Origin of the sequence: Vreelandella glaciei, from assembly GCF_013415125.1 — a bacterium.
In the GTDB taxonomy this organism is placed as follows: Bacteria; Pseudomonadota; Gammaproteobacteria; order Pseudomonadales; family Halomonadaceae; genus Vreelandella; species Vreelandella glaciei.
In genome coordinates this window covers 1-56505 of record NZ_JACCDE010000015.1, presented here as the reverse complement: position 1 = coordinate 56505, position 56505 = coordinate 1, and the positions used below count along the sequence as shown (strand labels likewise).

At 53.7% G+C, this 56505-nt stretch carries 57 protein-coding genes and 1 pseudogene (1 of these 58 only partly in view); 27 read left to right on the top strand and 31 right to left on the bottom strand.

Features of this window, described 5'->3' with window-relative positions:
• On the bottom strand, positions 1-1355 hold the 5' portion of the coding sequence (locus HZS80_RS11570; protein ID WP_179916159.1) for a membrane-bound PQQ-dependent dehydrogenase, glucose/quinate/shikimate family. Its footprint begins 1075 nt before the window's first position; the window shows 1355 of its 2430 coding nt (coding positions 1-1355); the start codon lies at positions 1353-1355; the stop codon falls past the left edge of the window.
• A 267-nt stretch (positions 1356-1622) separates the two neighbouring features.
• Here HZS80_RS11570 and HZS80_RS11565 point away from each other — a divergent pair, with 267 nt between their 5' ends.
• The 7 genes from HZS80_RS11565 to HZS80_RS11535 all read left to right on the top strand — a co-directional run bounded on the left by HZS80_RS11565 (position 1623) and on the right by HZS80_RS11535 (position 8058).
• Positions 1623-2114, top strand: coding sequence for a metallophosphoesterase family protein (locus HZS80_RS11565; RefSeq protein WP_179916158.1), 492 nt, complete (start codon positions 1623-1625; stop codon positions 2112-2114).
• Between the two features lie 143 nt (positions 2115-2257).
• Positions 2258-3061 carry an endonuclease/exonuclease/phosphatase family protein gene (locus HZS80_RS11560; protein ID WP_179916157.1) on the top strand — a complete coding sequence of 268 codons (804 nt, stop codon included), beginning with the start codon at positions 2258-2260 and terminating at the stop codon, positions 3059-3061.
• Complete coding sequence (clsB, locus tag HZS80_RS11555) at positions 3052-4257, top strand: cardiolipin synthase ClsB (protein ID WP_179916156.1); 1206 nt, start codon at positions 3052-3054, stop codon at positions 4255-4257. The genes HZS80_RS11560 and clsB overlap by 10 nt, the downstream gene beginning before the upstream one ends.
• A 5-nt stretch (positions 4258-4262) precedes the next feature.
• On the top strand, positions 4263-5243 hold the full coding sequence (locus HZS80_RS11550; RefSeq protein WP_179916155.1) for a lysylphosphatidylglycerol synthase domain-containing protein: 981 nt from the start codon (positions 4263-4265) through the stop codon (positions 5241-5243).
• Positions 5244-5412: 169 nt separating this feature from the next.
• Positions 5413-6144 carry an oxygen-insensitive NADPH nitroreductase gene (gene nfsA, locus HZS80_RS11545; protein ID WP_035560145.1) on the top strand — a complete coding sequence of 244 codons (732 nt, stop codon included), beginning with the start codon at positions 5413-5415 and terminating at the stop codon, positions 6142-6144.
• Positions 6145-6286: 142 nt separating this feature from the next.
• Positions 6287-7252 (top strand): zinc-binding metallopeptidase family protein, encoded by a 966-nt coding sequence (locus tag HZS80_RS11540; RefSeq protein ID WP_035560148.1) that lies wholly within the window; start codon positions 6287-6289, stop codon positions 7250-7252.
• A gap of 146 nt (positions 7253-7398) precedes the next feature.
• Entirely contained in the window at positions 7399-8058 is a 660-nt protein-coding gene (locus HZS80_RS11535; RefSeq protein ID WP_179916154.1) for a hypothetical protein, read from the top strand.
• A gap of 49 nt (positions 8059-8107) precedes the next feature.
• Here the strand turns inward: HZS80_RS11535 and HZS80_RS11530 are convergent, their stop codons facing one another.
• From HZS80_RS11530 to HZS80_RS11515, 4 genes are all read right to left on the bottom strand, one after another.
• Positions 8108-8920 carry a PEP-CTERM/exosortase system-associated acyltransferase gene (locus HZS80_RS11530; RefSeq protein ID WP_179916153.1) on the bottom strand — a complete coding sequence of 271 codons (813 nt, stop codon included), beginning with the start codon at positions 8918-8920 and terminating at the stop codon, positions 8108-8110.
• Between the two features lie 46 nt (positions 8921-8966).
• The gene (locus HZS80_RS11525; RefSeq protein WP_179916152.1) at positions 8967-11813 is read right to left on the bottom strand and encodes a bifunctional diguanylate cyclase/phosphodiesterase; all 2847 of its coding nucleotides are present in this window, start codon (positions 11811-11813) and stop codon (positions 8967-8969) included.
• 33 nt (positions 11814-11846) lie between these two features.
• Complete coding sequence (locus HZS80_RS11520; protein WP_035560162.1) at positions 11847-12959, bottom strand: hypothetical protein; 1113 nt, start codon at positions 12957-12959, stop codon at positions 11847-11849.
• Positions 12960-13035: 76 nt separating this feature from the next.
• Complete coding sequence (locus tag HZS80_RS11515) at positions 13036-13509, bottom strand: type 2 periplasmic-binding domain-containing protein (RefSeq protein WP_200897134.1); 474 nt, start codon at positions 13507-13509, stop codon at positions 13036-13038.
• A 425-nt stretch (positions 13510-13934) separates the two neighbouring features.
• Between HZS80_RS11515 and HZS80_RS11510 the strand changes: the two genes are divergently transcribed.
• On the top strand, positions 13935-14843 hold the full coding sequence (locus HZS80_RS11510) for a dihydrodipicolinate synthase family protein (protein ID WP_179916151.1): 909 nt from the start codon (positions 13935-13937) through the stop codon (positions 14841-14843).
• A gap of 58 nt (positions 14844-14901) precedes the next feature.
• Here the strand turns inward: HZS80_RS11510 and HZS80_RS11505 are convergent, their stop codons facing one another.
• On the bottom strand, positions 14902-15834 hold the full coding sequence (locus HZS80_RS11505; protein WP_035560173.1) for a glycerophosphodiester phosphodiesterase family protein: 933 nt from the start codon (positions 15832-15834) through the stop codon (positions 14902-14904).
• 270 nt (positions 15835-16104) lie between these two features.
• On the opposite strand from HZS80_RS11505, the gene HZS80_RS11500 reads away from it, so the two are divergent.
• Positions 16105-16794 carry a VIT1/CCC1 transporter family protein gene (locus tag HZS80_RS11500; RefSeq protein WP_179916150.1) on the top strand — a complete coding sequence of 230 codons (690 nt, stop codon included), beginning with the start codon at positions 16105-16107 and terminating at the stop codon, positions 16792-16794.
• A gap of 114 nt (positions 16795-16908) precedes the next feature.
• Complete coding sequence (locus HZS80_RS11495) at positions 16909-17538, top strand: SDR family oxidoreductase (protein ID WP_035560410.1); 630 nt, start codon at positions 16909-16911, stop codon at positions 17536-17538.
• 18 nt (positions 17539-17556) lie between these two features.
• Here HZS80_RS11495 and HZS80_RS11490 read toward each other — a convergent pair whose 3' ends face one another.
• On the bottom strand, positions 17557-18540 hold the full coding sequence (locus HZS80_RS11490) for an aldo/keto reductase (RefSeq protein ID WP_179916149.1): 984 nt from the start codon (positions 18538-18540) through the stop codon (positions 17557-17559).
• A gap of 106 nt (positions 18541-18646) precedes the next feature.
• Between HZS80_RS11490 and HZS80_RS11485 the strand changes: the two genes are divergently transcribed.
• A complete protein-coding gene (locus HZS80_RS11485; RefSeq protein WP_179916148.1) occupies positions 18647-19588 on the top strand; it encodes a LysR family transcriptional regulator in 942 nt (313 codons plus the stop codon).
• Positions 19589-19629: 41 nt separating this feature from the next.
• Positions 19630-20229: a class I SAM-dependent methyltransferase gene (locus tag HZS80_RS11480; RefSeq protein WP_179916147.1), complete on the top strand. Its 600-nt coding sequence runs from the start codon at positions 19630-19632 to the stop codon at positions 20227-20229.
• Between the two features lie 123 nt (positions 20230-20352).
• On the opposite strand, the gene HZS80_RS11475 is transcribed toward HZS80_RS11480, so the two are convergent.
• Positions 20353-21354 (bottom strand): LysR family transcriptional regulator, encoded by a 1002-nt coding sequence (locus tag HZS80_RS11475; RefSeq protein WP_179916146.1) that lies wholly within the window; start codon positions 21352-21354, stop codon positions 20353-20355.
• 147 nt (positions 21355-21501) lie between these two features.
• Between HZS80_RS11475 and trpB the strand changes: the two genes are divergently transcribed.
• The 3 genes from trpB to HZS80_RS11460 all read left to right on the top strand — a co-directional run bounded on the left by trpB (position 21502) and on the right by HZS80_RS11460 (position 24035).
• Positions 21502-22731 carry a tryptophan synthase subunit beta gene (trpB, locus tag HZS80_RS11470; protein ID WP_179916145.1) on the top strand — a complete coding sequence of 410 codons (1230 nt, stop codon included), beginning with the start codon at positions 21502-21504 and terminating at the stop codon, positions 22729-22731.
• A 20-nt stretch (positions 22732-22751) separates the two neighbouring features.
• The gene (trpA, locus tag HZS80_RS11465) at positions 22752-23591 is read left to right on the top strand and encodes a tryptophan synthase subunit alpha (RefSeq protein ID WP_179916144.1); all 840 of its coding nucleotides are present in this window, start codon (positions 22752-22754) and stop codon (positions 23589-23591) included.
• A 123-nt stretch (positions 23592-23714) separates the two neighbouring features.
• On the top strand, positions 23715-24035 hold the full coding sequence (locus HZS80_RS11460; RefSeq protein WP_179916143.1) for a hypothetical protein: 321 nt from the start codon (positions 23715-23717) through the stop codon (positions 24033-24035).
• Here the strand turns inward: HZS80_RS11460 and HZS80_RS11455 are convergent.
• The 13 genes from HZS80_RS11455 to HZS80_RS11395 all read right to left on the bottom strand — a co-directional run bounded on the left by HZS80_RS11455 (position 24019) and on the right by HZS80_RS11395 (position 38082).
• Positions 24019-24630: a LysE family translocator gene (locus HZS80_RS11455; protein ID WP_179916142.1), complete on the bottom strand. Its 612-nt coding sequence runs from the start codon at positions 24628-24630 to the stop codon at positions 24019-24021. The two genes, HZS80_RS11460 and HZS80_RS11455, sit on opposite strands and share 17 nt — an antisense overlap.
• Positions 24631-24659: 29 nt before the next feature.
• A complete protein-coding gene (locus tag HZS80_RS11450; protein WP_179916141.1) occupies positions 24660-25490 on the bottom strand; it encodes a helix-turn-helix transcriptional regulator in 831 nt (276 codons plus the stop codon).
• A 114-nt stretch (positions 25491-25604) separates the two neighbouring features.
• Positions 25605-27293, bottom strand: a complete 1689-nt coding sequence (locus tag HZS80_RS11445; protein WP_179916140.1) for a GMC family oxidoreductase — start codon at positions 27291-27293, stop codon at positions 25605-25607.
• Positions 27294-27305: 12 nt separating this feature from the next.
• Positions 27306-28733 (bottom strand): aldehyde dehydrogenase family protein, encoded by a 1428-nt coding sequence (locus tag HZS80_RS11440; RefSeq protein WP_179916139.1) that lies wholly within the window; start codon positions 28731-28733, stop codon positions 27306-27308.
• Between the two features lie 22 nt (positions 28734-28755).
• The gene (locus HZS80_RS11435) at positions 28756-30204 is read right to left on the bottom strand and encodes an NAD-dependent succinate-semialdehyde dehydrogenase (RefSeq protein ID WP_179916138.1); all 1449 of its coding nucleotides are present in this window, start codon (positions 30202-30204) and stop codon (positions 28756-28758) included.
• A gap of 89 nt (positions 30205-30293) precedes the next feature.
• A complete protein-coding gene (locus HZS80_RS11430; RefSeq protein ID WP_179916137.1) occupies positions 30294-31217 on the bottom strand; it encodes a 2-hydroxyacid dehydrogenase in 924 nt (307 codons plus the stop codon).
• A gap of 13 nt (positions 31218-31230) precedes the next feature.
• On the bottom strand, positions 31231-32079 hold the full coding sequence (locus HZS80_RS11425) for a GNAT family N-acetyltransferase (protein WP_052703742.1): 849 nt from the start codon (positions 32077-32079) through the stop codon (positions 31231-31233).
• Complete coding sequence (locus HZS80_RS11420) at positions 32076-32864, bottom strand: ABC transporter permease (protein WP_179916136.1); 789 nt, start codon at positions 32862-32864, stop codon at positions 32076-32078. Before HZS80_RS11420 ends, HZS80_RS11425 begins: the two co-directional genes overlap by 4 nt.
• A complete protein-coding gene (locus HZS80_RS11415; RefSeq protein ID WP_045812096.1) occupies positions 32861-33760 on the bottom strand; it encodes an ABC transporter permease in 900 nt (299 codons plus the stop codon). The genes HZS80_RS11420 and HZS80_RS11415 overlap by 4 nt, the downstream gene beginning before the upstream one ends.
• Positions 33761-33829: 69 nt before the next feature.
• Complete coding sequence (locus HZS80_RS11410) at positions 33830-34888, bottom strand: ABC transporter substrate-binding protein (protein ID WP_235272524.1); 1059 nt, start codon at positions 34886-34888, stop codon at positions 33830-33832.
• Positions 34889-34924: 36 nt separating this feature from the next.
• Positions 34925-36232 carry an NAD(P)/FAD-dependent oxidoreductase gene (locus HZS80_RS11405; protein ID WP_179916135.1) on the bottom strand — a complete coding sequence of 436 codons (1308 nt, stop codon included), beginning with the start codon at positions 36230-36232 and terminating at the stop codon, positions 34925-34927.
• A 1-nt stretch (position 36233) separates the two neighbouring features.
• Positions 36234-36932, bottom strand: a complete 699-nt coding sequence (locus tag HZS80_RS11400; protein WP_035560296.1) for an HAD-IA family hydrolase — start codon at positions 36930-36932, stop codon at positions 36234-36236.
• A 40-nt stretch (positions 36933-36972) separates the two neighbouring features.
• Positions 36973-38082, bottom strand: a complete 1110-nt coding sequence (locus tag HZS80_RS11395; RefSeq protein ID WP_035560299.1) for an ABC transporter ATP-binding protein — start codon at positions 38080-38082, stop codon at positions 36973-36975.
• A gap of 110 nt (positions 38083-38192) precedes the next feature.
• Here HZS80_RS11395 and HZS80_RS11390 point away from each other — a divergent pair, with 110 nt between their 5' ends.
• Complete coding sequence (locus HZS80_RS11390) at positions 38193-39152, top strand: LysR substrate-binding domain-containing protein (RefSeq protein ID WP_179916134.1); 960 nt, start codon at positions 38193-38195, stop codon at positions 39150-39152.
• A gap of 93 nt (positions 39153-39245) precedes the next feature.
• Here the strand turns inward: HZS80_RS11390 and HZS80_RS11385 are convergent, their stop codons facing one another.
• Positions 39246-40019: an SDR family oxidoreductase gene (locus HZS80_RS11385; protein ID WP_179916133.1), complete on the bottom strand. Its 774-nt coding sequence runs from the start codon at positions 40017-40019 to the stop codon at positions 39246-39248.
• Positions 40019-40345, bottom strand: a complete 327-nt coding sequence (locus HZS80_RS11380; protein ID WP_022522620.1) for a nuclear transport factor 2 family protein — start codon at positions 40343-40345, stop codon at positions 40019-40021. Before HZS80_RS11380 ends, HZS80_RS11385 begins: the two co-directional genes overlap by 1 nt.
• 92 nt (positions 40346-40437) lie before the next feature.
• On the opposite strand from HZS80_RS11380, the gene HZS80_RS11375 reads away from it, so the two are divergent.
• Entirely contained in the window at positions 40438-40812 is a 375-nt protein-coding gene (locus HZS80_RS11375) for a winged helix-turn-helix transcriptional regulator (protein ID WP_022522621.1), read from the top strand.
• A 195-nt stretch (positions 40813-41007) separates the two neighbouring features.
• Here the strand turns inward: HZS80_RS11375 and HZS80_RS11370 are convergent, their stop codons facing one another.
• The 6 genes from HZS80_RS11370 to HZS80_RS11345 form a co-directional block, all read right to left on the bottom strand.
• Positions 41008-41868, bottom strand: coding sequence for a LysR family transcriptional regulator (locus HZS80_RS11370; protein ID WP_009287603.1), 861 nt, complete (start codon positions 41866-41868; stop codon positions 41008-41010).
• Positions 41862-42872, bottom strand: coding sequence for a phosphonate dehydrogenase (locus tag HZS80_RS11365; RefSeq protein WP_022522623.1), 1011 nt, complete (start codon positions 42870-42872; stop codon positions 41862-41864). The genes HZS80_RS11370 and HZS80_RS11365 overlap by 7 nt, the downstream gene beginning before the upstream one ends.
• A gap of 9 nt (positions 42873-42881) precedes the next feature.
• The gene (gene phnE / locus HZS80_RS11360; RefSeq protein WP_027960098.1) at positions 42882-43712 is read right to left on the bottom strand and encodes a phosphonate ABC transporter, permease protein PhnE; all 831 of its coding nucleotides are present in this window, start codon (positions 43710-43712) and stop codon (positions 42882-42884) included.
• Between the two features lie 9 nt (positions 43713-43721).
• Complete coding sequence (gene phnD, locus HZS80_RS11355; RefSeq protein ID WP_022522625.1) at positions 43722-44591, bottom strand: phosphate/phosphite/phosphonate ABC transporter substrate-binding protein; 870 nt, start codon at positions 44589-44591, stop codon at positions 43722-43724.
• Positions 44588-45433, bottom strand: a complete 846-nt coding sequence (gene phnC / locus HZS80_RS11350) for a phosphonate ABC transporter ATP-binding protein (RefSeq protein WP_022522626.1) — start codon at positions 45431-45433, stop codon at positions 44588-44590. The genes phnD and phnC overlap by 4 nt, the downstream gene beginning before the upstream one ends.
• A 250-nt stretch (positions 45434-45683) precedes the next feature.
• Positions 45684-46073, bottom strand: a complete 390-nt coding sequence (locus HZS80_RS11345; RefSeq protein WP_022522627.1) for an ester cyclase — start codon at positions 46071-46073, stop codon at positions 45684-45686.
• Positions 46074-46172: 99 nt separating this feature from the next.
• Here HZS80_RS11345 and HZS80_RS11340 point away from each other — a divergent pair, with 99 nt between their 5' ends.
• The 4 genes from HZS80_RS11340 to HZS80_RS24140 all read left to right on the top strand — a co-directional run bounded on the left by HZS80_RS11340 (position 46173) and on the right by HZS80_RS24140 (position 47868).
• Positions 46173-46508 (top strand): zinc ribbon domain-containing protein YjdM, encoded by a 336-nt coding sequence (locus HZS80_RS11340; protein ID WP_179916132.1) that lies wholly within the window; start codon positions 46173-46175, stop codon positions 46506-46508.
• A 68-nt stretch (positions 46509-46576) separates the two neighbouring features.
• Positions 46577-47275 (top strand): haloacid dehalogenase type II, encoded by a 699-nt coding sequence (locus HZS80_RS11335; RefSeq protein ID WP_035560319.1) that lies wholly within the window; start codon positions 46577-46579, stop codon positions 47273-47275.
• 243 nt (positions 47276-47518) lie between these two features.
• Positions 47519-47707 (top strand): hypothetical protein, encoded by a 189-nt coding sequence (locus HZS80_RS11330; protein ID WP_008959973.1) that lies wholly within the window; start codon positions 47519-47521, stop codon positions 47705-47707.
• Positions 47704-47868 (top strand): type II toxin-antitoxin system RelE/ParE family toxin, encoded by a 165-nt coding sequence (locus HZS80_RS24140; RefSeq protein ID WP_218927679.1) that lies wholly within the window; start codon positions 47704-47706, stop codon positions 47866-47868. Before HZS80_RS11330 ends, HZS80_RS24140 begins: the two co-directional genes overlap by 4 nt.
• Positions 47869-48023: 155 nt before the next feature.
• Here HZS80_RS24140 and HZS80_RS11320 read toward each other — a convergent pair whose 3' ends face one another.
• The gene (locus HZS80_RS11320; protein WP_179916131.1) at positions 48024-48917 is read right to left on the bottom strand and encodes a LysR family transcriptional regulator; all 894 of its coding nucleotides are present in this window, start codon (positions 48915-48917) and stop codon (positions 48024-48026) included.
• Positions 48918-49064: 147 nt separating this feature from the next.
• On the opposite strand from HZS80_RS11320, the gene HZS80_RS11315 reads away from it, so the two are divergent.
• From HZS80_RS11315 to HZS80_RS11290, 6 genes are all read left to right on the top strand, one after another.
• Positions 49065-50327 carry a YbfB/YjiJ family MFS transporter gene (locus HZS80_RS11315; RefSeq protein WP_179916130.1) on the top strand — a complete coding sequence of 421 codons (1263 nt, stop codon included), beginning with the start codon at positions 49065-49067 and terminating at the stop codon, positions 50325-50327.
• Entirely contained in the window at positions 50327-50929 is a 603-nt protein-coding gene (locus HZS80_RS11310) for a glutathione S-transferase N-terminal domain-containing protein (protein WP_179916129.1), read from the top strand. The genes HZS80_RS11315 and HZS80_RS11310 overlap by 1 nt, the downstream gene beginning before the upstream one ends.
• 273 nt (positions 50930-51202) lie before the next feature.
• The gene (locus HZS80_RS11305) at positions 51203-51430 is read left to right on the top strand and encodes a DUF427 domain-containing protein (protein WP_052703743.1); all 228 of its coding nucleotides are present in this window, start codon (positions 51203-51205) and stop codon (positions 51428-51430) included.
• A 191-nt stretch (positions 51431-51621) separates the two neighbouring features.
• Positions 51622-53460 (top strand): SIR2 family NAD-dependent protein deacylase, encoded by a 1839-nt coding sequence (locus tag HZS80_RS11300; protein ID WP_179916128.1) that lies wholly within the window; start codon positions 51622-51624, stop codon positions 53458-53460.
• A gap of 2 nt (positions 53461-53462) precedes the next feature.
• Positions 53463-54083 carry a hypothetical protein gene (locus HZS80_RS11295; protein WP_035565367.1) on the top strand — a complete coding sequence of 207 codons (621 nt, stop codon included), beginning with the start codon at positions 53463-53465 and terminating at the stop codon, positions 54081-54083.
• On the top strand, positions 54076-56250 hold the full coding sequence (locus tag HZS80_RS11290; protein ID WP_179916127.1) for an AAA family ATPase: 2175 nt from the start codon (positions 54076-54078) through the stop codon (positions 56248-56250). Before HZS80_RS11295 ends, HZS80_RS11290 begins: the two co-directional genes overlap by 8 nt.
• 143 nt (positions 56251-56393) lie before the next feature.
• On the opposite strand, the pseudogene HZS80_RS23525 reads toward HZS80_RS11290, so the two are convergent.
• Positions 56394-56505 (bottom strand): annotated as a pseudogene (locus tag HZS80_RS23525) (IS30 family transposase); the annotation flags it as partial.

Genomic DNA, 56505 nt, shown 5'->3' with positions numbered 1-56505 from the left:
GCATCCACGGCAACTAGGGTGGAGGTGAACTCATCTTCTGCTGGCTGGCGATCCCCACCAAACTGGTCGTTGGTAGAATTGCCAGTAGGAAGATAAACCAGCCCTAGGTCCTCATCAGCAGAAATTGCTGACCAAACATTAGGTGTGCCGCGTGGGTAGACTTCGCCTTCATCTGGTTGCTGGTCCGGCGTTGTCCACACGGAATCCCAGGTCCAACGCCGCTCGCCAGTAACAGCATCGTAGGCACGCACGGCACCGGACGGACCGTCGCGGCGCTGATTATCGGTGACCTGATGGCCGACCACCACCACGTCGTTGACTACCGTGGGGCCTGAAGTATTGGAAAGGTATCCAGGGGCTTGGGGGTCCATATGTTCGTAAAGATCGACCGTGCCCTGTTCGCCGAAATCATTACAAGGCGTGCCCTCCTCAGCATCCAAAGCCATTAAACGTCCATCCATAGTGCCCATTAAAATACGGTGGGCGCACTGATCTATCTCCTCTGAAGCTTCGTAGTAGGCTAGCGAACGACAGGCAGCCGAGAATACGTGCTCCAGCGCTTCACGTTCCACTTGAGGATCGAAATGCCATTGCTGCTCGCCAGTAGAGGGGTCTAAGGCAAATATCTGATTGCTTTGGGTGCATACGTAGATACTACCGTTGACCTTAAGGGGGGTGTTTTGAAAGGCATAGGGAGTAGCATCACTATGCGGTTCATCACCCGTATTGAACTCCCATGCTTTTTCCAACTGAGAGGCATTCGCGGGGGTGATTTGGGCAGCGGGTGAAAATCGCTGAGCTGAATTGGTCCCGCCGTAAGCGACCCAGTCGGTGGAATCTGGCGTATCTGTGGGGGAGGTGTTGGTCACGTCTGCCGTGGTGCCGCTGGTCTGAGTATGGGTACCCAGCAGTAACAGACCCAACGCTGCGGCGAACCCCGCCAAGACGATAACGCCTAGATAGCGAATGCTGGCGGGAGGGTATCGACCCAAACGCCGATACATGGCGGGTAGTAGCAAGAGCGCCATAATCATTAATGCTAGGAGAACTCCCACTCGCGCCATCAAGTCCACCTGCCATATCGGCATCCATCCTTTACCGGCAATTTCCCACAGCGACCATGCGAATGTGACCGCGACGGTCGCCACGTAGAGCCAAACGCCCCAGGGAGAGTCGCGGCAAATCAACACGGCTGAAAACAGGATGGCGATACCGGCCAAGAGGAAATAAGGCGAACCCCCGAGGTAAAGCAGGTAGCCACCGCCGATAACCAAGGGCAGACTCAGTAAAAACAGTACGACAGCGAGGGCGAAGAGTGCCCAGCCAGCGAATCTTCGTCGTTGAGGAGCGTCCATGGCAAGTACCTTTGTCTAAATTTACTGGCTCGTTGGTAACTTAAACTGAGGAATTAAGCGCCCTTTAAACGTAGATAAACGTCGGCAGGTTATCCAGTGAATTGAAAGTACGATGTGTAGTTTTGGCTTTGACTGTAAGAGAGTTAACTTACATTAAATTGTGGGGTCAGCTATAGAAAATCAAGTCTGTTGACTCTAACCATTGCATTTTTTGCTGCTTCATTGACATATACCATACTGCTATTTTGATAACGGCTGAGGTTGTTAATGAGCTCACCTATACCGCGTTATAGTATTGACTCCCCAATAGGAGTGATTGCAGATACTCACGGACTATTGCGTGATGAAGCCGTGGAATTGCTGGAAGGGTGCGAGCTAATACTGCACTTGGGAGACGTGGGCAACAAAGAAGAGGACAAAGCGATCTTGGAACACCTGGAAGCTCTGGCGCCGGTTCACTGCGTGCAGGGCAATATCGACACGGCAACATGGGCGGGGAGCTTGCCGGTGCATCAGGACATTATGGTCAATGACCATCATCTGCACCTTGTTCATCGTTTAGCGGATTTTGACCTATCGACCCCATGCGATGCCGTTCTGCACGGCCATTCTCATAAACCTCGCAACGAAACCCAGTCAGGAAAGTTGCTCTTTAATCCAGGTGCGGCGGGAAAGCGTCGGTTTAAGCTTCCCATTACGTTAGGCAAATTATGGGTTGATCAACGCGGTATACGCGGGGCGATAATACATTTGTTGTAATTTGTTCTGTCGCGTTGCTCTCCAGCGATTGCCATTGGCGCCAAGAAGAGGCCGGTAAAAGGCAAGACCAAGGCTCTCCTGCTACGCTTTTCCTTGATGGGTTGCCCTATGGGCCATGTCATGGAGCAGAAGGGGAGTGTTCGGTGAGCGCCAAGGAACAGTCTGCAGCTAAGGAGTCTGCAACAAAACAGTCACGCCTTATTACGCCTGTCGCGTCGTTACAGGTCATGACGCTCAATGTGCACAAGGGATTCAATGTATTTAATCGACGTCATATTCTGCCGGAACTACGTGAGGCGGTAACGACCCTATCTGCAGACTTGGTCTTTCTTCAGGAAGTGATAGGCGAGCACCGAAAACATGCAGTTCGCTTTCATGATTGGCCCAGCGTGCCCCAGTACGAATACCTCGCTGACACGTTATGGCCAGACTTTGCCTATGGTCGTAACGCTGTTTACCCAAATGGCGATCATGGCAACGCGCTGTTATCCCACTACCCGATACTGCAGTACGACAATAAGGATGTCTCCATTCAGGACACCGAAAAACGTGGCCTGCTGCATTGCCAACTGGATGTGCCTGGCCACAGTGGAGTACATGCCGTTTGCGTTCATCTCGGGCTACGTCAGGGGCATCGCCTAGCGCAAATGAAGCTACTGTGTGAACTGCTCGACACCCTACCGGATAACGAGCCGGTTATTGTGGCGGGAGACTTCAATGACTGGCGGCGTCAGGCAGACCATGTGCTGGCGGAATGTGGGCTGTTTGAAGCATTCGTGCGCCATTATGGTCACCCAGCGAAGTCGTTTCCGGCGCGCTGGCCGCTGCTGCGCCTTGATCGTATCTATGTGCGTAACGTTTCAGTGCGTAACCCCCGCGCATTGTCTCGAAAGCCCTGGACTCACCTGTCTGATCACGTACCACTCATTGCCGAGATATGCTTGTGAATTTCCAATGGACGGAAAGTAACGAAGCCGAATTATTAATCAATGGAAGTCAGTATTTTAATAGCGTATTTGACTGCATTCGTTCGGCTCGCGAAGAAGTATTGATTGAAACCTTCATCATTTTCAACGATGAAGTGGGGCGGGAGCTAAAGGAGGCCCTACTTGACGCTGCCGCTAGGCAAGTACGTATAGACGTCACGGTAGACGGCTATGGGACGGCGGATCTGGACAACGACTATATAACAGAGCTGACAGACGCTGGTATTCACCTGCATGTTTATGACCCCAAACCGCGCTTGTTCGGTATGCGTACTAACCTGTTTCGCCGTCTTCACCGTAAGATTGTCGTGGTGGATGGCGATGTGGCTTTTATCGGCGGTATTAACTTCGGCGCCGATCACCTGCCCGATAAATATGCCATGGGTAAGCAAGATTATGGCTTACGGGTGCGAGGACCGATTGTAAAGGACATTCGTGATGCTGCTGGAGCGCTACTGGTAGAGCATCAGGCGGTACAGGAACTGCCGCAGATTCGGGCGTTGCCTCCCCGCACTGGCAGCGCCGCTATAAGGCTGGCCATTCGTGATAACAGCCTTCATCGTAATGATATCGAAGAGCATTATCTCCAAGCATTTCGTTCGGCGCAGTCACATCTAGTCATTGCCAATGCCTACTTCTTTCCCAGTTATCGTCTCTTTCATGAATTGCAAAACGCGGCGCGACGGGGCGTTAACGTCACGCTGATCTTGCAGGGCCGCCCCGATATGCCCTGGGCTAGAATGTTCTCCAGCTCGCTTTACAGCTATATGTTGCAGCAGGGCATCAGTATTTTCGAGTATACCGAGCATCCTTTACACGGAAAGATCGCGATCGTTGATCATGAATGGTCAACGGTGGGATCAAGCAATCTCGATCCACTCAGCCTGTCACTGAACCTGGAAGCCAATCTGTTCGTTCGCGACGCTGGGCTCAACCAACAGATCCATAAACACCTATCTGAGCTTATTGAGAGCAGTTGTAAGAGGATAACAACCGAAGCCGCGGAAAAAGGTCGTTGGTGGCGGGCGCCGCTTATGTTCGTGAGTTTTCATTTCCTGCGTCATTTTCCTAAGCGAATGGGATGGTTACCCGCTCATGTGGCTCGAATGGAAACGTTGGCGCCTAGGTCGCGGAAGCCCAAGCGTGCACAGGAGTGAGCCGGATGCAGTCAAACAGCAAAAAAGCGAGCGCTAAACTGCGCAGTGCCTGGGGTCGTTGGCTGAAGCACGGCGTCACTTTGCTGCTCTTTATGGTGGTCGCGATCTTGTTATTTTCACTGGTCCAGAACATGGACTGGCAGGCCGTCATCGAAACGCTGCGCGGCTATAGTCCCGCCCTGGTCATGATGGGGCTGGGCATTACTGCCGCAAGCTTTGCCGTCTTCAGCAGTTACGATCTGCTGGGCAAGTTTTATACCGGCCATGAGTTGCCGATTAAGCAGGTGCTGCCGTTAGCCTTCGTATGCTACGCCTTTAACCTCAATCTGGGCGCCTGGGTTGGCGGCATTGCCTTGCGCTATCGGCTATACACAAAGTTTGGCCTTAAAGTGGCGACCGTGACGCGTGTGCTGAGTGTGAGCTTAACCACCAATTGGCTGGGCTATATGCTGCTTGCCGGAACGCTATTTACGCTTAGGCTGATTGAGTTGCCTGAGCACTGGCAAGTTGGCACGCTAGGGTTGCAGCTCATTGGGGCGGGGTTATTGCTTGTTTGCCTTTTCTATCTGTCAGCGTGTCGTTATTCACGGCGGCGCACCTGGCAATGGCGGGGTCATGAAATCGTTCTCCCTTCGCTACGACTAGCTCTGCTTCAGATGTTGCTGGGCGCGGTTAATTGGTCCTTGATGGCCGCGCTTGTCTACCTACTGCTACCCCAGGGCGTTTTCTATCCTACTATCCTCGGGATTCTTCTTGTCAGCAGTATTGCGGGTGTGGTAACCCATATTCCCGCAGGCCTGGGTGTGCTTGAAGCTGTGTTCATCGCTTTGTTGCAACATCAAGTGTCCACGAGCGAGATTATCGCTGCTTTGATCGGCTATCGTGCGCTCTATTTTTTGTTCCCGCTGGGGCTGGCGTGCATGGTGTATCTACTGCTGGAGCGCTGGAGCAAAAAACAACAAAGAGAATCGGAGCCACGGCACTAAAAAGAGGACACTTAAAAGATAGCCATGGTTCACCCACCGGCAGAAGAGCGATTGGCATTCGATGCTGGCAGAAGCTGGTGAGGCTTCGGCATAGCCGATAGGATAAGGTAGTTATGCTAGGTGGTTCTAGCGCTTACTAGCGACAGCCAATATGCCAAGACGAGGTACCATGAACGACGTTATTGAGTTACTTAAATCCCACCGTTCGATCCGTAAATTCAGCGACCGCCAGATCCCACGGGAGTTGCTAATTGAGCTTATCCAGGCCGGACAAGGCGCTGCTACGTCCAGCCATGTTCAGGCATATACCGTTATCCATGTTAAAAATCAGGCTAATCGCGAACAGATTGCGGAACTGGCGGGAGGGCAAGGATACATCGCTACCTGTGCCGACTTTTTGGTGTTTTGCGCCGATATGAAACGGCCTACTGAGGCATCTGAGCAGACTGGTGCGAACGTAGTGCGCGGCATGACTGAACAACTGTTAGTGGCGACGGTAGATACGGCGCTGATGGCGCAAAACGTTGCAGTGGCGGCTGAATCTGAAGGGCTGGGTATCTGTTATATCGGCGGCATACGTAATAATCCCCAAGCAATTAGTGATCTATTACGCCTACCTGAGCATGTTTATCCCGTGTTTGGTATGTGTCTTGGCTACCCAGAGCATGATCCTGAAGTGAAACCGCGCCTACCAGTGGAAGCGATTCTTAAAGAAGACTACTACACTGAAGACGGTGAGCAGGTGAAACGTTTTGATGCCACCATGCAGGCTTACTACCAAGCCCGTAGCAGCAGTAATAAAGATACCGATTGGTCACATAATCTTATGCCACTTTTCGATACCAAACTGCGCCCACATATGCGTGATTTCTTGATCAAGCGTGGTTTTGAAATGAAATAGCATTGAAATGAAATGGCTTTGAAATGAACAGTATTGCAACGAAGAAATAAGCGCAGCACACTTTTTATTAGGATTTTGGAGAAGAGAAAGCTCAACGGTTTATTTGATGATCTCTTTTCCTCGTTTTCAGGAGCTCCACCGCATGCGCGTATTTGCTAACCCCGTCGGCTCCGGCTCTCTTTGGTTCGACAATCTTACGACGGCTGACGGTGTCCCCGTCGCCTATGATCCCCAGGCCCGGGCTTTTGTGCCTATGCCGCCGTTCTGTATTAATCGAGACATCATCGGCTGTAATTGGATAGCCCCCGAACAGGGCGCTTTTTGCCGCTCTTGTGCGATGACTGCGCTGGCGCCCGACCCCAGTCTTCCTAACGCGATTCCGAACTGGGCCCAAACTGAAGCGGCGAAGCGCTGGGTGCTGGATAACCTGGGCCGCTGGCACTGGTTCCGTCCCGAAGACCCAGGCGCGCCGCCGGTTTTTCATCTTCTAGCGGAAGGCAAAAAGCCCGTGCCCATGGGGCACATTGAAGGTGTCGTCACCATCAGCGTGGCCGAGGTAGATCCTGTTCTGGTGACAACGCGGCGTGAGGCGTTAGAAGAGCCTTATCGCACCATGATTGGCCACATGCGCCATGAAATATCGCACATGCTTTGGTGGCGGCTTAGCTTGCGTGAAGATTTTCTTGCCGCTTTCCGGGAAATGTTTGGTGACGAGCGCCAGGATTACACCGCCGCGCTCCAGCACCACTATCAAAACGGACCGCCCCCCGATTGGAAAGAGCGTTATTTAACCACTTACGCATCTGCACACCCTCATGAGGATTGGGCCGAGACGGCTGCTCACTTGCTGCATTTAACCGATATTGCCGATAGCTTTGCAGCATCCGATCTCTCTTCACCAGAGCTGCCCAGTCATCAGTGGGAGCCTTATGCGGAGCCAGATGCTGATCGCTTGATTTACGTGGCAGCGGCGCTCACCGTGGGCGTTAATCATGTTAACCGCTCTATGGGCTTGCCGGACCTCTATCCTTTTGTGCTTTCTGAAAACGCTCGTCGCAAGCTGGCATTTGTTCATGATTGGCTGCGTCGGGGCGCCCAGGGGCTTTAATGCAAATTTAAATTAAACCATTGGCGTGGCGTGTAGAAGTCACAACATTGCCTATACTGCATAAAGTATGACGGGAACCATCGCCGATAAAAACAAAGGCCGGTACACCACTCATGACACCGGCCATTAAGCATGGAGATTGACTGATGAATCTAGACCGCGCTTACCGCCTATTAGCAGCTTTCTACACAGTGATGCTTATCATCGGTGTCATCGCCTTATTAGCAGGTGGCGGGACACTGCTCTCTCCCGTGTATTTGCTGGTGGGCGCATTAGCCGTGATTGGGCTGTGGGGGTATACCCTGAAGCGGCGGTTTATGAACCCGCGTATGTGGAGGCCGTTGGCGGGCGTACTAGCGGTGGGTATTGTGCTTCAGTTAGTTGTAATGCTCACCACACCGCTATCGAGCGTTTTATTAACCTGGATGCTTACCAGCAGTATTTTTTCCGTCATGTTGGTAATTATGCTTTACCACTACGGGGATCGCGATCAACCTCTATGGGCGACTGAAGAAGAACACACGGCTGCCCAGCAGCTTGATGCCCTACTAACGAGTAATTCTTCCCTAACCGCTGTTACCAGTGATGGTGCTCGAGAAAATAGCGTTAAAGTGACAAAATCTAACAGCGGCTATCAAGCAAGCGTGACGCGGCGTTCGCAAGAAGGTCAAGAGCGCTTTGTAGAGCGCTTTAGATATCCCGAAACGCTAGTATTTTTCTTGGAGAAATTTACCAGCGTTACGGTTAATGATTTTAAGCGTTCGAACGCTTTAGATGATCGTGGGAGCTTAACCGCCGAAGCCTAGACGCTGTGCGCCGAAGCCTAGGTTCTATGTTTATAATAGGCATTTTTATTTACATGGTAAGAGAAATGCTGGTTTCTTGGGCCAGCATTTCTTCTAACTGAGGGGCGAGAGTTTGTTGTATGTGCAAATATAAGGGTAGCAACGTTTTCTTTAAACCACTTTCTGCTTTTTGCTTATCTATATAGTAGGCGCTTCTTCTACCATGAAAGTTAATAGTTTCTCCTACTTTAGTGAAGTGAAACCCTGTTAGCGCGAGAAGCCGAGGCAGGCTAGGTTCCATCATGGCAAAAACCTGTATTTTACCTAGCTGCTTTCCTAACGAATAACCTGTAATGAATAGCCCGCTTGCCAGTAATGGAAATAGCTGCTTTTCCTCTACGGAAAAACAGGTAGTAGCGCTTGTGTTTGCTAAAATGTCTTTTTCTTTTGCTTTTGCTCTGAATAGAGGATTAACGGCAAGGCGAGAAATCTCATAGTAACTATTTATAGCCAGCTTTTCGGGATGGAATTCCGGATGAGTTAGGCTTTGGCTACCATACGTCTGTAAAGGAAGCTGGTTTAGCGGCTGAGGGCTAGAAGGCTTTGGAATGACGACTCGCACACATCCGGCCACTAAGCCGGTTCTGCGATGTTCAATCAAGCAATGAATAGAGTTTTGATCATGGATATCATATTCGAGCTTGTTGTAAGGGTCGGTCGGTTCTTCATATTGCAGCTCTTCGCAGTAAACGTCATGCCTTAAACGGTAAACTTTATGCTTTTCCTGCTCAGTGATACACAGTTTAAATTTAAAATCTTGAATAAACCTTTCCAATAATGCTGAAGGTGCTTCCCTGTTTTTTGCTATACGAGGTGATGACATCACGCGCTATCCTTTTAGTCAAAGAGTGAAATTTAAACTGCTTCTATTATAAATAATTTATTCCAAGAAAATCTTCGGTAAGCTTGGTAGGCTTACCTAAATGGTACCCCTGCCCATACGTTATTCCGTAGCCCTTTAATATAGGCAGCAATGCTTCTTGGTCAACGAACTCGGCAATAGTTTGCTTGCCAAATCCTTTGGCTATATCCGCTATTGCGCGAACGATAACGCGACTGTCAGGGCTAATTAACAAACTGCGAATAAAAGAGCCGTCTATCTTAATGTAATCAACGGGTAACTGCCCAAGGTAGTGAAAGCTACTAAAACCAACACCAAAGTCATCCAGAGCGGTACGACACCCTAGGCTGCGTACGGCTTGTAATACACCGCGTGCAGCAGAGAAGTCGGTAACCGCTGCGGTCTCTGTCACTTCCAGTATTAAATGGTGAGGGTCAGCGCCGCTGGCGGTTATTTCCTCGGCTAGATATTGCTTTAGCCCCTCATCATGCAAGGACTGGCCAGAAAGGTTAACTGCAAACGTAATGCCTCGATCCTGCAGTTGGCTGAGGGCTTTTAAGCTGTGCCGCACTACCCAACGATCAATCAACACGATTTGACCGCTCTGTTCGGCGATAGGAATAAAGTGTGCGGGAGAAACCAGGCTGCCATCTGCGTTGCGCATTCGCAGCAGTACTTCGTAATGTTTTATGTCTTGGTCTTCTAGCCTAATGATAGGTTGAACCATTAGCTCAAAACTGTCTTCTTCAAGCGCACTGCGTATCCGCTCAACCCAGTAGACGCGATCCTGCAGCTCATCTTTGGCATTTTCAGCTTTAGAAAGAAGGTGCCAGTGCTGAAGACCACTCTCTTTCGCTTTGTACATAGCCACATCAGCGCTCGCCATCAGATCGGCAGGTGTATTGCCATGGGTGGGGAACAGCGCAATACCAATACTCGCCGTCACGCGATGCCGCCGCTCTCCGACCACAAAGCCGATATCGTCTAGCAGCTGAACGATATATTGCGCGACTGTTACTGCTTGGTCGGCATTGGTATCTTCGAGTAGCAGCGAAAATTCGTCACCCCCTAAGCGGGCGATGACGCCACGGCGGCCTAGCTTATGGAAAAGTGTATCGGCCACTTCACGCAACAGTTTGTCGCCCACATGGTGGCCGCTCAGCTCGTTAACCTCTTTAAACTGATCTAAGTCCAGCAGCAGTACCGCCCCTTTTGCAGTGGCAGAGCGTTCAATGGCGATTTGCAGTGCATGTTGGAAGTAGCGCCGGTTGTATAGCTCGGTCAGCGGGTCTCGCTCGGCAAGCCAAGTTAGCCGCGCTTCGGCGGCCTTGCGTTCGGTGATATCGAGGCCAACGGAAATGCGCGATACCGGTTCCTCGTTACCTGTATGCAAAGGCGCATGATACCAAGCGATAGTGTGCAGATGATGATCAGGGGTGCGCAGCGTTTTCTCTTCTTGTTGAGGAAGATCAACGGTATTCGCTGTAAAGACACCAGCCTCGAAGACATCTGAAAAATTGCGCCCAAGCAGGGAAGCCTCCTTTATTCCTAACATCAATTGGGTGTACTCATTGACGAGGCTGATGCGTCCTGCGCTGTCTTGGGCAACGATAAATACCTGGGCGGTATCCAGTAAGCTATTGACGAAATCACGCTCATTGGCCAGCTCATCAATACGCTCAGCTAACTGTTTGCCGCGCTCTTGTACTTCGCTTTCCAACCTTTCAAGTTGATGAGAAAGCTCAAGCGTGGTGACTTCGAGTATATCTATCTCGTCTGCAATGCGATGGCGGTGATTGGGAAGGGCGGAGCGTATATCGCTAAATTGCCCACTCGCCAGTATGGGTAGCAAGCCTGCGACTCTTCGCAGCCGTGCCATGGGGCCAAGCAGTATGACGAGCAGTAGTAATTCAGCGGCAATCCAGCCAAGCACACCAACGAACAATAGGGTGCGTGTATCGTTATGGATGGCATTAATTTGGCTGGTAATATCCGATATCAGCAGGAAGTAACCATTATCGTTGCGCTCGCTGCTCTCCACCATGCGTGCGGCGCTAAGCTCCACATGCCGGCCAGTATGCTCAAAGCGTATCGGTGCTTCTATCAGGCGGTCCACTGGCGCGGCTTCTGCTGCTCGCTGTAACGGTGCCAGGCTTTGTTCTTCATTGGTAAGTGCGAGCAGATGCCCATTCCATGCCTTCAGTTGTCGTTGAGCCGTTACATTACGGCCTTCACTGTCTTCAACAGCGCCTGTGACCAGTAACGCGACTTCGCTGCCAGAGACTTCTTTCGCCTGCCGAGTGACATCCGCTAATGAGCGGGACAGCAAGACCATGCCAACACTTTCCCCCTCTACCAGTACCGGCACTGCAGCAAATTGTTGGCAGCTAACGGCACAGCGGAGCGTGGTTAGTGGCCGTTCGGTATTCATGACTCGTTGCACCCAACTGAGTATAGGTAGCTGTGCTTCTGCATCTCCGGAGCCCCATTTGCCCAAGACTTGACCACGAGAATTAACGATTAGAATCTCATCGATTCCCGCCTCAAGCTGGAGTGCAGGCCACTGTGAATCCAGCGCTTGCTCCACATCAATGGTATTTCCTGCTTGTAAAGGTGAGCCTAAACTTGCTGAAGCAGCGGTCAATCCGGCTAATTGACGTAAATTCTCGGAGGAACGCGTTAACGCTAAATGAATTTCACGCTGTTGACGTTCATGATGCTGGCTTCGGCTTTCCTGAAACTGGCGGGTGAGTTTCTCGTGGCCCAGCCAAGTAAATAGGCTAACTAATGCTAAAAGCAGTAGGCTACTCAATGCGATAACACGCCAGGTCAGACTAAGGCGCTGTGGGGTTTGAAAAAGGGCGGGTATCTTCATCGCAGTAGTATCCTAGCCAGGATCAGTAATAGATCAGAAACGCAGCGATAACTGGAACAACCACATGTTCCAGCGTCGGCTGGTCGCTGATGGATCCGGGTTGTCCTGAGCAGGCAGCCAACCAGTACCATCCACATGATGGTATTCGCCTGCCAGCATTACCTGAGGATGCGGCGTCCACTGCAAGCCAAAGGTTAAATCATCTGCAAACTGAGAGTGAGCAGGCCCCAGACCACTAGCTTCAAAGGCTTTACCAGAAGCATCATCACGGTTACTGACTAAGCTGTCATAACGGATTAGCCACTGCCAATCGTTATAAAAGCGCCGCGTATACTGCACATACCAACTTTCACCGGTCGTATCGAAATTTAAAGCCGGTTGATTGAAATTTTTTAACCCTGAGTGGCGCAGTGCATACTCGGCCGTTACACTCCAGAGTTCTTGATTGTACTGCAACGAAAAAACCCAGGGCCTGAAATAAAAATCTCCATCACTCACGTTGGGGGAATAGGTATCTATTTGGGATCTGACATTGGCATGGCTGAGAGCCGCAACGATACGTCCTGCATCATGCTCATAGCGTACTTGTGCAATAGCAGATTGCTGCGGATCGAAAGAGCCCCGTATACGATGCAACCGAAGCGTCTGATTTAGGTCTTTATCTGCCTGGGGTTTTCCTAAACCAAGCTGACCTCTTATAACGCCGTTATCCAATCGCTCTTCCAGATATAACGTTACTCCATCTCCTGTTAGAGCCAATGAACGAGTCCGGTCAAAATAAAGTGATTGAGGTAACAGTATGCTAGGGCGTGTAAACGCCACATCGCGTGTTTGATTATAGAACCCAAACGGATTTTTAATCCTGCCTAGCTGAATACCAAAAGTGCGCTGCTGATCGGAAACCATTTGGTAATCAATAAGGCCATAGTCGAGCTCTGGATAAGCGTCGCTGCTATCGCCACCTGCACGTCGGCTTAGCATTTGTGCGGCCAGTAACACATCCTGATGAGGGCGTAATGAGACGTTGAGACCGATTTCGGTGAACTCGGAACTACCTTCATCTTGGCTGCTGGGACCAAAAAAATTGTTATCATCAGTAACGACTAATGCCTGACTAAGAAAGCCATGCATCTGCAGGGTATCCATAACGTTTTCATTACTATGGGCGTGGGTAGGCACCCCTAATATGGCAATGCCTAACAGAGCGGTAACAGTACGATGCTCATTCCATTGAGATAACTTGGATACTATCATCCAGATACTCCCTTTCAAGGTAACCTATGGCGCCGGGTGTCGTGGCAACGCGCTCGCGCATCTCTGCTTGGTCAGCGACGCGGTCTGGGGCTTGGCCGGTCCCCGAGAAGACCATGCGATCCCAGGCTAGCTGAAGCTGGTGCGGATATACCGCTAACTGCTCTTTGGTGAAGCGAGCATGCACGGAATCACTGTTATTTAAAACGTAAACCCTGACAGCTTGACCATCCGGCCATGTGCGTTGACGCATCGCAAAAATCGCGCGGGTAGTATCGCGATTCAACCAGCGGGTGGCGACGTCAGGATGGGCGACTAAAAAAAGAGGGGCTTCTCGAGCGATGGCATTTGTGCATGTGAAAATGAGCATCACCAGCAACATGAGGGTGACCATTGCCAGTAACGCCAATCGCATGAGAGAACCGCTCAAGACAGGTGAAGGCATGGGCGGTATCTTACTGGTTGATTGATGAACGCCAGGTTCATGCACGATGCAGTTCTATCTTGTACTTTATCGGTGTATGAGTTAATGACGTGTTCTCCCTCGCGGTCTATCGGCGTTGTTTTTTATATTCAGTGCCCTTTGTTTAACTAAGGGATAGGCACCAAAAAACTGTGTCGTAGCGATACGGCACGGACACAAACACTACATCAATTCAAAAAAAATAACAGGTAGCTATGTTAAAGAAGAGCGAAGGTTCTTGGTGGCGGTTGTTTTTTTATTTTTTCATTAACTTTGTCCATTTTGATTGGCTTATACTTTCCGGCGCTGATGAGAGCTTGTACTTAATGGCTAAGCGTCTGTGCGATACTCATTTCATTAAGTTCGTTTGAAAATCTTCCTCTGCCATTCTAAAAGGATCATCCGCCATGTTCACCGGCTTGAGTGCATTCCCGCTAACTCCCATGAACGAACACGGCATTCAAGAGCGTGAGTTTATTCACTTAGTGGAGCACTTGGCCGCAGCTGGTGTGGACTCTATTGGCGTGCTGGGATCGACCGGCAACTACCCCTATTTAAGCGTTGCAGAGCGCGCCTGTGTGGCCAGTCTCAGTGTCGCAAACGCCGGGACTGTGCCTGTAGTCGTAGGCATAGGTGCATTACGTACCCGCGATGTGCTGGCTAATGCGGAACGTGCCCAGCAAGCCGGTGCCAGTGGGCTATTATTGGCACCGGTGTCCTATCAAAAGCTGACCGACGATGAAGTGTACGATCTCTTTGCCACCGTCAGCCGTTCATTGAGTGTTCCGCTATGCGTGTATGACAATCCCGGCACCACCCATTTTGATTTCAGCGATGAGCTGCACGGGCGTATTGCTCAATTGCCACAGGTGCGCTCTATCAAGATCCCGCCAGTAGTGAATGATAGCGAGAAAGCGCGCGAGCGTGTGGTGCGGCTGCGTGCGCTCATTCCTTCAGAGGTCACCATAGGCATCAGCGGCGACCCGGCCGCCGCTACAGGGCTAAACGCCGGCTGCGATGCGTGGTACTCCGTTATCGGCGGGCTCTATCCCTGCACAGCACTGGCACTGACTCGGGCTGCCCAAGCGGGAGATACCCAGCAGGCCAATGCGCTTTCCAGTGCGCTTGAGCCGTTATGGGCGCTTTATCGTGAATATGGTGGCAGCTTGCGGGTAGCCGCCACCATTGCAGAGTTAACCGGCAAGGTCAGCCAACCCTGCTTGCCTCAACCACTTAAAGCACTACAAGGGGACGACCGTAAACGAGTGGAGCAGGTAGTGACGCAACTCGACTTGGCCGCTGACTTCAGAGCGTAAAGCGATTCACCAAAAACGCCCAGCCAAGGCTGGGCGTGCTGAGTGTTTATAGGCGGTCTTACTCTACGAGTTCGAGCAGACGATCAGAATAGTTGGTGAAAAGACCGTTGACGCCCATTTCCATCAAACGCTCCATTTCATCAGCTTCATTGATGGTGTAGACATGGACCGGCAGGCCGTTGTCGTTCGCCTGACGGATGAAGTCAGCGTCAATCACTTCCTCGCCTTCGTAAATGAAATTGGTGCCCAAACCGACCGCATAATCCGCCACTGCCTGGAAGTCTCCATCGGTGATCTCTTCTGGCCCCGGCGTCACGTCCGTCCACTCCACCAATCGCCCATTTTTTTCTTCGCTGGGGTAATACCAGACCAGTTGAATAAGCGGGATGTTCTCGTTTAATTCGTGCACTTTCAGCAAACTATCTTGCTCAAACGATTGCACCAGAACGCGACCACTCTCGATCAAATCGTGCTCTTCCAGCAGTGCTACCAATGCCTCTTCCAGGCCGGGATTCAACTGCGGCGACTTGGTTTCTATGTAGTAGCGTGCATCGTGCCCAAAGTGCTCCAATAACTCCTCAAGGGTAAGTATCTGCGCACCTTCAAAGGCCGTATCGGCACTGTCAGGGTTTTGCTCATTGAACCACGTGCCGGTATCCAGAGCCTTGAGTTCTTCCAGCGTGTAATCATTGATCTCGCCTTCGCCGTCACTGGTGCGGCCGATAGTGTCGTCATGAAACACCACCACCTCACCGTCCGAAGTGATTTGAGCGTCGAGTTCCAAGTAATCGACGCCCCACTCGTGGGCCAGTTCGTAGGCCGCCATCGTGCTTTCCGGCGCATGCCCGCTGGCGCCTCGATGAGCAATTACCTGAAATGACTCAAGCTCTTTGAGCTGCTCTTCCAGCGATGTGGACTCCGCCAGCGCAGTGGTGGCAGCACCACCGAAAAGGCCCAGGGTTATTGACGTAACCAGTAAACGGCGTTGCATGGGAATTCCTTTCGTTGAATGCCTGTTTAATAACCCTACACGGATTGCATAATGAAAGCCAAACAGGCATTCAACGTCGCCTAATCCAACGTAGATAGGCGCTTTACCAATGACTTTGCCTATTTCCTGGAAGACAACCGGACAAACTTAAATTGCCGAGTGGCTAGACAACAAGTGCCCAACGCCCATGTCTAAGACCTGCTAGGCTCTAAAGGAGCTAAGCGCATTTAAACGTCAGCGATTAGGCATACTCAGGATGGTATTAATTCCATGATTCATACAGAGCATCATCGGTCTCACCGTTCAGGCTGGCTTCGTGCTGCAGTGCTAGGCGCCAACGACGGCATTGTGTCCACCAGTAGCCTCATCCTCGGCGTTGCAGCGGCAAGCACAGCGCAGAGCGATATCATGCTGGCAGGCGTTGCTGGCTTGGTGGCTGGCGCTATGTCGATGGCGGCGGGTGAGTATGTGTCGGTCAGCTCGCAAGCCGATACTGAGCACGCCGATCTCAACATTGAGCGTAAAGCACTGGCGGAACATTACGAACTTGAGCAGGAAGAACTTGCCGACATATACATCACTCGTGGCTTAGAGCCTGAATTGGCACGTCAAGTCGCAGAGCAATTAATGACGAACGACGCTCTAGGCGCTCATGCAAGAGATGAGATTGGTATCACCGATACTGGTCAGGCTCGCCCCCTCCAGGCCGCTCTCTCATCAGCAGCGACCTTTACCGCGGGCGCGCTTTTGCCACTATTGGTCGCCTGGTGGGCACCATCATCATTATTGACTCCTCTGGTAGCGCTGTTTTCATTGCTTTTTTTGGCTTTGTTGGGTGCCATCGCTGCTCGAGTAGGTGGCGCGCCGATGTTAAAAGCTGCCGCAAGAGTGATGTTTTGGGGCAGCCTTGCGATGGCGTTAACCTCCGCGATAGGGCGAGTGTTTGGGGTTGTCGCGTAAGGGGAACATCACCAAGTAGAGTTTGGTCTATTGGGAGAGCGGCCTGCTCATTGCCTTGAAATTCTACCTGGGTGCCTGCATCCACAGTAAATAGGTAATTCACAAGGAGTCGTTATGACAACGTTAGTGATTGGCGCGAACGGACAGATTGGCAAGCAGTTTTGCGAGCTAGCCCAAAAAGCGGGCACGCCCATCAAGGCGATGATTCGCAGTGAAGGGCAGGCAGCCTGGTTCAAAGAGCACGGCATCGATACCGTGGTAGCTGATTTAGAAGGCGAGTTTGAGCACGCCTTTGATGGCTGTGACCAAGTGGTCTTTACCGCGGGTTCAGGCCCTCATACCGGTCCAGACAAAACCCTAATGATCGACCTGTTCGGTGCCATTCGTACCGCCGATATCGCCAAGCAAAAAGGTCTCTCCCGCTACATAATGATTAGCGCCATGCGGGCAGAACAGCCATTGGACGCGCCCGAGAAAATGCGCCCCTATATGGCCGCAAAATTTGCCGCCGATGCTCACCTTCGCAATAGCAGACTTCCCTACGTCATTCTCAAGCCAGGGCGGTTGACCGACGAAGCCGCCAGTCAGCGGTTTGCCAGTTCACTGGAGGAAGCAGGCGACAACCAAATCTCCCGCGCCAACGTTTCCCATGCGCTACTTCACGCTGTGCAAAAGCCCGATTTGGTAAACCAGGAGTACCTGCTGCTGGATGGCAAACGTTCGATTGGCGAGATCATTCAGTAGCTAGGCCCAAGCCGCTCCTCACGCATTCACCCCCTTCATGCCTTCCGGTGTATAGCGCTCGCCGATGACCGGAAGGCGTGCAGTGGCCGCTTCGAGCTGTTCCTGCTCATCGATGGTTAATTGGATGGATGCCGCTGCCGCATTCTCTTCAAGATAGCGCAACTGCTTTGTGCCAGGGATCGGTACAATGTTGTCGCCTTTGGAAAGTAGCCAGGCCAGCGAGAGCTGCGCAGGGGTGCAGCCTTTGAGTGACGCCATGTCACCAATCACCTCTGCGATTCGGCGGTTAGTGTCCAGGGCCTGTTCAGAGAAGCGCGGTAGGTTAGAACGAAAATCACCTTCGCCGAAATCGCTGGTATCCTGAAATCTGCCCGTCAAAAAGCCCCGGCCCAGAGGTGAGTAGGGCACGAAGCCGATGCCGAGTTCCTTGCAGGTGGGCAGTACCGCTTGCTCCACGTCCCGCGTCCACAGCGAATACTCGGTTTGCACGGCGGTAACCGGGTACACCGCATGGGCACGGCGCAAGGTATCAGCGCTGACTTCGCAGAGGCCAATGTGGGCGATTTTTCCTTCTGCCACCAACTGGGCTAAGCCCTCCATGGTCTCTTCAATAGGGGTTTCCGGGTTAACGCGGTGAACGTAGTAGATATCGATTTGTTCGATGCCCAGCCGCTTCAGCGACGCCTCGCAAGCTTGGCGGGCATACTGGGCGCTGCTATCCAGGCGACGCTGATACTCACCAGGGTTACGAACAATGCCAAATTTGGTGGCGATACGTACGTTTGGCTTATGGCTGGCAAGAAAACGGCCAATCAGCTCCTCGTTATGGTGTGGCCCGTACATATCCGCCGTGTCAAAAAAGTCGATGCCCAGCTCCACTGCCCGGGCCAACACCCGAAGCGACTCGCTATCGTCTCGGGGGCCGTAGAACTCGCTCATTCCCATGCAGCCTAAGCCAATGGCAGAGAGGGTCAGGTCGGTGCCGAGTGTACGTGTTTGCATGCTATGTCTCCTGTAATGACTTAAGAAACCATGGCCCATCAAGAGATCGTGAGCCGTTTTCGAGCGCTTGTTGAAACGCGCAATAACAGCGTGGCACTATCCAATAATGAAAAAAATTAACGATTTCGGTAAGCCGTTTTCCAGTTTTGAAAACCAGATGCCCCGTGGTTGGGTATGGGATGACACACGAGCCTTTCTGGCGGTGGCTCGCCATGGCACTTTGAGTGGCGCGGCAGCGGAACTCCATCTGGGGATCGCGACGCTCTCCCGGCGTATCGAGCGGCTCGAAAAAGCCTTAAAGCTTCCGTTGTTCGTTCGTCAGCAGTCGGGCTATCAGCTTACCGAGGAAGGGGCCGGGCTAATCGAAAAAGCCGAAGCGCTGGAAGCCGCCGCAGCTGCCTTCTCCAGCGGAGGCGCACTTGCTACGCAACTGAGCGGTAGGGTGCGCTTGGCTACGGCTGAAAACCTAGCCACGTCGTTGATTCTGCCTGCATTGCCACAGTTTTATGCTCAGTACCCCGGCATCACACTTGAGCTGGTGACCGATATCACCACCGTTAATCTGCACCGTCGTGACGCTGACTTGGCGCTTAGAATGGTTAAGCCCGAGCGGGGCAATGCCACCCTTCGGCGCCTCGGCTCGCTGGGTTTTGGGCTTTATGCTAGCCCCAGTTATGTGGCCCAGCGTGAGATTCATCATGACGCGGGCGATTACGACAGCGACGCCTTTATTACCTGGGGAGACATGCAAGCGCACCTGCCTGCCGCCCAGTGGGTTGAGCGGGTTCTGCAAGGGCGGGCCCCGGCGCTAACCACCACCTCGCTGGCGACCCAGCTAGCGGCGGCCAAAGCGGGGCTGGGGATAGCGGTATTGCCACATTTTCTGGCCAGGGAGGCCGGGCTTGTCTGTGTCGCTACGGATATTGGCGTAGATCAGCCCATCTATCTCGTTATCCAGACGGATCTTACCCAGTCAGGCCGCATTCGGGCCGTGGCAGACTTTCTGGCTGAAATGGTGGCCAATAACCGCGAACGCTTGAGTGGGTGATAGAGTCACTAAGTCTCCACTTTTTATCCTATAGGCCACCTATGACACCTACTGATATTGGCAGCGCCTACGATCAGATCACTCACCTTTGGCAAAGCGAAAAATTCAATTTCGCTAACGGCATAGAGGCGCACAAAAGGGCGCTTTTGTTTGTGAAAAATCGGGGCAGGGCGCTGGATATGGGTTGTGGGTGTACCGGCCGCTTTATCGACTTCTTGCAACAAGAAGGTTTTACGCCTGAAGGCGTGGATATATCCGATGAAATGCTGCGCCTCGCTAAGCAGAAGCACCCTGACGTGACCTTTCACCATCAGGATATTTGCCAATGGCAGCCGCCGGAAAAATACGACTTTATCACCGCCTGGGACAGCATTTGGCATATTCCGCTAGCGCTGCAGGAAAGCGTGATGACCAAACTTATCGGAAGCCTGAATAAGGGTGGGGTACTGCTCTTCTCTTTCGGGGGTACCGACGAACCCGGTGAGCACACCGATAGCTTCATGGGGCCAGAAATTTACTACTCCACGCTTGGTACCAGCGGCTTCTTGTCCCTGCTGATTACGCTAGGCGCGGTGTGCAGACATCTGGAGTACGACCAGTATCCGGAGTTGCATACTTATTTGATAGTGCAGAAGGGGTAGCATGTTGCTTTTTATCAAATAAATATCATCAGGACTGATCGTCATGCTCGCCGATGGCAAAATATAAATAGTTTTGTCATCGCATCGGTAGAACAGTCTGTTTAATGAGCAAAATTGGCAGCTTTAGCCCCGATTGTGAGTATCGGAGGAAGCCATGATTTGCTGCATTAAATCTTGGTTTTGAAGAACTTGTAGCGTTTCTTTTTCAGCTTCTGCTCTAGGCACTATCAACTCCCGCTTGAGCCACTCCGCCAGCGGCTCGCTACGGCGGGGTTGAGTGAGAACGTTGGTTTGGCTGGGTAACCACAGGCACAGGCGCGCAGGAGTCTGAATACTTCCCCAGGGGGCCACCAGCCTGCCACTCTTCAGGTCGTCTTCTACCAATAGCCGCGGCGCGATGGCGATACCCAGGCCCGCCACTGCCGCTTCCATCAAGTAGTAAAGGTGATCGAACCCCTGGCCTTTGCTTAGCGCCGCTTCAAGCTGTGCCAGCTCTAGTTCCTTGGCACTGGCCCACTGCGGCCACGCCTGGGGGCGCGAGGATGTATATAAAAGCTTATTGGCAAGCAGTGATTCGGGGTTGGTCGCATCGCACTGGGCCGCCAGCTGCGGGCTTGCTACTGCACATATCTGCTCCGCCATCAGCTCGAATACCTCAACACCCGCAGGCCAGGGAGGCTCGGCAAACGCCAGGGTGGCGCTGGCATCCGTTTGCGTACCCGGCTGTTCGCTTTCGCTCACCACGACTTTTAGCTTGAGCTCAGGCAGCTCGCGGTGCAGGCGATCCAGGCGGGGAATCAACCAGCGTGCTAGCAGGCTGCCAGGGCAGGCGAGAGTAAAGGGGGCTTCTTCCACATCACGTTTGAGCGCTGCGCAACTATCCTTGAGACGGTCGAACGCCTCTCCCACACCGATTTGCAGCTTTTCGCCATGTGGCGTAAGCGCTATACCTCGGCCCGCTTTGGCAAAAAGCGCGACACCAAAATGGTCATCCAGACTCTTTAGCTGGCGGCTGACCGCGCCGTGAGTCACGTTTAGCTCATCGGCAGCGGCGGTCACGCTACCCAAACGGGCGGTGGCTTCAAAGGCGCGCAAGGCGCTAAGCGGCGGCATGCTGTGTTGCATGGGCTATCCTGCTGATAGTTGATTTTAACTCACGTGTTGCTGACATCTTATCGATTTTTATCCCGGCCTGCTTGCGCTACTTTCATTTCATTGTTTTTCACTGAGCTGTTTTTACTGAACAGTTCGATAACGCATTCAGAGGTCGCGATGAATCAACCTGTCGATGTATCCAAGAGCCTGCCCGATGCCAATGGCCTGTTTGGCAGCTTCGGTGGCCGCTTTGTCGCTGAAACGCTGATGCCACTGATTTTAGAGCTACAAGACGAATACACCACTGCCAAGAACGACCCCGAATTCCAGCGCCAATTGGCCTATTTTCAGGGTGATTATGTGGGTCGGCCAAGCCCGCTCTACTTTGCCGAGCGGCTGACCGAGCACTTCGGCGGTGCGAGTATTTATCTCAAACGCGAAGAACTCAACCACACCGGCGCGCATAAGATCAACAATTGCATTGGTCAGGTGTTGTTGGCCAAGCAGATGGGCAAAAAACGCATCATCGCGGAAACCGGCGCAGGCATGCACGGCGTTGCCACCGCGACCGTTGCGGCGCGCTTTGGTTTGCCTTGTGTCATCTACATGGGCGCCACCGACATCGAGCGTCAGCAGCCCAACGTATTCCGCATGAAGCTGCTGGGCGCGGAAGTGATCCCTGTTACCTCGGGCACCGGCACGCTAAAAGACGCTATGAACGAAGCGCTGCGCGACTGGGTAACGAATGTCGACGACACCTTCTACATCATTGGCACCGTGGCGGGGCCACACCCTTACCCGGCCATGGTACGTGACTTTCAGGCCGTGATCGGCCATGAAACCCGCGCCCAAATGCTGGAAAAGAAGGGTCGCCTGCCGGATTCTCTGGTGGCCTGCATTGGTGGCGGTTCAAACGCCTTGGGGCTGTTTCACCCGTTCCTGGATGACCTCGACGTGAAGATGATTGGCGTAGAAGCGGGTGGCAAGGGCGTGAAAAGCGGCCTGCATGCAGCCAGCCTGAACGGCGGCACCCCCGGCGTGCTGCACGGCAATCGCACCTACTTGCTGCAAAACGAAGATGGCCAGATTATCGACGCCCACTCGATTTCCGCCGGACTGGATTATCCCGGCATTGGGCCAGAGCACGCCTGGTTGCATGAGCAGGGGCGGGTCGAGTACGTCTCTGCCACCGACGACGAAGCGCTGGAAGCCTTTCAAATTTGCTGTCAACAGGAAGGTATTATCCCCGCCCTGGAGACCGCTCATGCCCTGGCCGAAGTGGCCAAGCGCGCCCCCAACCTGCCCCGCGAGCACTTAATGGTGGTCAACCTCAGCGGGCGTGGTGACAAGGACATGATGAGCGTCGCCCATCACCTGGGTGAAAAATTCGGGGTTAAACAGCTATGAGCGCGACACAGGAGAACGTCATGACCCATACCTCTCGTCTTGAAAACTGCTTTGCTGCGCTCAAGCAGCAAAACCGCCCGGCGCTGGTGAGTTACCTCACCGCTGGCGATCCGGATGCCGAGACATCCCGCCGCCTGTTGCACGGGCTGCCAAAAGCGGGGGTGGATATCATCGAACTCGGCATGCCGTTCAGCGACCCGATGGCCGATGGCCCCGCCATCCAGAAAGCCGCGCTGCGTGCCTTGAATAATGGGCAGACCCAAGCCAAAACGCTGGAAATGGTGCGCCGCTTCCGTACAGAAGACAGCACCACGCCCATTGTGCTGATGGGCTACTACAACCCCATTTACTGCTACGGCGTCGAGCGCTTCTTGACCGATGCCGCCAAGGCCGGAGTAGATGGCCTGATCGTGGTAGACCTGCCGCCCGAGCACGACGAAGAGCTCTGCCAGCCAGCGGCGCAACACGGCATTGATTTTATCCGCCTGGCCACGCCGACCACCGATGCCAAGCGCCTGCCCAAGGTGCTGGCGAACGCCTCCGGGTTTATCTACTACGTTTCCGTTGCCGGTGTCACTGGTGGAAGTGCGCCCACGCCAGAACGGTTGGAAGGCGCAGTAGCCGGGCTTCGTAAACATACTGAACTGCCCATCGCCGTCGGTTTTGGTATTCGCACCGCCGAGCAGGCCGCCGCCATCGGTCGTTATAGCGATGCGGTCGTCGTTGGCTCTGCGCTCGTCGACTGTATCGAAAATGCCAACACGCCTGATGAAGCCGTAGAGCGTGTGCATGGCCTGGTGAGTGAGTTGGCCGAAAGCGTCAGGGCGTGTAGGGAGGTGAGTGAAGAACACCAGTTTTAACCCGGATGATGATAATCTCCCAGAGTCGCTGATGGGCGATGCTCGCACAGCGAGGCGCCGCCACCGGTTTCAGCCCAGCAATCCGCTGTCACCCTTCAAGATTCTATAAAACTGAGAGAAACAATGGGAAAGCTCTTTTCACTAATCGTCATAGTAGCGCTTGGCTACGCGGGCATTTACTTCTATTACGGTGTTGTCGTTGAGCGGGAAATCCAAGAACAGCTGGATGACCGTGGCCTCTCCGCTGTTAGCATCGATAACGTTGAGTATGATGTGCTGGCGCCGGTTAGCACCTCTGCAGACATCGCTGTCACCGTGACTTATCGCGGCTCTCAAGCAACGCTAGATTTGGCAGTGCAGGGCCACCCTCTGTTTTCTGATGATGTCACGGTCGAATTTGATAGCCTACAAGCACTACGGCTGGGCATCAGTTTCGGGCAGTAAGCGGCAGCCATACATGCTCTACGCTTATCGAAACCGCCACTACTACCAGCAACCCAGCCATTAACCAATTAAAGCCCTTAACGATTGCAGTGCTCTTAACACGGCTGCCTACCGCGCTGCCAATCACGATATAGCTACCGGGGGCGCCTGCGGCTAACATCGACAGCCCGAATGCCCAAAACACTAAACTAAGCCCATGAATGTCAGCGGCAGGAAACTGCAGTGTGGCAATGGGCAGGGTGGCCAAAATGGCTTTCGGATTCAGCAACTGCATGACCAGCCCATCCCGAAAATTGAGTAGCCGAGGGGCATTGTCTAGTGAACTTAAATCCGCGCTTGAGCGGGCAAGCTTGATCGCGAGATAAACGATATAACTGCAGCCTAGCGCGCTGACTACCACCAGCGCCTCATCGTCGATCCATGCAGCACCCGCCCAACCCAATACCAATAAATACGCCAGCATCGCGGTGCCTACACCAAGGCAAAATCCTACCGATTGTCTGCCCTGGCCATTGATGCCAACGTTCAAACCAAGCAGGTTCACAGGCCCAGGGGTGTACATGACGCCCAGGGCATAGGCGACGATTGCTAACATGGTGAAACCTCTGTTTGCGTATTTAAGTGTTAGCGCGCGATATCACGCTGATACTGGTGGGGTGTCATGCCATAAATGCGCTTAAAGCGACGGTTGAAATGGCTAAGGTCCGCAAAGCCATAGCGCAAAGCGACCTCGGTTAACGAGGTGCCAACATCCAGGGCAGCGCGGGCCGCATTGATTCGGCAATTGATCACATACTGGTGCGGCGTGATGCCGTACTGCTGACGAAACAGTCGCAAGAAGTGGTATTTGGAGATATGCGCCGCTTGGCTAATGTCATCAAGGGAGATATCCCTATCCAGGTGGGCGTGAATATACGCTTTCGCCAGGCCCAGCAGGGCATCGGGGCGGGTGAGCACCTGGTTGGGCTGAGAAACCCCGCCGAGTTGCACGGTTCGCTCGATAACCTGATAAAGCGCATTCTCCTGATCGATACAGCTACCGGCGTGAGACGTGACCAAGCGCGCCAGTTCTAAAATGGCGCTGCGCAATTGGGCATCCTGAATCAGCGTGCTATCCGAACGAAAGCTAGCCATTTTTTCGTGACCCAGGACTTCCGCAAACTGCGCGTTGACCTGTTCAGGGTGCACATACACCATCAGGTAATCCAGCGCGTGCTCGCCGCCTGGTTCGCCATCGTGAACTTGCTCGGGATTAAATAGAATAACGTTGCCTGGAGAGCTACGGTGAAACCGCCCGCCGCTGAAGAAATCCTGACGGCCCGCCAGGGTGACACCGAAAGCATACTCCTCATGGGCATGGCGGTCGTAGCTGAAATCCTCAATGGCCGCGTGAAGCACCGTTAGCGTTGGCACATGCTGGCTTTTGATAAATTGAAACCGGCTTGCGTTACTCATGCCGCCCCTCCTGATTAGTCACACCACCTAGCTTATGCCAACCCCGTACCCGAATGCTTGTACATAATTGCTAATCGGCTGGGGGAGGGCAGTGGTTGGTGAGCCATGATGTCATCAGGTTGTTTTTTTGTTCTTCAGCGCGTCGGCGATACGCTCGGCAATCATTATCGTAGGCACATTGGTATTGGCACGGGGGATCGACGGCATCAGTGAAGCGTCGCATACAAAGAGCCCCTCGACACCGTGTACCGCACCATCAGCGCCGGTCACCGCGTCAGGATCGCTGGCCTTGCCCATGCGGCAAGTACCTGAAGGGTGCCAGGTGCCTCCTACATTGCTCGTGACAAAATGGGTCATGGCAGCATCATCATTGAGTAACGCCTCAAGCGTAACGCCCTGGGTAACCAGTGAGTGTACTAATCGTTTACGCAGAGGTCCGGACATTTCCAGCAGACCACACAGTGTTCCACGTTGCAGGGCGTTCCAGATGCCAGGCCGGGCAACACTTGCTACTCGAGGTGAGTAGCTGGCAGCGAAAATAACATCACTACATGCCTTCATGTTGGCGTCTTTCATCAAGCACGCTCCAAAGGTAAGTGCCTGCTTGAGTCGCGCCAGATCCCTCGGGTCTGAAAGCATGTTAAATTCAACGTTGGGAGCCAAGGCCGGGTCAGAAGAGTTTAGTGTCACTCTCCCTCGCGAGTAGGATTTGTTGACCCAGAAGAACAAGGTTCCTAGGCGATAGCCGATGCTGTGCCATGCCGAACGAGACAGAATGGCACCATGCATATCTCCCGACGTACACCCATGTAGATTGGAAGAGAAGCGTACGACCGCCTGCTCATGGTGGCCTTCTGGAAACAGGGTTCGAGCCTGTTTGGGGAGAAAGGTCGATACGGCGATGGAAGGGTGTTCCATCAAGTTTCCACCAACACCTGGCAAGTGGTGGACGACAGGGATGCCATGTGAGGCGAGCGCCTCTGATGGCCCGATTCCACTACGCATGAGAAGTGCTGGAGAGTGGATCGCCCCGGCACTGACAACGACCCTGTCCGCATGAACATGTTCAGCATGACTACCATTGTCAACCAGTCGAGCACCGACCGCGCGCTTGCCCTCGAACAGTACCTTATCGACCGTCAGCCGTGTACGTATGTGCAGATTGGGGCGGGCACGTACGGCTTCGCTGAGATAGCAAACCGATGTGGGAATACGCTCTCCCCCTTCACTCATCGCGACCGCGCCAATATAGGCTCCATCCTTCCAAGCCCCATTCTGATCGAGCTTCAGCGGATATCCCTGATGCTCCAACGTGTTGATCATGGATCTGACGAATGGTGAAAGCGTTTCCAAAGCGGGCCTGGCAATGCGCAGCGGCCCATCCTGCCCATGCAGCTTACCTACATGGTCTTGATCATTCTCCAACTTGCGAAAATAGGGTAAACAACTTCGCCAGTCCCACCCGTCGGCCCCCATCTCATGCCATTCATCATAGTCTTGCGGCGCTCCACGATTGGCCATCATGGCATTGATCGCTGAACCACCCCCTAGAAGGCGGGCTTGCTCGTAGCGCCGATGTCCCTGGCTTGACGCATGCATTACTGCCTGAAGATGACGCCAGATATTCTGGATATCGAGATAGGCGCGTCCCGGATAGGCACTGCGAATAGCAGCAGGCATCCTCGCCGGATGTAGGTCGTTTCCTGCCTCCACCAAGCAGACATCGTTTTCCGGCACTTCAGATAAGCGTGCCGCGAGTACGCAGCCCGCTGATCCTCCACCAAGAATGAGGTAACGCGTCATGATTGCCCATCCCTATGGTTCGTAGCCCGAAATCCCTTTGATTTCCAGGTAAGCATCGAGTCCCCATTCGGCATATTCGCGGCCATTGCCTGAACGCTTGTATCCACCAAAGGGGGCGCTCGCATCCCAGTCAGGATCATTGATGTAGACATTTCCGACCTGCAGTTGTAAGGCAACTTGTCGGGCACGCTCGATATTTCCAGACTGAATGTAGGCAGCTAAGCCGAATTCGCTATCATTGGCTAATGTGATGGCATGTGCCTCATCTTGATAAGGCAGCACGACCAGTACCGGGCCGAAGATCTCTTCGCGGGCAATTCGCATCTCTGGTGTCACTTCCCCGAAGATGGTGGGTTTGACGTAGTAGCCGCCAAGCAAGCCCTCCGGTCGACCTAGGCCGCCCGTGACCAATTGTGCACCTTCCTCCAGGCCGACGTTGATCATCTCCTGTACACGCTGATACTGGAGTTTGTTGATCAAAGGGCCAAGCGTCGTATCCGGCGCCTCGGGAGCCCCTACTCGATGCGCTTCGGCCGCTCGTCTGGCTATTTCAAGCGCTTCTTCGTAGCGTGACTGTGGCACCAGCATGCGTGTCGGGGCATTGCAGGATTGACCGCTATTGTCGAAGCAAGCATCGACACCACGGGTCACTGCCGATGTCAGGTCGGCATCGGAAAGAATGATATTGGCCGACTTCCCGCCGAGTTCCTGGTGTACCCGCTTCACCGTGGGGGCGGCCGTTTGAGCGACATCGATACCGGCACGAGTCGATCCCGTGATCGACACCATTGACACGTCAGCGTGGCGACACAATGCCCGTCCCACCTCAGGCCCATCACCATTTATCAGATTGAAAACGCCATCCGGAACACCCGCCTCGGCAAGTATTTCGGTCAAGACGATGGTATTCAGAGGGGCAACTTCGCTTGGTTTAAGGACGATGGTGCAACCAGCTGCCAGCGCGGGGGCAACCTTGCACATGATCTGATTCAGCGGCCAGTTCCAAGGGCTGATCAGGGCAGCAACACCGATAGGCTCGCGAATCACAAGGCTTTTGCCACGCCGCTCATGAAAAGAGTAGGAGGCCAGCACACGAATCATCTCCTCCAGATGGCGCTGCCCCAATCCTACCTGCCACTCACGCGACAGCTTGAGCGGTGACCCCACTTCACGGGAAATCAGTTTTGCCAGTTCTTCACTTCTTCGCTTATAGACTTCGAGTATGCGAAGAAGCAACGCCGAGCGCTCCTCGCGAGAGGTCGCAGAGTAGGCAGGAAATGCCTTGTAGGCTGCTGCTACGGCTCGATCAACATCTTCTGCCGTCCCCATCGATATGTCAGTCAGATGTTTCTCCGTAGCGGGGTCAACCACCGCTAACCGGGCATCCCCATGGGGGGGAACCCATTGGCCATCGATATAGAAGTTCAGGGCATTACGCATAGTTCCCTCTCGTTTTGGGAATTTAGTTGATACCGACGCACAGGTATTTGATTTCCACATAGTCATCAATACCGTACTTGGAGCCTTCGCGGCCGATGCCCGACTCCTTGACGCCGCCGAAGGGGGCTACCTCGCTGGAGATGATGCCCTCATTGAGGCCGACGATGCCGAAGTCCAGGGCTTCTGCCACCCGCCAGGAGCGGGAGAGATTCTCCGTGTAGAAGTAACTGGCCAGGCCGAAGGGGGTATCGTTGGCAAGGGCGATGGCATCTTTCTCGCTATCGAAACGGATCAAGGGGGCTACTGGGCCAAAGGTCTCCTCACGCATCAGCAGGGCATCTCGAGACACGTCAGTGAGAATTGTCGGGTATAGGAAGTTGCCGCCGCGGGCGTGAGCAACGCCACCTGTCAACAAGCTGGCGCCTCCCTTCAGGGCATCGTCGATATGCTCCTGCACCTTGGCGACGGCACGCTCGTCGATTAGCGGCCCGAGCGTTACCCCCTCCTCAAAACCGTCACCCACCGAAAGTGCTTCCACCGCAGCCTTGAGTTTGTCGGCAAACGCATCGTAGACACCGTCCTGCACCAATATCCGGTTGGCACAAACGCACGTCTGGCCGGTATTGCGGAATTTTGATGCCATGACACCGTCTACCGCCGCGTCCAGGTTGGCGTCGTCAAAGATGATGAAGGGCGCATTCCCTCCCAGTTCCATGGAGACCTTCTTGACAGTGTTCGAGCAGCGCTGCATCAATTGTTTGCCGACTTCGGTGGAACCGGTGAAGGTCAGCTTACGTACCGCTGGGTTGTCGGTCAGTTCGTTACCGACTACCGATGCCTGCCCGGTGACGATATTCAGTACCCCCTTGGGGACGCCCGCCTGCTCGGCCAGCTCAGCCAGTGCCAGGGCGGAAAAGGGCGTCGCGCTGGCTGGCTTGATCACGATGCTGCAACCCGCTGCCAACGCGGCACCTGCCTTGCGGGTGATCATGGCGTTAGGGAAGTTCCAGGGCGTGATGGCGGCGACCACACCAATCGGCTGCTTGAGCACCAGTATTCGTCGACCTTCGCCTGTGCTGGGAATGATGTCGCCGTAGACTCGCTTGGCCTCTTCGGCGAACCACTCAATGAAGGCCGAGCCATAAGCGATCTCGCCCCGTGCTTCGGCCAGTGGCTTGCCCTGTTCGAGGGTCAGCAACTGTGCCAGGGGCTCTTGCTGCTCCATGCACAGATCAAACCAGCGGCGCAGAATGACGGCGCGGGCCTTGGCAGTCATCGCTGCCCAGCCAGCGCCTGCTTCCTCGGCAGCCTGAATGGCTGTGCGAACTTCCTCTGCGGAGAGGCTCGGCACGTGGCCGATGAGTTCACCGTTCGACGGGTTATGCACCGGCACGGTACGGCCGTCGATAGCCGAGACCCAGGCCCCGTTGATATAACACTGCTGGCGTAGAAGGGATGTTGCTTGGTTCATGTCGATTCCTGTCTTTGCTGTTATGAAATAGCTGGGCTTATGCAATAGACGAACTGCTGGAGAAGCCGGGCTGGTGGATCAGCAAGCATTCAATAGCCGCGCTTGCGGTCGACGACGCCCATCATTTCGTGGCCTGCCTGATGCCGGGCAATATTGTCCAGCAGCATCATCACGGCACTTTCCGGTTGGGTCATGCTGGCCACATGGGGCGTCAAAAGAACGCGGGGGTGGTGCCACAGGGGGTGATCTGCGGGTGGTGGTTCCGGCGCAAATACATCCAGCACGGCGGCGGACAACTGGCCGCTGTCCAGAGCGGAGAACAGGTCGCGATCCACCAGATGAGCACCGCGCCCCACATTGACCAGTGACGCGCCGCGCGGCAATTGAGCGAAAAGCCTGGCATCAAGAATGCCTCGGGTGTGGTCGGTCAGCGGCAACAGGCAGACGAGGATATCGCTGCCAGCGAGGAAGTCCTCCAGCGCTGCCTCCCCCGCATAACACTCCACGCCAGGGAGTTCGCGAGCAGTGCGGCTCCAGCCACGACAGCTGAAGCCCAACCCCACCAGATGCTGCGCCACCGCTGCACCCAGCTGGCCGAGGCCCAATATCCCCACGCAGCGTTGCGCGGCCGGACGCACCCGCCATGTTTTCCACACGCGCTCACGTTGCTGGGCGATGTAGCTCAATAAATCCCGATGCAGCCCAAGCACCGCCATCGCCACATACGCCTGCATGGTGGCAACGATGCCGGGCTCCTGCATGCGCACGAGCGGCACATGGTGGGGCAGGGCATCCAGGTCGAACTGGTCGACACCCGCGCCGAGCGAAAAGATCACCTCCAGATTGCTGAAGCGTTCCAGTTCCTCGATGGGGGCCCAGGTACCCAGATAGCGAACATCAAGGGGATCTCCATAGTCTGGCCAGTGGTGAAACGCCATGTCCGGCGCGTGCAGAGCGAACAGGCGCTCCCACTCCTGACCCCGTTCGGGGTCCGCGTTATAAACGAAACTCATGCTGGTTCTCCCATCATCCCAAGGCTTGGCTGGCCAGGGCATAACGTTTGGTAGGGCCGCTCCTTGGAAGATCGCTTCCCGCGACCATTTGAGGAATGCGATCGACCTCGCTAATGCCGATCCCGTCAAGCCAGGCGGCCAGGTCGGCATCCAGGGTGTCGAGCCTCACGAAGCTGCCTGGCAGACGGGTCAGCCAAGCCTCGATCAGGCACTTGGCGGCGTCATGCTCATGCGCGATGACCGGGCCGATGACATACCCATGGCCAAAATCGCGACAAATCGCGGCACCACTCAACTGACCATCCGCCTGTTCCAGCACCAACGCCTCTCCCTGTTCCAATAGGCTGGAAAGCAGCGCCCTGCGTGGGCTGTCGTTGGCCTGTTCATCCAGGGTGATCAATGCCTCGTAGTCGGTTGCACGGAAGCCCCTCACCCCGGGATGGGCCAGTGGGAAGAGCGCTTGTCCCGCCGCCGAGTCGGTAAGCCTACCTTGGCACTGATGCACCCAGGCGGTCTCAGTGAAACCCAGTGAGCGGTACAGGTCGGCTCCGGCTTGGGTCGCATACAGCTCGATACGCGTGGCGGTGATGGCCTCCAGTAATGTCTCCATTACCTTTCGACCCAACCCCTGGCGTGTGTAGTTCGGTGATACGATGACCAGCCCCAATGTTGCCAGCCTCGCATCGAACGACCAGTGCATCCCGGTGGCAACCAGTGAGCCGTTGTGCACACCAGCTACCCCACTGCCCAGAGCCAGCAGCCGCTGCCAATCGCAATGCCGATGGGGCCACCCCGCGGCGTCGGAGAGCTTGGCGGCTTGGTCGAGGTGGCGCTCCTTCAGGGGAAGAAAGTCAATATTCACGTCGGTGACTGCCTGCGTGCCAGCACTAGCAGCAACACCAGCGCGAAGGAAGCGGCTGTCAGCAAGGTGCTGATGGCAGCGATGGTCGGGTCGATCTCGTCGCGCAGCGCAGTGAACATGCGCACGGTCAGCGGCTGGTTCTGCCCCCCAGAGATGAAGAGCGCCACCATGGTTTCGTCCAGCGCCTGAATGAACGCAAAGATCGCACCGGTCACCACGCTGGGCATGATCTGGGGCAGTGTGACGCTCATGAACGCGCGGAAGCGATTCATGCCAAGGCTTCTGGCCACCATCTCCTGGGTCTGGTCGAAACCGTGCAGCCCCGCCGTGACGGCGGTGATTACATAGGGCAGCGCCAACATCACATCCGCCATGACCAAACCAGGAATGGTATAAAGCACCCCCGACAAGGCGTAGATGAAGAACACACCAGTGGCGACGATGATGATCGGCACAATCAGTGGCAGCAGAAGCACGATCTTTAAATAGCGCATAAGCCAGTGGGACGAGTTATTGATGGCATAGGCCGCTGCTACGCCAATCGGTGTAGCGATCAAGGCCGTAGAGAAGGCCACAATCAGACTCGTCTTCGCGGCAGACATCCACCCCGGATTGTTGAATAAGGAGTCATACCAGCGAAACGAATAATTGCTGGGCGGAAAGGAGAGAAATCGACTGTCCGAGAACGACATTGGCACGACAATCAGCAGTGGCAGGATCAGGAAAGCTAGCACCAGTGCCACATAGCCCATAAAGGTGATTCGGCTCAAGGATAGTTTGTTCATTTTGCACCCAGTATCTTCTCGAGAGGGACGAGACGGCTCACCACATAGAAAATGGCCAGCACACAGAGGAGCAGTACGACACTGACTGCACTGGCGGCCCCCCAGTCGCTATAGAGCTGGATGTTGCGGCTGACCAGCATCGAGGCCATGACCGTGCGTCCTCCACCCACCAGCTCGGGGGTGATATAGAAACCGAGGCACAGCACGAACACGAGTGTCATGCCCGCTAACACCCCACTGAGAGAGAGTGGGAAGAACACCCGCATGAACACGTGCAGGGGAGTGCCGCCAAGACTCGCGCCAGCCTGTATCAGGTCGTGGGGGATTTTCTGCATGGTGGCGTAGAGCGGCAACACCATGAACGGCAATAGGATATGTACCGTGGCAATGATGGTGCCGAGCTCGTTATGCACCAGCGCCAGCGGTGCATCGATAAGGCCGACGCCCATCAGAGATTCGTTCACCACGCCCGAGCGTTGTAGCAGAATCAGCCAGGCATAGGCCCTCACCAGAACGCTGGTCCAGAAAGGCAGAATCACCAGCGCCAGCACCAGTACCGACCAGCGCCGCGGTAATATCGACGCAGCATAGGCAATGGGGTAGCCCATCAGCAGCGCCAGCAGCGTCACGATAAAGCTGATGCGAAACGTGACCCAGAACGTATTCCAGTAGATCCCTTCCGTGAAGATTCGCTGATAGTGCTCAAGCGTGAAGCCATCGGCATAGAATGATTGACCGATTAACCAGCCAAGTGGAATGAGGAGCAGTACGAAAACCACTAGCACGGCGGGCGACATCAAGAGCAGCATGAGCGCATGCTCGCGCCGCCGATAGCCAAGTGATGCATCCCGGTGGCTAACGAGAGGGAAATTACTGTTGATGGCGGTCGCTTTCAAAGGATGTCTCCTATCGGGAAATCGACAAGCGTTGCCGTGCCCCATAAGCGGGCCACGGCAACGACGTACTTATCGCTGCATGAACTCCAGCCAGCGACGCTCAGCCTCGACACCGTCGTCTGATGTCCACCATTCATATGAAATTAACACTTGCTTCGCGGCATTTTCAGGAGAGCTAGGCAACTCGCCTGCTCGCTCTTCCGAGATCGTGCCCCTATCGAAAGCGGCCGGGTTGCCGGGGCCATAGTCGATATGCAGTGGCAGGTTGGCCTGATACTCCGGGGCGATAGCCGCGTTAACAAACTCGACTGCCGTATCTAAGTTAGGAGCATCTTTTATGATGCAGAGATGAGTACTCTGGAGGAAGCCTTGGTTGTAGGTGAAGTCAGCATTTGCCCCTTCATTCATTATTGAGCTAACTCGGCCATTCCACATCATTAACATGTCAACTTCTTCATCATTAAGCAGCTGCGCCGACTGCCCGCCCGATGTCCACCAGGTGGTGATGTAGGGCTTGATTTCCTCAAGCTTTTCGTAGGCTCTATCGACATCTATTGGATAAATGTCATCGGGGGCAACACCGTCGGCAAGCAGTGCCGCCTCAAGCGTACCGACTGGATAATTACGCAGAGACCGATTGCCAGGGAAGTCTTCGACATTCCAGAAATCCGCCCAACTTTGAGGTGGGTTGCCGTCAAAGGCCTCGGGGTTGTAGGCCAGTACGCTGGAGTAGAACTCGTAGGCAACGGAGTAGGGCGTCTTGTACTCCTCGGGCATGCCCTCAGCGTTGGGGATGCGGCTAAAATCCAACGGCTCTATTAGGTCTTGTTCTCCCCCTTTAATGCAGTTAAAGGGCGGTGTATCGACCACATCCCATACCGCCTGGCCGGTGGTGCCCTGGGTTCTGATCATCGGCCAGGCGTCGGGAGCGCTTTCCTGGCGAATGGTGATGCCCAATGCCTCGGCCACCGGGTCGAGGATGGCAACCGTCTGCGCATCCTGGTACGCGCCACCCTGGGAAACGAAAGTAATTTCGCCATCTGCCAGCGTTTGCCCGGCGCCAAGCGCGCCGATGACCATTACCGACGAACCAAACAAATATTTCAAGCAGTTAGTATCTTTCATCATGCGATCTCCAACTGAGTAAATGCTTCCGACGCCCCATCAGCGCCCGATTGCATCAAGGAACTGGTAGTAACCTGCTACCAGTCGAATACCGACTTCACGTAAAGGGTAAAACGGGACGGCCTGGAGCCGTTCCGCCGCAAGCAGCGCCACGTCAGGGCTTTCGCCCATGGCATAGTCCGCCGCAAAACGCCCGAGTAAAGTCGACATAGCCACTCCAGCGCCGTTGTAACCGGCGGCGTAGCAAACTCTGTCGTCAAATCTGCCGACATGGGGCAGGGCATCCAGCGTCATGCCCACATGCCCCGACCAACGGTAAGCGATGCCGATATCGGCAAGCGCTGGAAAGAGCGACACCATGGCTTTGCGCAGAGAGTCGAATGCCGCCTGGGAGTCATGTTTACCGAATGCCCCCCGGCCGCCAAATACGACCCGGCCATCGACCTTGCGAAACCAGCGCATCATCCTGCGGGTTTCACCGTAGCTTCTCTCCTTGATCATCAGGCGGCTATGCAGCGCCTCTGGAAGCGGCTCAGTCGCAATAATCGAGCTTCTGAACGGCACCAGACGCGATTTGATGGCAGTACTGACCGGCGTGATATCCGAATAGGCATTGGTCGCCAGGATGACCTGACGCGCTTTGATCTCACCGCCCGGCGTCGTGATACATACACCATCCTCCAGGCGGCGAATATGGGTGGCGGGGGTTCGCTCGAAAACGATCTCGCCATGGCGTCGATTAAGCCCCTCTGCCAAGCCCCGCACATAGTCAAGGGGGTGCAAGGTGCCGACGCCAAGCCCCAACACGCCCCCCTTAAACGCGTGGGAGCCAGTCTCTTCTGCCACCTCGCCAGCGGAAAGGCAGCGCAGTGAATCATCGCCCAATTCCCGCCGCATCCATTTGGCTTCCTGGGTAATCGCTTCCAGCGCCCTGGCCGTATGGGCGCAGCGCAGGTTGCCGCAGCGTGTAAAGCGTGCACTCTCCAGTTCATACCCGTGAATCAGAGATTCCACCTCATCCACCGCCTCATGGCAGAGCCGGTGCATAGCAGTGGCGACCGGCATACCATGGGCCTGGGCGATACTAGGGAACGATAGCCGGAACTTGGCGGATACCACGCCGCCATTGCGACCGCTTGCTCCCCAGCCGATAGGGTTGGCATCCACCACGATGGCCTGGACCCCCCTTTCTGCCAGCCGGTGGGCCGCTGTTAACCCCGTATACCCGCCCCCGATGATGGCAACATCGACCGCCTGGTCACGGGAAAGGCTCCCAATGCCAGGCGTTGAAAGAGCCGTGTCACGCCAAAGCGAAGCAATCTGGGGGGTCGGCTGGGGCCCACTCATGTCACACCTTCTCCACAGCGTCGGCCAACGCCTTGAGCGTGGGGAAATGAAAGTCCGGCGTTGTCACCTGTTCGGGTTCCGGTGTGCCGCCGAACCCCTGCTGGCCCTGACGACGCTCTATCCAGCAAGTGGTGTACCCCAGCTCCTTGGCAATGCCGATGTCATGGTATTGGCTCTGGGCGACATGCAATATTTCCGAGAACTTATAGCCATGAGCTGCCTGACGACCACGGTTGTAAGCGAAGAACTGAGGGTTGGGCTTGGCCACGCCGGTCTCGTCGCAGGTCACGCTATCGTCGAACGGGTTGTCGAGGATATGCGAATAGCAGGAGAACGCGGTGCGGTCGGCATTGGTCATCGCCACCAGACGGTAGTGCTTGCGTAGGCGCTTTAGTGCCGCCACCGAGTCCGCGAAGGCGGGCCAACGAAAGACGGCCAGTTGGAAGGCGTCGGCTGAAACCGAGTCCGCAGGAAGCTTCAACTCCTCCGCTAGTGAGCGATAGACATCCGCCATGGCACTGCTCGAACGGCCAGGATAGCGATCCCGCCCACGTTTGTAGGCCTCGAAGATGGTGTTGTCGCTCAGGTCTTGAGCAGCATTTCCACCAATTCGACGGATAGCGTCCAGTACCCCGGTTTCGAAATCGATCAGCGTGCCCACGACATCGAAGGTAAGAACTTTAAAATTGGAAAGTTCCATGATCGTGAATGACTCCTTTCTAAGGTGCTTTGAGGTTATGTCAGGCGACGTGTGCCGCCGGAGTGGCGCATCCCGCACGAGGCACGATAATGGTGTCCTCTGGATGCAGTACCACGCTCAGGAGCTCGCCGAGCGGTGGAATCTTTTGCAGTGCCGTATGATGACTGGGCTGACGCATGCTGATAGACGTACCGTCTTCCAGTTCGAGGAACAGTCTCAGGCTATCGCCCTGATACACGGCTTCCATGACCCGGCATGACAGCCGATTGATGCCCGGCTCATGTCGGCCGTCATCGATCAGCAGTTTTTCGGTTTGAATCGCCAGCAGTAGATCGTCATGGGGAGCAATAGGCTTGGCCGAACGCAGCGTATGAGCACCTAGCCGAACAGAGTGTTCATCGATGCGGGTCACTGGGAGTAGGGTGGAATCACCGATGAAGCTGGCCACGAAGGAGTCTTTGGGGTTGTTGTTCAGCGTTTCGGGTGCGCCGATCTGTACCAGCTCACCATCCTTGAGGATCGCGACCCTGTCGCTCATGGTCAGCGCCTCACGCTGATCGTGGGTCACATACACCACAGTGGCCCCAAGCTTGCGATGCAAGCGGCGCAATTCAATCTGCATCGTCTCGCGCAGCTGCTTATCCAGCGCCGAAAGCGGTTCGTCCATCAGGATCAGTCGAGGCTCGAACACGATTGCCCTGGCCAGAGCGACCCGTTGTCGTTGGCCACCCGACAGTTGAGACACCCCACGGTCCTGATAGCCATCCAACTCGACCATGGCCAGGGCTTGTTTCACCCGCTCTGGCCATGTTGATTTAGGTAGGCGGCGAGCACGCAGCGGAAAGGCCACATTTTCGCCAACGCTCATATGAGGAAAGAGCGCGTAACTCTGAAAGACGATGCCGATATTGCGCTTGTGAGGCGGCATGTAGGTCATGTCTTGATCACCAACCCATACCGACCCTGAAGAAGGCATGACGAAACCACCCAAGGCGCCAAGCAAAGTCGTTTTCCCGGAGCCCGAAGGGCCCAGCAACGATACAAATTCACCCGGCTCAATATTTAAAGTTATGTCCTTCAGGGCTTCCGTGTTGCCATATCGCTTGCAGATTGAACGTATGGAAACACCCACACTATCTCGCTCATCCATAGGAGTTATCACCTTTCATTGTTGTGATGCCTATCGGTTGTCATTGAGTACAGCAGATAAGGTGTTCGCGGACAATTGCGAAATTCTTGGTGGTGGCATAACCTGAAGTTATGCCTACATTGCGCCGACAACTACCCAGTGCCAACGCCCTCTTCGTATTCGAGTCAGCGGCACGCTGCGGTAACTTCACCAAGGCCGCCGCTGAACTGGGGGTTACCCAGCCAGCGGTCAGCCGCATGCTTGCGCTTCTGGAGGAGTACCTAGAGGTTAAGCTGTTCTTGCGGATGCCCGGCAAAACCGTGCTGACGGAGAGTGGTGAGATACTTTACCAAGGGGTAATCGATGGCTTTCACAATATTGAAGCGGCGATTCAGGAAATACGGGCACGTAGCACCGGGCTGGAAACCGTCACGCTATCGGTATCCACTGCTTTCACGACCCACTGGCTCATGCCGCGCATGCACAGGCTGCAGGCGCAGTTACCCCATATCGATCTGCGCTTTCAGTTGATCTCGGGGGCGGTCAGCGGCTCGGTCGAGGACGTTGACCTGGGGATTCGCTTCGTCACGGGTGAGGACATCCTGCATGACGCCTCATTGATACTGCCGGAGATACTGCTGCCGGTCTGCAGCCCGGCCTATCGCAAGCAGCAACTCGAATCGCCCACCAACGAGGTCTCCACCACCCTGATCAGCCTCAGTGACAGCCGCATAGACTGGTTTGAGCTTTTGCCCAATTTTCACCTGGAATCGTACGGCAACACTCACTCGCTGGTATTTTCGGACTATGCCGTCGTGATCCAGGCGGCCCTGCTGGGCCAGGGCATCGCCATCGGCTGGCTGAACATCGCATCCCACTGGCTGGAGACAGGCTCGCTGGTGCCCGCCACGCCAACCGCGATTGCCACCGAGCGGCTATGCCACCTGGTTCACTCACGCAAAAAGCCGCTAAGCGAGGCAGCCAAGCAGGTGAGAGAGTGGATCATCGCAGAAACCCGCAATGACGTTGCGAATGTGTCGAAAAAGTATCCAGAGTTGAAGCTTGAGTCATTCATGGCCAAGGGTGTTTGACACTTGATTAACAAGGCAGCAGAAAGGGGGGGGGGCCAGTCTTGCAAGGGAGAACTGAGGCTCCCTCAAATGTATGCCATTTCACCCTCCCCCTCAAACAACAGGCACGGTACCCCCATCGATTACATACTCCGTTCCCGTAATAGTGGCCGCCAGCGGTGATGCCAGAAACCCAATCAAGTTGGCCACTTCTGCAGGCTTCGAAGGGCGGCCAATCGGGATGCCACCCAGCGAATTCATGATGATCTTCTTGCCGCCTGCGTAATCGGTGCCTGCCTCTTGGGCAATCCGCTCGGCTAGCGCAACGGCGGCTTCCGTCTCGATCCAGCCCGGCGACACCCGTACCACGCGCACCCCTTTGGGTGACACCTCTTTTGACAAGCTCTTACTATAAGTGGATAGCGCCGCCTTGGCAGCCGCATAAGCCGTGGTTGATTCGGGCAGGGGGAGTTCACGCTGAATGGAGGTCACGTGGATAATCACCCCATCGCCTTGGGCCAGCATGCCGGGCAGCAGGGCGCGATCCAGCCGCACGGCGGGAAACAGGTTGATGTCGAGCTCTTGCTGCCACTCCTCCTCCCCAAGGGCAGCGAACCCGCCGCCGGGGGCGGATGAACCACCCAGTACGTGAACGATAATATCGACGCCACCCAAGCGTTCGTTGACCGCATCGGCTACCGTGGCACAGCCTTCGGCCGTCGTCAGGTCAGCGGTTACAAACAGCTCATCGGGCAGGTCGGCGGGGCGAGTACGGGCGGTTGTTAGCACTTGCGCGCCTTCCTCGCGAAAGAGTGCCACCGCGGCCGCGCCAACCCCTTGGCTGCCCCCGGTGATCAATACGCGTCGCCCGTTCAAGTTCAGGTTCATTAGTGGATCTCCAATGACTGGATTTGCGACTCGGCAAGCTGGAAAGCGTGGTCAAGTTGAACCGGGCTGCCGGGGAAGTTGCCGGTCACGGTGGCGGTAACCACCATCGTGTTGCCTTGTTGGGAAACACTGACCGGCTCGACGCGATACTCAATCTTGTCGCGGGTGGCGCGCATCCAGGCTTGAATAGCGGGTCGCCCGCGGTGCGTCTCGCCTTCGTCGAACACACAGGCATCTTGAGTGAAGCAATCCGCAATGTGGGTGGCATCCGCACCGTTGCTGATGCTGAAGTAAGTAGTGATCGCGTCTGGCAGTGACAAACTCATGATGGTCATCTCTCGCAGGGGGTAATATGCGAGAATCTTCTGCCTAGACTGACGCGTTATCAAGAACGCACAAAAAGGTAAGTGGCTCACCCATGAGAAAGCTTTATACGCCCGCTACCGCCGCAAGCGATGTGGAAAATGTATTAAAAATGCTGGAAGGGCGCTGGAAGCTCATTATTCTCTTTCATCTCTTCGATGGAAAAGTGCAGCGCTACTCCGATTTAGGAAAACTCATCCCCGATATCTCCCAGAAAATGCTCGCCCAACAGCTGCGCCAGCTGGAAGCGGATGGCATCGTGGCGCGCAAAGTCTATCCCCAGGTGCCGCCGAAAGTGGAGTACCGCCTGACCGAATGGGGGCAAACGCTCTGCCCGGCGCTGGATGCCTTATTGAAATGGGCAGAGCAGAGGGATCACTTCAACAACCCTGACGAGCAGAACGAACAAAACGATGCCGCCACCCAATGAGAACCGCCTGATGCACTACCGCATCATGACCATCAACGACGATGACGCCGCCATTGCTCTGTAGAGCGAAAGTGAAGGCGTGCGGCTGCACGATGCCGAGTAACGCTCCAGTGAAGCTTGCGGGGGCGGGTCTCAATAGCACCTATTCTTAGCTGCCCATACGCCTTCCCTGGCTCTAAAGATGTCACTCGTTTTTCACTGACATATATGGCTGACGAAAGTGGAAACTGGCGGTTGCCGTGCAAGCGTCTCCGGGCAGATGACGCTCAGGTTCTTGGCCAGCCCGGCATCACTGACCGGGATAGCACACAAAGTGCCCGCTCGGATCTCCGCTTCGACGCAAGCCGCCAGCACCAGTGATACGCCCAGGCCTGCTTTGACAGCCTGTTTAACCGCTTCGGTACTGCCCAGTTGCATTGAAACCTTCGGGAACGGCCCTCTTTCGCCGAAGAAACTCGCCAGCAACCGGCCCGTACCTGTTCCGGGTTCACCGCCCAGCAGGCTCATTCCTGCGAGGGTTTTCCGGTCTATTTCATGCCATTCCGCACAGGGGTGATCGGGTGAAGTAATTAACACCACGGGCTCCTGTCGCCAATCCATTGCCTGGAAGCCAGATTTCGGGTGCCACCACTCCATCACCGCTATATCCAGCTCGCCGCTAGTCAGTTGTCTAGCAATGTTAGGATTGTTATCAATCACAAGATCCAGCTCAGGTACCGCCGGAATGTTCTTGAACGTGCTCACGTAGGGCTGGAGCATGTAAATACCGATGTTGGAACTTGCCCCTACGCGTAAACGCGTACCGCTAACGACTTCTCGAGCACGCTCGTCCAGTTGCAACATACTAAGCGCAAGCGGCATAAGCGCCAGGGCTGCTTTGGTGGGCTCGCAACCCGTTTTACTGCGGCGTATCAACAGGGCACCTAGCTGTTCTTCGAGCTTTTGAATGTGCTGTGAAAGCGTGGGTTGTGCGATACCGAGAGCTTGGGCGGCGGCCTGAAAACGTCGGTGCTGAACCAGTGTGGTAAAACTTTTCAGCCAGACCAAGTTCAGCATGGAGTTGTCTCAGTGATAGTGGGCGAATTAGCCGCATCCTGAGGGCATTCTCCTTGTAACGCTTGAAGAATGTTGTCGGCAGCACGCTGTTCAATCATCAGCCGCACATCCTGGACGGCAGAGCCAATGTGTGCCGTAAATAGCGTGTTGGGATGTGCTCGCAAGGTGGGGCAAATCTCTTGCGGGCGATCCTCTCGAGCCCAATCTTCCATTTCAAAAACATCCGCTGCGTAGCCGCCTAACTGCCCTGACTCCAATGCTTCCAAAACGGCAGCTTCCTGCACTACAGAACCCCGGCATGGGTTGATCAAAAAAGCGCCTGGTTGCATCAGGGCCAAGCGCGCAGTGTTCATGGTATGCAGGGTTTGTTTATTGAGCGGCAGGGCCAAAATGACAATGTCGGCTTGCCCGAGCAGCTCTTCAAGCGACTTGCGCGCCACGCCTAGCGCGGCCTCCTCAGCAGCGGGCAAGGCGTCTGGCTGAGAATACAGCAAGCTCGCGCCCCACCCCTGGAGCCGTGTTGCCACTGCCTGGCCGATGGGACCCATGCCGACGATACCCACGGTCGCGCCGGCAACCCCCAGCCCATAAAACGTGGGCTGCCATCCCTTGAACTGGCCGGAACGAACGTACTCATCGGCCGCTCGGACATGGCGGATTAGGCTAATGGTTAGCCCGATGGTTAGCTCAGCCGTTGGCACCGTCAGCAGATCCGGCACGAAGGTCAGCCAAACGCCATGACGCGTACAGGCCTCCACATCAAAATTATCGTATCCCTTCAGGGCGGCACCAATAACTTTCAGCTTGGGACAGCCCGCTAGAAATTCCTCGCTGACCTGGTCCGGCATAAACACCATCATGGCGTCTGCGGTTGCCGCGCGGGCCTTTACCTCGGCGGCGGTCAAGGTAGTGGCTGACTGGTTGGTGATCACTTCACAGTGTTGTTCCAGCCTTTCCAACACACTGTTGTGTACCCGGTGGGTAATGAAAACCCTTGGTTTCATTTGATTTCCTTACTTGAATTTCTTACGAAGATGGCCGCTAAGGCTATCCACCATCGTCACCATAACGAGTATGACAATCAGGATGGCGCTGACTTCCTGGTACTGCATGACGCGTAAAGAGCCCATTAGCTCGAAGCCGATCCCGCCAGCCCCCACCATGCCCATCACCGTAGAGGCGCGGAAATTGTATTCCCAGCGGTAGATAGAGACATCAGCAAACTGCGGAAGCACCTGCGGGAGCACCGCGTGCCAATGAACCTGTAATCGCGTCGCGCCAGCGGCATTGGCGGCCTCTACCGGGGCTGGGTCGACATGCTCGATCGCTTCGGCAAAGAATTTACCCACCATGCCGATAGAATGAAGGCCGAGCGCGAGCACGCCCGGTAAGGCGCCAAACCCCACGGCAGCAACGAAAATAATGCCCATAATCAGCTCGGGCACCGAGCGAAGAGCGTTCAGCAGCGTGCGGGTTACGTGGAATACCACGGGGTGGGGCGAGGTATTGCGAGCGGCCAGGAACGCCAGGGGTACGGAAGCAGTGACCGCTATCGCCGTGCCGGCAATGCTCATGGCAAGGGTATCGACCAGCGGCGCTATCCAATCCATGGCGTTGGTAAAGTCGGGCGGTAGGGATTCTCCCATTAGGGTAGCGATGGCAGGCACCCCGTTGGCCAGGGTGCGAAAATCCAGCAGATCTACATACCAACTCGCCAGAAGAACCACTGCCAGCACCAAGCCCGCTTGGAAGAGCTTGCTCCGCCAGCCGCGGGCGTGTTCGTCCAACACGGCGTCAGGAGAAAGCGATGAAAGGGGTGGCGGCACTGTTTTGGACGGATTCATCATGCCCCCTTACATCTTGCCGAAGTCGAGGTTGAGCAGACTACCCATTTCCCGAATCACATCGTAATCGGCGTCCGTGATAACGGCGAAACCTTCGGCTTTTAGGTTGTCCAGAATCTCTTCATCATCGATGCTGATGAAGGCATCCTGGATCTGCTGCTTGAGTTCAGGGTCCAGGTTGGAACGCATCGCCCAAGGGTACTGAGGGTACTCCCCGCTGTGACCCAACACCCTAACCTGGTTGCGGTCTATCAGGCCGCGGTCCATTACGTGCTCAAAGATCACTTCCGATAGCCCGCCTGCATCCGCATTACCATTGGCCACGTTCACCGCCACGGCATCATGGGAGCCAACGAAATGGGCTTCATAGTCCTCGCCTGCTTCCAGCCCCGCCGATTCAAGCAGCACGGTTTTGGGAATCAGGTGGCTTGACGTAGAGGCACGGTCGCCATAGGCCATTTTCATGCCTTCGATATCCGCATAGGACTCAACGCCGGAATCGACATTGGCAATAATGATGGAGCGATAGGTGGGCTTGCCATCCACAATCATGGCGGCAAAGGGTTCGATCTCACTTTTGCTTCTTGCCATCACATAGGAGAGCGGGCCGAAGTAGGCGAGGTCGATGCGACCAAAGCGCATGGCTTCGATCATGGAGGAGTAATCCGTGGTGACGATTAACTCAATTTCTTTCCCAAGGGTACTTTCAAGATACTCTTTCAATGGCTGGTTGCGTTTGATCAGTTCAGAAGCGTTTTCATCGGGGAGTAGCGCGACTTTTAATAGATCCGGATTTGGATCAGGGTCCGCCGCCAAGGCCGGCATGGCGATTCCAAACATAAGACAGATGGCAAAGAAAAAGCTGAATAGCGGTTTCATTGGGCAATCTCCAGTTTTATCGGGGAGGGAGTGGTGGTTTGAGGGTTGGGTTCGGTGGTCTCAGCGGCGTCGGTCACAGCTCCGCGCGTGCCGTGGTAGATCTCGTTCAGGTGGCGTTGCTGTAACTGTGAGGGGGCCGCATCGAAAACGATTTGGGCATTCGCTAACCCGATAATGCGGTCAGCAAACCGCTGGGCATACTCCAGCTGGTGCAGTGAAATAATGGCGGTAATACCATCCTCACGGCATATATCTCGCAGTAGCGTTAGCACTCGCTCAGAGGTTGCCGGGTCAAGGCTGGCCACTGGCTCGTCCGCCAATATCATGGCGGGCTGCTGCGCCAAGGCACGCGCAATGCCCACCCGCTGTTGCTGCCCGCCGGAGAGTTGATCGACCCGGGTAAGCGCTTTCTCGGCCATGCCTACGCGGTCCAGGCAGTGCAGAGCAAGCGCCTGTTCCTGCCTGGGTAGCGGAAACAAACTGCGCCAGGTGCTGTGGTAAGCAAGCCGACCGGTCAGCACATTCTGGAGCGCCGTATGGCGTTCAATGAGCTGATGGTGCTGGAAAACCATGGCGGTTTTGCACCGATGGCGGCGTACCGTAGACCGGGTTTCGAGCGCACCTAGCTCGGCCGAGATCACTTTGCCAGTGCTGGGCCGCACCAAGTGGTTGAGAGAACGCAGTAACGTCGATTTACCCGCACCGGAAAGGCCGAGTAGTACCGTAAACTCCCCTTTGTGGAAATCGACGGTGGTGGGGCGGAGTGCGAGGACATTCCCAGGATATGTCACCCCCATTTTCTCGATGCGGAGCATTAAGTCAGAGGATTGAATAGGCTCCATTGGATCACCTTCTGCAATGTATAAGCTCACTTTATTGTGACTTACAATGCAACGGTAGCCCGCCTAAGTGACAAAGCTGTGTCGTTCAGGTGATAAGTTAATGACTATCCAAGGAGCGCAGGTAGCCAGTCAAACGGCTCAGATAACGCTTCTCTAGACCAATATCGTCACAAAACGAGGCCCACCAAGGCTGGGCGTACCGATCCGATATTCTGCTCTATTCGTTTGTTAATGGAGATAACCACAACGTTTAACCAAGCTGAGCCTCAATCGCGGCTTTATCAATGACCGACCAGACCTCCCTAATCTTGCCATCGCTAAACAGGTAGAACGCGTTTTCGCAAAACGTCACGTTTTTGCCATCCACCGCAAGGCCAAGGAAGCTACCTTTGGGTGTGACATCGAATCGCAACCTGCACGCGACATGGGGTGAATCAACGGCCAAAAGCTCAATGTTAAAGTGAAGATCCGGTATCTGCTCGTAATCGGCTTCCAGCATGGCGCGATAACCATCAAGCCCTAGGCGCCTGCCGTTGTGGTGGACATCGTCATGCACGAACTGGTCAAGGTTCGTCCAGTCTTGATTATTGAGGCAGGTGATGTAATCACGGTAGGTTGCTTCCAGGTCACGTTTGTTCATCCTGGTTCTCCTTTCTTGGGCAGGCGTGAAGGCATTCGCCAAGGGTATACAGGCTCAGTATCATAAGCAGCCTAAACCAAACCACAGAAGTCATCATTCATGTCGTGCCCACCTTGCCCCCATTGCCAATCCGAATTCGTCTATCAGGATCAAAGCCTGTTCATCTGCCCCGAATGCGCTCACGAATGGAACCCTTCTGAGGCTGAGGCAGAAGAGACCGTGACGGTAAAAGATGCCCACGGCACCCTGTTAGCGGAAGGCGACAAGGTAACGATGATCAAAGACCTCAAGGTCAAAGGCAGCTCATTGGTACTCAAGGTGGGCACCAAAGCGGTTATCAAGCGGCTCATGAACAGCAAGGATCACCAACTAGACTGCAAGGTCGACGGCGTTGGCGACATGATGGTAACTGCCCACTTTGTGAAAAAAGCCTGAATAAGCCCAGGATTCTTCTAGCCACCTAACGACGCAGTCAGCAATAACCATCCAACAAGGAGACACTAATGAAAGCCATCGTGTTTGACGTATTTGGCACTATTGTTGATTGGCGCTCCAGTTTGATTCATCAGTTCAATGAGCTGCAGAAAGAGCTAGGGATTGAATTACCCAGTGAAGTGATAACGGATCAATGGCGTCAGCACTATGCGCCTTCGATGAACCGAGTACGGCAAGGTGACGTGCCTTGGATGGGGTTGGATGACCTGCACCGAGAAAGCCTCGTCAAACTACTCAAGCAGCATGGGGTGGCGCTAGATGAGGCGACCATTGATCGCATCAATCACTTTTGGCACCAATTAGACCCATGGCCGGATGTTCAGAACGGCCTACAGCGCTTAAAAGAGCACTATATTATCGGCACGCTGACCAACGGCAATTTATCACTAATGGTGGATGTAGCCCGTCACGCCAAACTGCCCTGGGATATGGTGTTTTGCGCCGAGTTATTCCAACACTATAAACCTGACCCAGAGGTCTATTTAGGGGCTTGCGGCCTGCTGCGCCTGCCGCCTGAAGAGGTAATGTTATGCGCGGCCCACAATTACGACCTGGGGGCTGCCCGAGCATTGGGAATGAAAACGGCGTTTATCCCCCGGCGTACAGAGTATGGGCCCCACCAGAGCAAAGATTTAGAAGCAGAAGAAGCGTGGGATTTTGTGGCTGAAGACCTCGTCGCGTTGAGCGAGCATCTACTAATAGAGTGAGCCAACAATACATGCTGTTAGGGCTGGATAGCCGTTGTTAAAAGAGTGGCAGCTATAGGTATTAAGTATTTGAGCAGTGAGTTTATTGCCAAGCACACGCGCAAGCAGATAGCGGAGCCAATCAAAAGTATTTAAAAGGACACACGCGATGTATTTGCAGAAAATGGCATAAACCGCAACACTCTCGGTAACCTAAGGTATCCTCTAAAAGTATTTTCTACGTACCTAAAAAAGGTAGTCACCATGTCAGCTACGATGAGCAAAGACGACGCGCACAAGCTAATTGAGCAACTTCCTGTGAATGCCACTTGGGAAGACCTTATGCATGAGATCTACGTTCGGGAGACCATCGAAAAGGGCATGGCAGATAGCCAAGCGGGTAACATTACGAGTGTGGCGGATATTCGCAAGAAATACGGCTTGCCTGAATGAATGTGTTTTGGACAGCAACAGCAGAAGCCCATTTGGACGCGATTTATGCCTATATCGCGCAGGACTCAGAAGCTTATGCGTTGAGCACCGTTGATAAAATCACCCGAAGGTCACAACAGATTGGTGATTTCCCCGCTTCAGGACGTAAGGTGCCGGAGTAGGATATCGCTCAAATAAGGGAAGTCTTGTGTGGCGCTTACCGCATTATTTACTACATCAAACTAGATCAAATTGACGTTCTCGCCGTTTTACACGCATCTATGAACCGACTGAAAAGCGAATAGGGCAACGTTATAGCGTAGTGTCGGCGCCCACCTCACGACGCAGTCAACTGAGGCTCATTCACCACCACCGCGTCACGCAACGTTTCAGCGAAGCTTGCCAGGGCGGGTGTCCAGGTTTCTGGTTCGGGGGCGACAAAATAGGTATCGATATTGGCGATGGACGCGGGCAGTGCCAGCGTGTGAATCCCGAACCGGTGCTGGTGGGCGTCAACCGTGCCACGTGGGAGCACCGTGTAACCCATCCCGGCAGCAACGCAGCCAAGCATCGCGTCCAGCGAACCGAACTCAAAAATCCGGCCTGCATTGACACCCTGAGAGGCCAGCAACAGCTCGATACGCTGGCGGTAGCTGCACCCCTGGCGAAACGCCAAGAAAGCAGACGTCAGCAGCGCTTGTGAAGAGGGCATCTTCGTCATCGGCGTAGAACCGACTAAGACAAGCTGCTCGCTAAATGCTTTGAGCGAGTGGTAGCGGCCATGCTCGAGCCGCCCGGCCACGAAAACACAGTCCACCTGCCCATTAAGCAATAACTCGACCAGCTCAGCCGTGGGCCCGGTCTTGATCTGGATATCAACATCAGGTTGCGCTGCGTGGTAAGCCGCCAGTATCGGCGGAAGGCGCAACGCCGTCGTGGTCTCCATGGCGCCGATGCGCAGCCGCCCACACGCCTTCTCCTGGCCTTTGAACAGCGACACCGCTTCGTCGTGGGCCGACAGCATGCGCTCGGCGTACTCCACCAGCGCCAACCCGGCACTCGTAGGGCGAACCCGCCCTGCACGGTGAATCAGCTGTACGCCTAACTCCTCCTCGAGTTTCTTAATGTGAGTGGTCACATTGGATTGCACCGTGTGCAACCGTTTGGCCGCCGCCCCAAAGCTGCCGGTGTCGGCCACGGCCACGAGCAGTCGCAGCGATTTAAGTTGCACGCGCCGTCTCCCTGTCAGGTTATCTATAAACAAGATAGTAGCGATCAAAACTAATCGTTTCTAGAAATAATTCCTCGCGCGTAGTCTGGCGATGTACCAACGTGCTGCCGACCCCACCAAGGGGTGGCACAAAAAGGAATTGGCGTGATGAAGCGAACACTCACTACCGACGATCTGCCCGCCCTGATGACAGGCATAATGGCGACCCTGGCGGCGATTGGCATCGCACGCTTCGCCTATACGCCGCTATTGCCCGCGATTATTCAAGAGGGCTGGTTCACCGCGAGCCAAGGCGCCTACCTGGGGGCTGCCAACCTGCTGGGGTATTTTATCGGCGCACTCGCCGCCCACTCGCTGAGTGAGCGCTTTTCTCCTCGCTGGGTGATGGCCGCAAGCTTCGCGGGTATCGCGCTCAGCTTTGTGCTTTGCGCCGGGGCGGGCGGTTTTCTCTGGTTCTTCTTCTGGCGGTTGGTCTCGGGGGCTGCCGGGGCCATCTTAATGGTCGTTGGCCCCTCACTGGCGCTAGCGGCCACGCCCCCTGAAAGGCGAACGCGTGTCGGTGCCATGGTGTTTACCGGCATTGGCTTTGGCGCACTGCTTTCGGCCTTCATCGTACCGCTACTCCTAGAGTTAAGCCTCTCCGTCACCTGGGGCACGCTTGGGCTGCTGTGTATTGCCGCTGGCCTTTTGTGCGACTATTTTTTGCAACAACAGGGTGCAGCACACTTAGCCTCACCGACCACGGCTAGCCCAAGGGGGAATAGCCCCATAGGGGGTGCGGGTGTAAAGATAATCGTGATGTTGGTGGTGGGTGCTTATGCCCTGGATGCGATTGGCTTTGTGCCGCATACCGTGTTCTGGGTGGACTATCTCGCCAGGGAAAACGCCCTGGGTAATCAAGCGGCTTCCCTGCAGTGGGGTATCTTCGGGTTGGGCGCTTTGTGTGGGCCGTTTATGGTAGGCGCGCTGGCGCACCGAGTGGGTTGGCAGAGTGGCTTGATGATCGCCTTTGCGGCGAAGGCCGCCGCTGTCTTGCTGCCGGTGTTCTCGCTCGCCCTGCTCAGTCAGTCGGTTTCCTCGTTCATGGTGGGGGCGATGATCCCCGGCATTGTTGCACTCACCTCTGGACGCCTTGCAGAGTTGGTAGGGCCAACCGCCCACAAAAAGCTCTGGGGGCAAGCCACCGCCGCCTTTGCCGCCGCCCAGGCAGTGGCAGGCTATGCCATGTCGGCGCTTTATGGCACCTGGGGCAGCTACACGCCACTGTTTACCATCAGCGGCCTTATTCTCGTCGCGGGCTTTTTGCTGGTGCTGCTTAGCCGTGGCGTACAGCAACGCCACACGCATCTTTCTGCCCAGCAATCTACAAAGCACGCTACACAGCACTCTACACACCAAGGGAAGCAATAATGGAACTCTACCTAAACGCAACCTCGCCCTATGCGCGCCTGGTGCGCATCGTATTACTGGAAAAAGGCCTGGCAGACGCTGTGACGCTGAAGTGGTGCGACCCCTGGGCAGACGATGCCGATCTGTTAAAGGCCAACCCCGCCGGGCGCATTCCCGCGCTGGTAACGGAGGAGAACACCACGCTTAGTGAATCCATGCTGATTGCCGTTTACCTGGATAGCGTTAGCCCCAACCCGGCAATGCTGCCAGCAGCCAGCCTAGGGGATGTGCTGCACCTGGCGGGGCGGGGCCAAAACCTGATGGATGCCGCGTTCACGACCGTGATTGCCAGAAAGCATTATGGCAACGCGATTGACGAGAGCGAGCTGGGCCAGCGGCGTTCGCGAGCCATTCAGCGGCTGTTGAAACAGCTGAACAGTGAGCTTGGCGAAAAGCAGCAAGCCTCTGCTATCAACTTGGGCGAAATCGCTATTGCGGTCGCGCTGGATTATCTAGCGTTCAGGCTGCCTGAGGTGAATTGGCAAGAAGAGTATCCACAGCTTCTGGCATGGCAGGCGGGTGTGATTGCAAGAGAGAGCTTTCAGAAGACTGCATTTGCTTAGCAGAGCCAGCGCCAATACCCGCTGCCTTCAACGCCTCGCTATTGCGGGGCGTTCTCATGTTGGCGTCGCGCCCATCGTGATATACAAAACAGTACAGATTCTAGCCGTGCTGTTCCACAGTAGTTTAGGGAAAGTAGTAGGGAGGTAATGGGGTATGAGCATGTCCCAAGTCATCTGCGTAGCCTAAAGTTTAATGAAGTAGGCGTGGGTTTCAACGAACTTAGCTGCTAGTCTGAAATGACTAGAGCGAAAAATCGCCGCAGGGACAACCATATGCAAAATGTCCGACGCATTGAGCTCCACCCCATTAGCCAGCGCGTGCAGATGCATGTTGATGGCAAGCTGCTTGCTGACACTACTCAAACCTTTGAACTCCGTGAGATCGGCAACCCACTGCGCCAATATATTCCCCGCGAAGATGTAAGAATGGACTTTCTGAAGCCTTATAAAACCGAGACTCACTACCCCTTAAAGGTCGGTACAGCGCAATTTTTGTATTGATGTGGCACGGGGTTATCAGCATCCAGCAGCTGGGATTATGGCGATTTAGAGGCGGGGAAATGACGCCTTTCGATCTATAGCAGATTAATTTATGAAGTCCCTGAGGGTAGATTAATGAAGTTGCTAGCCATAAGAGAGAAGACATATTTGCTTAAATTAGCAAAAGATCTCTTGCCGGAGACCTTGATCATATGATTGCAAGGAACGCGTTTGATTACACTGTCGATAGAATATTAAAACAACGCTGTGTGCCTATTGCTGGTGCGGGCATATCCATTACGAGCAAGCATGCTCTTGGATGGGAGGTGCATAATGTAAAATGGATTGTTGCTACGTTGAGTAATGAGCTTTTTCGCCTTCGCTTCGATAAGTACGAGTCGAAAAAATATGGGACTGTATGTAAGAAGGGTTGTGCTAAACCGCTTGAACAATTTGGATATGCGTATGACGATTGTATTCTGAGTATAAATTCTTGTTATTTCTGCGATGTCAGACAAGCCACTGAATCAAATAAACTAGGCCACCTCGCTGAACTTTATCTGTGGGAATTTTCCTGCGTGAATAGTGCTTATGAAGCGCTAATTAAATTGTTAAAAATTGATCTTTATAAAGAACTAATTCCTACACCTGCACATATATACATCGCGAAGCTCGCTCGTGAGGGACTTTTGAGCGAAATACTTACGACCAACTACGATTGTAATTTTGAAAAGGCCTATAATCTTATTACAGGCTCAGAAAATGCTGATGTGATTGCCAACTTGGATAACTATCGACGTAACGGTGCGGCTTTTGATGATGTTAATCGTCTGAAAGTATACAAGCTTAATGGTTGTGCTAAAGAATTGGATGGAGGCGCCGATCCTGAAAAATGTGAATCTATTTTATTAACTGAGCGTCAATTACAGAAATGGCGCAATCGGCAGTGGGCCGCAGATATTTTTCGAGACCGGCTTAGAAGCAAATCTTTGATATTTGTAGGTTTTGGTAGCGATGAGCCACAAGTTCACCATACTGTGCAAGCGGTGCTAGATGAATATACCGATAAATCCATTTCAAATGATGAGCACGTCTTAAGTACACCAGCTGCTCCAATCATGGCAATTTTTGATCCACAGCCTAGTTTCCATCAACAGCAGATTGTGAATACCTATGCTGTACATCATGGACAGCCTGCCAATCAGGGTAACGAACTAATTATTCGAGGTTTTCAGCCTGGAGGTACTCTTTCAGCTGATGAATTGTGGGGGCTAATCTATGAGAGGGTGATAAGATCTTTAACGATAACAGCCTTAAAACATAGCCTACAACCAATGAATGCAAGCTTTACTTCTATTATGCCATTTGCCCAAGTAATTCTGCATCAGGTTATATCGACTCTCGAAAACTCGGTTAAAAACGATGTAGGGTGTCTTACAGCTATGCCAAATTGGCTAGAATCGCTGTCACCTGCCTTGTGTTCTAACAGTAAAGAAAATGGTCCTTTTTCTTTTTTAGCAGGCAGTTTGTCAAAGCTAAATTGCAGCGAAGTAGATGTTTATGACCCGATAAACGAAAATAAGGCTCTAGTGTCAGAGCTTACTACCTTGCTGTTTTTGTTTAGAGATATTCTTTCTCCCAATGTTGAAGGCGAATCAGAGGGAGGCCTAATGCTGACATTCGAATCTTTAGCATCGGGTATATCCGAAAAAAAAACACTACATCTGAATGCAGATCCATCCTTTGTTTTCTCTGGAGATAAAGTGCGCGTTTCGAGCGGTAATAATCATCTTGTTCTTGCTATGGGACAGGCAGGCTCGCATGTCCGGCCGAGCTTACGCAGGGTAGCCAATAAAAATATCGAAGCTGGTTCAATTACCCCGAAAACAATTGTGACCTTGGGGTGGCAGCATATCTTTTACCAAAGACCGTACGACGGAAACAAAGATAATGTTGTTAAAACGATAATTGATGCTGTTTGTTCTCCCACCAATTATTTTTATGCCAACCAGTCCAGTATCAAACGTCGCACATATTTACGAGAGGTCTAAGAATGGAAAAAATAATTCACATAGAATTTGAATATTCCGATTCGGCAAGGAAGGATATTTTCCCTGTATCTCTCTATTGTCACCCTGCTTGTAACTTGGTGGTTTGGAAAGCTGAGTCTGATCCAGGGAAACATTTGGATGAGGTAAAAAAGTATGTTGCACGTCTAATGGACCGCTTGGCAGACTTGCTGCATGACTACCAAAAATTTGCACCCTTGGTTGCCTTAATTGTTATGAAAGTGGAGTCTTCTTCGTGGTTACAAGTTATGGGAGACCAGGATTGGCACAGAGGCCGGTTCGCTCTCCAAGGGGTAAAGTCTTATGATGGAAAAACGGTTGAAGAAGCAAAGAATCGTTGGTTAGGCGCTATGGCAACAAGTGAATATAAACCGAGAAGAATAACGACTGAAGACTTTTCCAATGTGCTAATTAAAGCTGTCGAAGTAGCTAAGCCACCCAAAGGTATAGAGCCTCAACTATTCATAAGATATGCGGATATTCTAAAGGCTTCTGTAGAAGCTGGGGGGGCTAATAGTGTTGCATATCAGTGGCAAAATGAGCTAGCAAAAGACTTAAATGATTTGTTAGGGACGTCAGTTTTGGAGGTGTCAGCTATTGGTTAATAACATCAAAACTATCCAGTCAATTGCGCTGACTAATTTCAAAGGTTACCGTCATTCAGGAAATGGTGCTGCAATAACTCTTGATATGACCGTTGCCGGTCGACCTGCAGATATTATATTAGTGACTGGTAAAAATGGAGTTGGTAAGACATCTTTGCTAGAAGCTATGGACTGGGTGCTCAACCAGCCTGATGTTGGTGCAGGGGGATTTAGAACCACTGGGCAGAGTCATGGGGCGGTATCAATTAACGGTGAGACTATCGAGCTTCAGGGTAAAGCTAAAACTGACCTTAGAAAACTCGAGACAGTAGCCTCCTTTTTCTTTCAAGAGAACATAGCTGAGCTTGCATGTAATGAAATAATTCAATTGCTTGAGCCTGAAAATAAACCTGCAGATAAAATAAAAGGGGAATTGAAGGCACTGCAAAATAAGTTAGAAAACTGGCAGCGCCAGTTACAAGGGCTGAAGTATAGGAAAGATTACGAAGAAGAACGAAAAGTGCTAGCACAGAGAGTTAATGAGTTGGTTGCAAAGCTATCAACTGACTCAACCCTCCGCCAAGAACTGGTGGATAGTACGCTGACCTTGAAGAATGGAAATTTGCAGAATAGATGGGATTCTCAAATTCGCAACCTTTCTAATACCATTGGTAACTACAGTAACTTATCTGAACCAGTGGGTTCGAACCTTTCTGATCAATTGAGACATATTGGACAGTGCTTGCTGGAGTACAGGGGGGCACCAGTTGGATTTGCCGATTCGGAGAAAAAGAATCCTGCCTTTACAAAAGCATTTCTTTCATCTGCTCAGTCCCTTCCTCCATCTTTACCTATTAAGAGGTTGTCGCCAGGAGCTTCTTTGGTTCCTTCTGAGCTAAAGAGCACTTTGTTTGTAGGCTCCGACTATGATGTATATGCAAGTAAAGTAGAGGAGTTAGATGTTAGTCGCGGCGAGCTAATGGTTGAATATAATAGAGCTAAACTGTTGATAGATAGTTTGCAAGGTAATGGTGGTTCTCTCCTTAGTTGGATTGACGAGTTTAGTGAGAATATCAGCAGTTGGTTGATAGCTTGGGAAGACCATCCCTCCAAACTGGAGGTGTCCAATTTGAAGCAAGGCATAGAAAATCATTTAGATGCCTTGTCTAACCTAGCTAGCTCCCGCTCATCTGAACTCAGAGACCAGTTAGATAAATTTACGTCAGAAGGAAAGGCGGTTGCTGAACAATTGAACCAGATTAAACGCTATCAAGTGATTGCAAGAGACATAGATACTCATTCAACGGAACTTTCACCTCTGCTGGATAAGTCTAGTTTCACAGTGGAAGATCTAGCTAACTATGTAAGTAATTATTTGGAGGCGGGGCAGGATAAGGCGGAAGATGCTAAAAATGCACCTGTTGAGTCGGAGGTTATATATCAACTTGGAAGTGCTTTTACTCGCTGGGCGAATTTAGAGATTGAAAAGTTAGAAGACGAAGCCAGTGCAACAAACTTGGAAAGTGTAGAGCTGGCAGAGAAAATGATCTCAGATGCCCTTGCAATATGTAAGCAGGAATCTAGTGCAAAAAGTCAGTTGTTGTCGGTCATTGGAGTGATACCGCAGGCAGAGCTTGAACAGTTACTTAGAAATATGAACCAACTTCTTTCCAGCTTCCACTTCCCTGAAGACTTTTTACCTATTGAGCTAATAAACAATGGTACAGAGAAAAGTCCAAAATGGGGGTTTGCTACTCAGTCAGGAGTTTTGTTCGAAGACCTATCAACGGGACAAAAGTCGCAATTAGCTATTTGCTGGACTATTAATCTCAACTTGGCTCTGTCTGCTCAGTTAGGTCATAGTGTTATTGGCTTTGACGACTTTACTACTTCTCTTGATATGAATCAGTTGATCCCAGCAGCTGTGTTACTCCGTAAGCTGGCGTACGCGGATGCCGATGATGGTTGGAAAAGGCAGGTAATTGTCACCAGTCATCATGAAGACTTAACCAATCGTTTGCTTGATTTTCTGCTTCCCCCACAAGGTAAGACAATGAAGGTAATTCAATTTGAAGAGTGGCTGCCTGAATCTGGGCCAATGTTTAAGTGCTATAACGTTGACATGGGTGAAGTGACAGGAGAAGGTCTGCAGGATGCTGTTAAGAATATTGTTAAGACAACCAACTAGCAAAAAAAGTGTAGGGCATTCAGAAGGCAGTGTTGCTATTTATTTTCAATATTCATTTCTGGCCGAAAAAGGAATGCTCATGCATAGCTGTTCCTGTTCGAAAACCAACAACACCAACGGTAATGTCGGCTTTGATCCTGAATTCAACTAATAAGTGCAGCACCTGCGGTTTCTAGCGCTCCTGAGTATTCACCTAAGAACACCTGGGCTGGGGTTCGGTATCCCAGCCGCTTTCTTGGTCTATCGTTTAGCTTA

What these genes read in the sequence shown, in the direction of transcription:
- nfsA (WP_035560145.1), top strand. Translation starts at nt 5,413, where the DNA reads ATGAACGACGTTATTGAGTTACTTAAATCCCACCGTTCGATCCGTAAA.
- HZS80_RS11380 (WP_022522620.1), bottom strand. Translation starts at nt 40,345, where the DNA reads ATGAGTTTGTCACTGCCAGACGCGATCACTACTTACTTCAGCATCAGC.
- HZS80_RS11500 (WP_179916150.1), top strand. Translation starts at nt 16,105, where the DNA reads ATGATTCATACAGAGCATCATCGGTCTCACCGTTCAGGCTGGCTTCGT.
- HZS80_RS11410 (WP_235272524.1), bottom strand. Translation starts at nt 34,888, where the DNA reads ATGATGAAAGATACTAACTGCTTGAAATATTTGTTTGGTTCGTCGGTA.
- HZS80_RS11395 (WP_035560299.1), bottom strand. Translation starts at nt 38,082, where the DNA reads ATGGATGAGCGAGATAGTGTGGGTGTTTCCATACGTTCAATCTGCAAG.
- phnE (WP_027960098.1), bottom strand. Translation starts at nt 43,712, where the DNA reads ATGAATCCGTCCAAAACAGTGCCGCCACCCCTTTCATCGCTTTCTCCT.
- HZS80_RS11365 (WP_022522623.1), bottom strand. Translation starts at nt 42,872, where the DNA reads ATGAAACCAAGGGTTTTCATTACCCACCGGGTACACAACAGTGTGTTG.
- HZS80_RS11375 (WP_022522621.1), top strand. Translation starts at nt 40,438, where the DNA reads ATGAGAAAGCTTTATACGCCCGCTACCGCCGCAAGCGATGTGGAAAAT.
- HZS80_RS11460 (WP_179916143.1), top strand. Translation starts at nt 23,715, where the DNA reads ATGGGAAAGCTCTTTTCACTAATCGTCATAGTAGCGCTTGGCTACGCG.
- HZS80_RS11480 (WP_179916147.1), top strand. Translation starts at nt 19,630, where the DNA reads ATGACACCTACTGATATTGGCAGCGCCTACGATCAGATCACTCACCTT.
- HZS80_RS11535 (WP_179916154.1), top strand. Translation starts at nt 7,399, where the DNA reads ATGAATCTAGACCGCGCTTACCGCCTATTAGCAGCTTTCTACACAGTG.
- HZS80_RS11300 (WP_179916128.1), top strand. Translation starts at nt 51,622, where the DNA reads ATGATTGCAAGGAACGCGTTTGATTACACTGTCGATAGAATATTAAAA.
- HZS80_RS11370 (WP_009287603.1), bottom strand. Translation starts at nt 41,868, where the DNA reads ATGCTGAACTTGGTCTGGCTGAAAAGTTTTACCACACTGGTTCAGCAC.
- HZS80_RS11525 (WP_179916152.1), bottom strand. Translation starts at nt 11,813, where the DNA reads ATGAAGATACCCGCCCTTTTTCAAACCCCACAGCGCCTTAGTCTGACC.
- HZS80_RS11530 (WP_179916153.1), bottom strand. Translation starts at nt 8,920, where the DNA reads ATGTCATCACCTCGTATAGCAAAAAACAGGGAAGCACCTTCAGCATTA.
- HZS80_RS11505 (WP_035560173.1), bottom strand. Translation starts at nt 15,834, where the DNA reads ATGCAACGCCGTTTACTGGTTACGTCAATAACCCTGGGCCTTTTCGGT.
- HZS80_RS11440 (WP_179916139.1), bottom strand. Translation starts at nt 28,733, where the DNA reads ATGCGTAATGCCCTGAACTTCTATATCGATGGCCAATGGGTTCCCCCC.
- HZS80_RS11450 (WP_179916141.1), bottom strand. Translation starts at nt 25,490, where the DNA reads ATGAGTAACGCAAGCCGGTTTCAATTTATCAAAAGCCAGCATGTGCCA.
- phnC (WP_022522626.1), bottom strand. Translation starts at nt 45,433, where the DNA reads ATGGAGCCTATTCAATCCTCTGACTTAATGCTCCGCATCGAGAAAATG.
- trpA (WP_179916144.1), top strand. Translation starts at nt 22,752, where the DNA reads ATGACCCATACCTCTCGTCTTGAAAACTGCTTTGCTGCGCTCAAGCAG.
- HZS80_RS11490 (WP_179916149.1), bottom strand. Translation starts at nt 18,540, where the DNA reads ATGCAAACACGTACACTCGGCACCGACCTGACCCTCTCTGCCATTGGC.
- HZS80_RS24140 (WP_218927679.1), top strand. Translation starts at nt 47,704, where the DNA reads ATGAATGTGTTTTGGACAGCAACAGCAGAAGCCCATTTGGACGCGATT.
- HZS80_RS11385 (WP_179916133.1), bottom strand. Translation starts at nt 40,019, where the DNA reads ATGAACCTGAACTTGAACGGGCGACGCGTATTGATCACCGGGGGCAGC.
- HZS80_RS11520 (WP_035560162.1), bottom strand. Translation starts at nt 12,959, where the DNA reads ATGGATACCCTGCAGATGCATGGCTTTCTTAGTCAGGCATTAGTCGTT.
- HZS80_RS11430 (WP_179916137.1), bottom strand. Translation starts at nt 31,217, where the DNA reads ATGAGTTTCGTTTATAACGCGGACCCCGAACGGGGTCAGGAGTGGGAG.
- HZS80_RS11485 (WP_179916148.1), top strand. Translation starts at nt 18,647, where the DNA reads ATGAAAAAAATTAACGATTTCGGTAAGCCGTTTTCCAGTTTTGAAAAC.
- HZS80_RS11455 (WP_179916142.1), bottom strand. Translation starts at nt 24,630, where the DNA reads ATGTTAGCAATCGTCGCCTATGCCCTGGGCGTCATGTACACCCCTGGG.
- HZS80_RS11495 (WP_035560410.1), top strand. Translation starts at nt 16,909, where the DNA reads ATGACAACGTTAGTGATTGGCGCGAACGGACAGATTGGCAAGCAGTTT.
- clsB (WP_179916156.1), top strand. Translation starts at nt 3,052, where the DNA reads ATGCTTGTGAATTTCCAATGGACGGAAAGTAACGAAGCCGAATTATTA.
- HZS80_RS11340 (WP_179916132.1), top strand. Translation starts at nt 46,173, where the DNA reads ATGTCGTGCCCACCTTGCCCCCATTGCCAATCCGAATTCGTCTATCAG.
- HZS80_RS11345 (WP_022522627.1), bottom strand. Translation starts at nt 46,073, where the DNA reads ATGAACAAACGTGACCTGGAAGCAACCTACCGTGATTACATCACCTGC.
- HZS80_RS11310 (WP_179916129.1), top strand. Translation starts at nt 50,327, where the DNA reads ATGGAACTCTACCTAAACGCAACCTCGCCCTATGCGCGCCTGGTGCGC.
- HZS80_RS11565 (WP_179916158.1), top strand. Translation starts at nt 1,623, where the DNA reads ATGAGCTCACCTATACCGCGTTATAGTATTGACTCCCCAATAGGAGTG.
- trpB (WP_179916145.1), top strand. Translation starts at nt 21,502, where the DNA reads ATGAATCAACCTGTCGATGTATCCAAGAGCCTGCCCGATGCCAATGGC.
- HZS80_RS11400 (WP_035560296.1), bottom strand. Translation starts at nt 36,932, where the DNA reads ATGGAACTTTCCAATTTTAAAGTTCTTACCTTCGATGTCGTGGGCACG.
- HZS80_RS11295 (WP_035565367.1), top strand. Translation starts at nt 53,463, where the DNA reads ATGGAAAAAATAATTCACATAGAATTTGAATATTCCGATTCGGCAAGG.
- phnD (WP_022522625.1), bottom strand. Translation starts at nt 44,591, where the DNA reads ATGAAACCGCTATTCAGCTTTTTCTTTGCCATCTGTCTTATGTTTGGA.
- HZS80_RS11550 (WP_179916155.1), top strand. Translation starts at nt 4,263, where the DNA reads ATGCAGTCAAACAGCAAAAAAGCGAGCGCTAAACTGCGCAGTGCCTGG.
- HZS80_RS11475 (WP_179916146.1), bottom strand. Translation starts at nt 21,354, where the DNA reads ATGCAACACAGCATGCCGCCGCTTAGCGCCTTGCGCGCCTTTGAAGCC.
- HZS80_RS11435 (WP_179916138.1), bottom strand. Translation starts at nt 30,204, where the DNA reads ATGAACCAAGCAACATCCCTTCTACGCCAGCAGTGTTATATCAACGGG.
- HZS80_RS11405 (WP_179916135.1), bottom strand. Translation starts at nt 36,232, where the DNA reads ATGAGTGGGCCCCAGCCGACCCCCCAGATTGCTTCGCTTTGGCGTGAC.
- HZS80_RS11335 (WP_035560319.1), top strand. Translation starts at nt 46,577, where the DNA reads ATGAAAGCCATCGTGTTTGACGTATTTGGCACTATTGTTGATTGGCGC.
- HZS80_RS11315 (WP_179916130.1), top strand. Translation starts at nt 49,065, where the DNA reads ATGAAGCGAACACTCACTACCGACGATCTGCCCGCCCTGATGACAGGC.
- HZS80_RS11420 (WP_179916136.1), bottom strand. Translation starts at nt 32,864, where the DNA reads ATGAACAAACTATCCTTGAGCCGAATCACCTTTATGGGCTATGTGGCA.
- HZS80_RS11510 (WP_179916151.1), top strand. Translation starts at nt 13,935, where the DNA reads ATGTTCACCGGCTTGAGTGCATTCCCGCTAACTCCCATGAACGAACAC.
- HZS80_RS11305 (WP_052703743.1), top strand. Translation starts at nt 51,203, where the DNA reads ATGCAAAATGTCCGACGCATTGAGCTCCACCCCATTAGCCAGCGCGTG.
- HZS80_RS11445 (WP_179916140.1), bottom strand. Translation starts at nt 27,293, where the DNA reads ATGACGCGTTACCTCATTCTTGGTGGAGGATCAGCGGGCTGCGTACTC.
- HZS80_RS11515 (WP_200897134.1), bottom strand. Translation starts at nt 13,509, where the DNA reads ATGCCTTCACCTGTCTTGAGCGGTTCTCTCATGCGATTGGCGTTACTG.
- HZS80_RS11390 (WP_179916134.1), top strand. Translation starts at nt 38,193, where the DNA reads ATGCCTACATTGCGCCGACAACTACCCAGTGCCAACGCCCTCTTCGTA.
- HZS80_RS11540 (WP_035560148.1), top strand. Translation starts at nt 6,287, where the DNA reads ATGCGCGTATTTGCTAACCCCGTCGGCTCCGGCTCTCTTTGGTTCGAC.
- HZS80_RS11330 (WP_008959973.1), top strand. Translation starts at nt 47,519, where the DNA reads ATGTCAGCTACGATGAGCAAAGACGACGCGCACAAGCTAATTGAGCAA.